The organism is Pararhizobium mangrovi (assembly GCF_006516965.1).
Classification (GTDB): Bacteria; Pseudomonadota; Alphaproteobacteria; order Rhizobiales; family Rhizobiaceae; genus Pararhizobium_B; species Pararhizobium_B mangrovi.
Genome location: NZ_VHLH01000019.1, coordinates 1 through 53,635, shown reverse-complemented (window position 1 = coordinate 53,635; position 53,635 = coordinate 1). Strand labels below are relative to the sequence as shown.

The following is a 53,635-nucleotide window of genomic DNA, read 5'->3' as shown; positions in this document are numbered from 1 at the left end:
TCTGGGGCGCGGAAGGCTTCGAGGAAATCGCGATCCGCCATTCGAAGTTCGCCGCGCACCGCTTCGCCCATCAGGCGGCCCCCGCGCTCGAACGCTTCGCGACCTCGTCGCCGGCGCCGTTTATGGCGGGGATCAAGGCGGCCCGGGAGGCCGTCGTCGCGCGCAAGGACGACGACCGGCAATCCTTCCTGCGCAAACGCGGCTTCTCGCGCGCCGATACCGACCGCATCGTCGCCACCGTGCTTGAAGAAGAAGGCCGTCCGCCCGAGTCGATCTTCGACTTCGTCCAGGGCATCACCGCGCTCGCGCGGAGCAAGCCGCATCAGGACGCCCGCCTCGATCTCGAAGGCAAGGCGGCGAAGCTTCTCGCCACCGTCCACTGACATCAGCCGAGCGCGTCGCCGGGTTGGCGGCGCGCTTCTTGCCGCTCGCGCAGCCCTTCGCCTCGTAGAGGAAGAGGGCTGCGCCTTTCTTCGTGACGGATTGGAGGTCGAGAGAGAGGCTTTCGGCCGATCCGTCATGGAGAAAGACCATGACCAAGTCTGAGAAGATCGTCCTCAGCTCTTCGCGGGACATCCCGTTCAACAAGCTCGTGCTCAGCCAGGCCAACGTCCGGCGCGTGAAGGCGGGCGTCTCGATCGAGGAACTCGCCGAGGACATCGCCCGGCGCACGCTGCTGACCAGCATCACCGTCCGGCACGTCGTCGACGCCGACGGCACCGAGACCGGCATGTTCGAAATCCCCGCCGGCGGCCGCCGCTTCCGGGCGCTCGAACTGCTCGTCCGACAGAAGCGTCTGAACAAGACCGCGCCGGTGCCGTGCATCGTCCGCGAGGACGGCACGCCCGAGGAGGACAGTCTCGCCGAGAACGTCCAGCGTGCCCCGCTGCATCCGCTCGACCAGTTCCGCGCCTTTCTCGCGCTGCGCGAGAAAGGCCAGTCCGAGGAAAAGATCGCCGCGGCGTTCTTCGTCTCGGTCGCGGTTGTCAAGCAGCGGCTGAAGCTCGCCTCGGTCTCGCCGAAGCTGCTCGACGTCTATGCCGACGACGGCATGACGCTCGACCAGCTAATGGCGTTCACCGTCAACGGCGATCATGAACGGCAGGAGCAGGTGTTCGAACAGCTCGCGCAATCCTACTCGAAGGAACCCTACGCCATCCGGCGCATGCTGACCGAGGGCGCGGTTCGTGCCTGCGACAAGCGTGCCCAGTTCGTCGAGCTCGCCGCCTATGTCGAGGCCGGCGGTACGATCTTGCGCGATCTGTTCCAGACCGACGACGGTGGCTGGCTGCAGGATACCGGACTGCTCGACATGCTCGTTGCCGAGAAGCTGTGTGAGGATGCCGAACCGATCCGCGCCGAAGGCTGGAAATGGATCGATGTCGCCCCTGACTTTCCCTACGGCCATACTTACGGGCTTCGTCGGCTGCGCGGCGACACCGTGCCGCTGACCGACGAGGAACAGGCGGCGCGCGATGCGCTTCAGTCCGAACTCGACGAGTTAGAGCAGCAATATGCCGAGGCGAACGAGTTGCCCGACGCGGTGGACGAGCGGCTCGGAGAGATCGAGACCGCGCTCGCCGGGTTCGACGAGCGGCCGATGGTCTATGAGGCCGACGAGATGGCGCGGGCCGGTGCCTTCGTCAGCATCGACGGCGCGGGGCATCTGCGGATCGAGCGCGGCTATGTCCGACCCGAGGACGAGGCACCGATCGAGCCCGAGGTGGCGAGCGAGGGTGACGCCGACGCCGGCGAAAGCGTGGCGGCGCTCGGCAACGGTCCTGTCGATGCCGGCGACGTCGAACCGGCCGAGCCGGACGAGGACGATGGGCTGACCCCGATCGCCGAGCGGCTGATGACCGAGCTCACCGCGCATCGGACGCTAGCGCTCCGCCAGGCGCTCGGCGACGATCCCGAGATCGCGTTCCTCGCGGCGCTTCACGCGCTCTGCCTGAAGCTGTTCTATCACTATGCGCAGGACACGTGCCTCGACCTCGACATCAAGTCCGTCGGCTTCGGCGCGCAGGCGCCGGGTCTCGCTGACAGCGTGCTCGCTTCGGAGGTCGATAATCGTCATCAGGAGTGGGCATCTGACCTGCCGAAGCAGCCGGAGGATCTCTGGGATGCGTTGCGGCGGCTCGATCTCGATAGCCGGCAGGCGCTCTTCGCACACTGCGTCGCGCAGTCGGTGAACGCGATCCACGAGGCCTATTACCGCCGCCCGCGCGCGCTCGCCCATGCCGACCGGCTCGCCGAGACGCTCGATCTCGACATGGTAGCCGCCGGTTGGGAGCCGACCGTCGACACCTGGCTCGGCCGGGTGACCAAGGCGCGCATCCTCGCCACGGTCCGTGAGGCGAAGGGCGACGAGGCGGCCGAACGGATCGCGCATCTGAAGAAGGGCGAGATGGCGGAGAAGGCGCAGGAGCTGCTCGCCGGCTCCGGCTGGCTGCCTGAAGTTCTACGAACAGCAGGTCGCGGTACCGGCATCATCCTTGACGACGGCGGCGAGGCGTCCGAAGCAATCGGGACCGAGAATGGCCTTGAAGCCAATCCCGACGATGAACACGCAATCGCCGCGGAGTGACGTTCGAACCTGCGGGGCGGTTTCTGCTGCCCCGCCTCGAGCTGTCCGTCGGCTTAAGCGTCCCATATCGGTCGTTCCCGCCGTCACTAGTAGGTCTCGAAAGCAGCCGCTCACAGAGCGCCGCCCCGATTAGCTCTTCAAAGCTGGGTCAGACCACCATCCACTGCAAGTTCGCTGCCCAGCATGAAGGATGAATCATCCGATGCAAGGAACAAGGCAGCGCGGGCAATCTCGTCCGGTTCGGCGATACGTCCAACCGGGAGCGACGCGATGACGCCCTGCTTCATCTCGCCGAGCTTTTCCTGCGGAATGTCATCCGGCGAGAAGACGTCGGTTTCGGTTGGGCCAGGGCTCAGGACGTTCACGCGCACCCCCCGATCGACCAACTCGCCCGACATGCCGCGCGCAAACGCGCGGATTGCGGCCTTGGTCGCAGCATAGACGGTGTTGCCGGGCCAACCTTTTGTATGGCCGACCGATGAGGTCAGAATGATAGAGGCCGGGTCTTTCAGATGGGGCACAGCCTTCTGAACGGTAAAATAGACGCCTTTCGCATTAACGGCGAAGGTTCGGTCGTATCCTTCTTCGCTCATGTCGACGACGGTATCGACCGGATTGTTCATCCCGGCATTTGCGAACAGCACATCTATCCGACCGAACCGATCATGCACGGCGTTGAACAACCGGTCGAGATCGGCCATCCGTGATACGTCGCCTGCAATGGCCAGTCCGTTCTCTCCGAAATCTGCGACAACCCGCTGCAGCTCCGCTTCGCCGCGGGCGAACACCGCGACGCGGGCACCCTCTTTGTAGAACAGCCGCGCAGATGCCGCGCCGATCCCACTGCTGCCACCGGTGATTACAGCAACTTTGCCCGCCAGACGCGCCATTCCACATCTCCTTCTTCAATGCCTCATCAGAACTGGCACTCAGTGCCATATTTTGCAACCGGAGTTTGGGATCAGTCCCAGAATTTCGCTAATATGCCGGTCCGGAAGCTTACTTGCCCGTCACCGACGACGCCCGTAGGCGAGAGCAATGGCAGGTGCTGGACCAATGAACTCGATCAGCCAGCGGCATGGGCGTATGCGAACCAAGGTGCTTGAAGCCGCCTATGATTTGTTCGCGCAACAAGGCTTCGAACCCACCACGATGGCCGATATCGCTACCGCTTCCGGGGTTGCGCGCCGGACGCTGTTTCGGCATTTCGGCGGCAAGGAGGGCATCGCGCTCGCATACCAGGATACTATCCTCGATGATCTTATGGTTCGATTGGCTGAAACGCTGGAAATGGAGCGGCCAGACCGCGCACTGGCGCATGCCGTGCTTTCCTTCGTCGATGAGATGCCGCGCCAGCGTGCGCTCGATCTTTCCAATCTGCTGGTCGAGAACCCGAACTTGCGGGCTCGAAATCTTGAAAAATACGCAGCGATAGAGTCCGCGGCCGCCGCGATGATCAGCCCTCACTTGGGCGCAGGCAAAACGCTGGAAGCGCGGATCATCGCGGCAACGGTGATCGGCGCCTGGCGGATCGTCAACGAGCGCTGGCTGGAGGGCGACCGGCAATCACACCCCGGCGCGGAACTTCGCCGCGCGTTTGACGTGATGCGATTTGAATCAGGTTAGCGCCATGTGCTCGGAGACACGTTCCACGCGGAGTGCCATTCGCTTTGCACTTCATCAATCCGCAACCGGTCAGTCACCTTCCCACGCGGTTCCGGCCCTTGCATTGACTGTAACGATATAGACCTCGTTGATAGGGTTAGCCGCCCTCAATTTCTGTAATCGGCTACCGCAGCAGCGTCATCGCACAATCGGCGGCTGCGGGCTGCACAACGGTCATGGTCACGACCGTGCCGATATCCGACGATGCGTCGACCGCGACGAAGGCTCCCCCGAACGCGGTCGATCCGTGACCGACCACATGCTGCCCTGGGCTCGCCGGCAACGGCGGGCCCTTTTTCTTGCGTAAGGAGTTTGCCGTCATGGAATCACTAGCCGCCGATCTGGCGCGTCGTCTGGCCGACCGGGCCGAGGCGGTCTGCCGGCACTATCTATCGAACGGGCGTCGTCATGGGCGCTACTGGCTAGTGGGCGACGTCGATAACACGCCCGGCCGAAGCCTCTATGTCCGGCTCTGGTCCGACAGCGCCGACAAGCCCGCCGGCAAATGGACCGATGCCGCCACCGGCGAGCATGGCGACCTTCTCGATCTCATCGCCGCCAACCGGCGGACTGCCGGTTTCGCCGACACGCTCGACGAGGCTCGGCGGTTCCTCGCCTTGCCCGAGCCGGAAACACGTGAACCCCGGCGCAAGCCGCCACCGGCACCAAGCGGATCGCCCGAGGCGGCGCGCCGCCTGTTCGCGATGGCGCAGCCGATCGCAGGCACGCTCGCGGAGACTTATCTGCACGAACGGGGGATAACGGACCTGCGCCAGTGCCGTTCGCTGCGCTTCCATCCGCGTTGCTGGTATCGCGGCGACAAAGCCGATCAGCGCGCCCGGGTTCGCGACGCCTGGCCCGCGATGATCGCCGCCGTCACCGGACCCGGCGGTCATCTCACCGGCGTACAGCGCACGTGGCTCGCGCTCGGCGGTGGGGACAAGGCGCCGGTGTCGACGCCGAGGCGTGCGATGGGGGACCTTCTCGGCAACGCCGTCCGGTTCGGGCCCGTAAATGACGTCATGGTCGCCGGCGAAGGCATCGAGACACTGCTGTCCCTAAGACAGGTCCTGCCGACCATGCCGATGGCGGCAGCGCTTTCCGCCAACCATCTTACCGCCATCGACTTCCCCGCCGGTCTGCGTCGGCTCTATATCGCACGGGATGATGATGCGGCAGGCATCGGCGCGGCGCGAACCCTGATCGAACGAGCGGTCGAGGCGGGGATCGAGGCGGTGCAGCTTATCCCCGAACTTGACGACTTCAACGACGATCTGCGCGCGTTCGGCGTCGGCGCGCTGGCGGACTGGATCCGGCCACAGCTGGTACCGGAAGACGTCGCACGGTTCTGGACGCCGGCAAGGGAAGCGCGGACAGCGAATTCCGGCAAGCGGATGATCGCCTGATCGGTACGCCTTGGCGATGCGGGGCGCGCCCACGGCCTTCTCGAGAGGGCGATCGGACCGCAAGCGGCCCGGCCCGGCAACGACTGCGGCACACCATTTTCCGCCGGACGCGAGCGCCCTTTGCATCGCGAGCCAAAATGGCGCGCCTGCGCCGTCCTTCGCTGCCGCTGCGGCCGTCCGGGATTGTCATCCCGGCGGTGCAGGGCCGGGCCGCCTGCGCTCTTCGTCGCCTTGCGAAGGCCGCGATGGGCGCGGCCGATCCGAAAGGGCCTACCACCATGACGAACGACACCCGCGAACCCGAGCATCACGCATCGCCGACCGCGACGCTTCTCGACGAACTCCAGCTATACGGCCACCGCCCGTTCCAGGACGAACCGGACCCGCGACCGCTGCCCGAAGCGCACATCGTCACCGGCGCGATCGCCGACATCTTCGACGCGCTGGGTGCGATGTTCGAGGACACCCGCCTCGAACCCGATCTCGACGATCTCCTCTGGTCGACCGTTTCCATTTTCCACCGCGCGGCCGACCGGATCGAGCGCGAACTCGACACCAATGAGCAGGCGCAGAAGCGCATGCAGCGCGAGCAGGACGGCTCCGAGGTCAAATCGGTCGAACTCGAACGGCTGCTCGCCGAGGGCCTGACCCTGATCGAACGCCGCAACGCCTTCGAAGCGATGCGCGACCTAGCCGCCGATCATTACGAGACCCGCACCGGTTCACCCTGGCGACCGCGTTCCGGGTCGATGGTCAACCGCAAGGCGCTCACCGCAGCGATGATCGACAGCCGCGACTTCATCGCTGCCCGCAAGCGCGCCGAGACCGAGGTGATGCTTCCCGCCGGACCGAAGATCGGCTTCACCGGCGGGATCGACTGCACCGATCATCCAGCGATCTGGGCCGCGCTCGACCGCGTCTATGCCAAGCATCCCGACATGGTGCTGCTCCACGGCGGATCGCCGAAAGGCGCCGAGAAGATCGCCGCCTGCTGGGCCGATGCGCGCAAGGTCGCGCAGATCGCGTTCAAGCCCGACTGGACCCGCCACGCCAAGGCGGCACCGTTCAAGCGCAACGATGCGCTGCTCGACGTCCTGCCGATCGGAGTCGTGGTATTTCCGGGCTCCGGCATCTCCGACAACCTCGCCGACAAGGCCCGCAAGCTCGGCATCCCGCTGTTCGATTTTCGGAGAGGAGGCGGCGCGTGATCGCCGCCTTTCTCGCGCTAGCGAAGTTGCGAATCGACCCAATGTCAGTCGTTCACCAGTCCGCGCTGAACGCCCGGTCCCAACGGAAGCTGCCGTTCGAACCGGTCAAAGCGGACGATCGGCAACGCGCCCTGCGTCCGGTCGTTCAGAGGCTAATTTGCTGTTACTGAAAGCCGACATTGCCAGTCGGCTAACGCTCTTCATCCATTTTGGTGAGTTTGTCGACGCGGCGACGGAATTCCTCGTCAGTAGCAAATTCGGCGTTCAGGTAGCTCTCGACCAGATCCTTGGCGAGCCAAGAGCCGACGATCTGCGCGCCGAGGCACATGACGTTGACGTTGTCGTGCTCGACCGATTGATGCGCGGAATGGATATCGTGACAGACCGCCGCGCGGATGCCCCTGACCTTGTTGGCGGCGATCGCGGCACCGACCCCGGTTCCGCATACCATCAAGCCACGGTCGGCCTCGCCCGACACGACTGCCTCGGTAACCGCCTTTGCGATGTCGGGAAAGTCGACGGGATCGGGCGTATGGGAACCGACGTCCTCGACTTCGTGGCCGAGCGCCGCGACGTGCTCGCAGATCGCTGCCTTGAGAGGAAAGCCGGCGTGGTCGGATCCGATGACGATGCGCATATTTGAAGTCCCTTGCAAATCGATGGGAAGCTCAACGAAGCATACTGGGTAGCCAGAGCACGACGCTGTCCGCGAACGTGATGATGGCGAGCGTGGCAAGCAGCGGGATATAGAAGGGCGCCAGGGCGCGGAGCAACTGTCGAAGTGAAACTTTCGCGATGTTGCAGAGCAGGAAGAGCGAAAGGCCCATCGGTGGTGTCAGTAGGCCGATCATCAAGTTGAAGATGACGAGGATGCCCAGATGCACCGGATCGATGCCGGCCAACACGAGGGGAGGGGCGATGACCGGAACGACGAGCAGGGTCGCCGTCGTCGAGTCGAGGAACATGCCCGCCACGAAGAAAATCAAATTGGCGATCAGTAACAGGACGATCGGGTTCTTGCTGACGCCCAGGATCCAGCGTGAGAAGTCCTGGGGAACCTGCTCAACGGAAAGGATCCAGCCGAAAAGCGCGGCTGCGGCGACGATGATGAGGATTGCGCTCGTGCTGAGCGCGGTGGTCTTCAATGCGTAGCTCAGATGCTGCCATGTGAGCTCGCGATAGAAGAGGCTGCTGATCAGGAGGACATAGACGGCGGTCACGGCGGCTGCTTCGGTCGGCGTGAAGATACCCGCGAGCATCCCGCTGATCATCAGGATCGGCGCGATCAGCGCAGGCAGGGCCGGGAGCAGATCACGCCAGATCTCGTTCAGGCGAGGCCATCTTGGCGAACGCGGCATGTCGTGGCGCAGCGCAAGGACCGCCGCCGTGATCATGAGAAGCAGGACGCAGATGATGGCCGGCACGATGCCAGCAATCAGAAGCTGAACGATAGAGACGCTGGTGATCGACCCGTAGACGATGAGCGGGATCGACGGCGGGAAGATCGGGCCGACGACCGCGGATGCGCCCGTGACCGCAGCCGCGAACGGTAGGCTGAATCCTTTCTTGCGCATCGCCTCGATTTCGATGCGTCCGAGCCCGCCGACATCCGCCAGTGCCGCGCCGGACATGCCGGAGAAGATGAGGCTGGAAAAAATGTTCACCTGTGCGAGTCCGCCCGGGACGCGGCCGACCAGCGTATCGGCAAAACGGAAGATCTTGTCGGTGATGCCTGACGAGTTCATGAGGTTGCCGACGAAAATAAAGAGCGGAACGGCGACCAGAGGAAACGAGTCCAGCGCGTAGGTTATGCGTTGTGCGAGCAAACCAAGGGGCAATCCCTCGATCATGACGTAGCCGATCGAAGGGATGAGGATGGCGTAGACGACCGGGAAGCCGAGGATGAACAGCGCCAGGAAGGCGCAAATGACGATCAAGCCCATGCTTCGCCTCTCAGAGAACCGTTGTCTCTTCCTGCGGCGGATTGCGCAGAGAAAGAAGATGGACAAGACCTGTAGCGGCGAAGCCGAAGAACGTAGAGCCGAGAAAGATCCAGAACGGGATCTTCAAGGTCGGGGTCGCGTTGTTCAGGTTCTTGAATATGGTGGACCAAGTCACGGCTGCGATGAAGATCGCCGTGGCGGTCGATGCTACGACGACCAAGACCGCGAGCATCTTCCGCAAGGCTCTCGGCATGGCGTCGCGGAACTCGGTCATGACGATGTTTTCGTGTTCTGCCGCAACGAGCGGATAGGTCGCAAACACCAGCACGATTAGCAGAAAGCGCGTGAATTCTTCGGCGCCAACGATCGGAGCTGAAAAGACGTAGCGCAGGACGATCTGCACGAAGGGCACGACGACGAGCAGAGCCAACGTCGCGCAGCAGGCGGCCGTGAGGATGGTCTTGGGCAATCGCATCGAAAATCTCCGCGGCAGACGGATGGGGAGCGATGTGAGTCCCCATCCGAATTCCGTGTCAGTTCATGTTCGCAATACGATCGTAATACGGTGCGTAGTCCGGAAAATCGGACTTGATCTGGTCGAGAACGCTTTTCTTGAAGGCATCGAGATCGAGACCGTTGTCTTCGGTGACGATGGTCATGCCCTTTTCCTTGAGCTTCGAAATCAGGTCGGCTTTCGAGTCCTGCGCCATCTTCAGCGATATGTGCGCCTCGTCGTCGAGAACCTTCGAGATCGTCTTACGCTGATCTTCCGTCAGTCCCTGCCAGACGTCCTCGTTGATGAAGACGGCAAGGATGGACTGCATATGGTCCGTCATCGAAACGCTCTTTTGAACCTCGTAGAGCTTGTTCGCGTAGATCATGGTCAGGGGATTTTCCTGACCCACGACGAGACCGGTCATGAGCGCTGTCGGAAGTTCGGAAACCTCGACGGGCGTCGGAACTGCTCCGAAGCCCTTGACCATCGAGACCCATAGATCGAGCGGCACCGCGCGGAAGGCCTTGCCCTTGAGGTCCGCAGGCGACTTGACGGGGAAATTGGCAGAAATCTCGCGTGCGCCACGATAAATGCGCCCGATGATACGAACACCGCCTTTCTCGACCAGTTTCTCGTTGATCTCCTTAAGAACCGGCGAAGTCGCTGGATCTGTCGCGGCGAGCGCCTGCTCGGCGTTCTTGAAAAGGAATGGTGCGTTGAAGACGGCGACTTCTGGAACGATGCGCGCCAGCGAAGCGAAATCGTGGTGGCCCATGGAGATGGACCCCATGCGGACGCCGTCGACCATTTCGGCGACGCTGCCGAGCTGGCTCGCCGGGTAGACCTTCACGGTCACGTCGCCATTCGTGGCTTCGTCGATCTTCTTCGCCGCTTCTTCGGCGAAGATCGTCTGGATATCGCCTTCCGTCCCGACATGCGCGTAGCGCAATTCGACCGCGTGGGCGGCGCTCGTCAACCCGAACGCGATCGCCGCGCCCATAATGGCACTCGTCATTCTACGAAACATGAGTTTTCCTCTCCCTAGTACTGAACGGTGTTCCTACTCTGCTCCCGTCTTCGCCCAGGCGGCGATCAGGCTCTTTCGGCGGAATTCGTCGCCGATCGCGAAGTGCTCGCGTAATTTGGTTTCGGCCTCGTCGGCCTTTCGCGCCACGATCAGAAGAAAAACCTCCCGGTGCGCCTCGACGAGATAGTCCGTGATGCCCGGTATCGAGACGGTAAGCTCACGCCGCTGGATATGACTGCGCTTGAGCAAGTTCTCGATCGCGCGATAGAGCGTGAGAAGGGATTGGCTGTGGCCGGCCAGGACGATCGCCTCGTGGAAAGCGAAATCGGCGTCTGCGCCAAGCTTCGGCTCTGCAAGTGTCTCCATGAGACGCGCAAGCGTCGATCCGATGCGTTTCAGGTCGCTGTCCGTCGCTCGTTCGCAGGCGAGCCGGATCGCCTGACATTCGATCGCCACGCGCGCCTGCATGACGTCATCGAGAATATCGGGTTGTTGAGCCAGGCAGAACGTGAAGAAATCCGAAAGAACGGAGACATCCGCCAGCCGGACGAAGGCGCCGCGGCCGTGGCGGATGTCGAGAAACCCAAGCATCGCCAACGAGCGCAAGGCTTCGCGAAGCACGGGACGAGATACGCCGAGTTGCAGGGCGAGTTCGCGTTCACTGAGCAGCTTGTCGCCGGGCTTGATCGTTCCATCGAGCAGACGCTGACGGAAGAAAGCGAAAACACGATCGGCACCAGTAAGATCGTCGGCTTCGGCTAGCATGTCGGCTCGGTGGTCATGAGTGGTAAGACCACTTAGTCGTAGAGGTTATGGAGAGTCAACCAATTTGGAGACGGAATTTGTATCTCTTTTGATTTGCAATGAACGTTGACCCGGCAGGTGATACGCCTACGGCGAAAACGAGTTTGCGAAAAAAGCCGGCGTTGACCTGGTACCGAGCGCCGGATCAGCGACAGGATGCTTAGTGGTGATCGGCGTGAGGTACCAACGCTGATCGGCGCAATAAAACCATTGTTTTTTAAACTACGGTGGGGTCTCGCGACGCCGCATATTCACAACTTGTCGTTTGACCGAGAACGAGCGAAATAACAGAGGCGACGTGAATTCACTTGATGGCGCCCCGGCGGTTCCGTCCTTCCGAAAATTTCGAGGAATGTTCCATGCGACCTGCCTGTTTCGTCCTGTCCCGCCTCGCGCCTGTTTTGATAGTCACCTGCTCGATCGTGTCCGGAGCGTCGGCGAAGACTCGGTTCGACGCTCTTTCCGACGCGGTTGCGCAGGTCGAACGACAGCTTGGCGCGCGCGTCGGCGTCACCCTGTCCGACACCGGCTCGGACCTTGCCTGGTCGAACCGGAGCGACGAACGCTTCCTGATGAACAGCACGGTGAAGGTGGCGATCTGCGGCGCCGTTCTCGCCCGGCGAGACGCTGGCAAGCTCCCCCTTTCCGACACCCTGCCGGTTCGGAAGGCCGATCTTCTGTCCTACGCACCGGTCACGAAAACGCATGTCGGCGGTCGCATGACGATCGCAAACCTCTGTCTCGCCGCTCTCGACCTGAGCGACAACACAGCGGCGAACATCCTGACTGATCGCCTCGGCGGGCCGCAGGCTGTCACGCGCTTTTTCCGCAGCATCGGTGATGGGGTCAGTCGGTCGGATCGCCACGAGCCCGAACTGAACACTTTCGAACCCGGCGATCCGCGCGACACGACAACTCCGTCGGCTATGGCCCAAACCTTGCGCAAGCTGCTTCTCGGCAACGCCTTGTCGCCGGCCTCGCGCGATCAACTGGCCGAATGGATGAGCCATGGCGGCGTTACAGGCGATCTCCTGCGCGCCGACGCGCCGAAGGACTGGCGGATCTACGACAAGTCCGGCAGCGGCGACCATAACCGCAACATCTTCGCGGTTGTCGTCCCGAAGGGGCGTGCGCCCTGGATCGTTACGATCTTCATCTCCGACACGGATGCCGGTTTCGAGACGCGCAACGACGCGCTCAAGACGATCGGGACCGCGGCGATGGAGGTGATCCGGGAATGAGGCGGACCTGAAATGGCGCAGGAACGATCGAGCAGCGAGGTTCGATCGTGGACGCAGTCGTGACGGTCTTCGGTCGAACGCACCGCCGATCTCCAAGAAGCTTCCGAAACGCGTCGGAAGCCGAAACAACTTCCCACCTTCTGGTCCTGAAAGCCGATAGTGTTCTTTCGGCTCATCGCGACCGAGACCGGAACGAAGATGTTGGGGTGGTAAGCTTTCGGTCCGCTTCTGGGCTAGGTCGGCCGTAAGCTGCCGTTCCCCATCGAAGCGAGCTTTCCCGCAAACGATCCTGGTTTGGGGATTGGCGTTACGCCCTAGGCTCAAGACTCATAACCAGTAACTGACGATGCTGGCGATGATAACGGCTGCATGGAAGTTGCGCGCGAGTTTGTCGTAGCGCGTGGCGATGCGTCGCCAGTCCTTGAGGCGGCAGATCGTACGTTCGACGACGTTGCGCAGGCGGTACGCGGGGCGATCGAACGGGTGATGGTGCTTTCGGGTTGGGTTGTTCGGGATCACCGGCTTCGTGCCGTTGGCGATCAGGGTGGCGCGAAAAGCGTTGCTGTCATACGCCGTGTCGGCCAGGCAGAGCACCGGCGTGAACCCGCTCACGAGATCGCCTGCGACCGGCGCGTCGCCCTGATGGCCCGGCTTGACGATCAGCCGGCGCGGCCGGCCTTTTTCGTCGACGGCAAGGTGGATCTTGGTGCTCCGTCCGCAACGCGAGCGGCCGATGGCCTGACGGTGCGCCCCCCTTTTCCGCCCGCGGCCGAGAGATGCGCCTTGACGATCGTCGCGTCGATCATCAAAGCCGCCGGCGGACCGCCGCTTTCGGCAAGCCGCAGGAAGACATCGTCCCACACGCCTTTCGCCGCCCAGCGCACGAAGCGGTTGTAGAGCGTCTTGCGCGGACCGTAGCAGGCCGGCGCGTCCTTCCAGCGGCAGCCGCTCTTCAGGACATGGACGATGCCGCTGATCACGCGTCTGTCGTCGACCCGGGCAACGCCGCGCGTATCGTTCGGCAAGAGGGGAGCAAGCTCGGCGAACTGTTCTTCGGTCAGCCAGAATGCGTCTTCCATCATCGCAAACTCCTTCACGGAATCCGAATCAGAAAACGTGCGTCTCGGGTAGCTCCTTTATGGGTCCAGAACCTAGGTCTCCGCTCGGCAGATCGTCATGAGCTTTTGCCGAAGCCAACGATGGCCCGGATCGGCATCGAGGCGCTCGTGCGACATGGCACTGATGGCCAGTTCCGGCGTCGGCACAGGCAAATCGAACCTTTGCAGCCCCTGCGCCTCCACTCTTGCGGCGCACAGGCAGGAGCGCGGTATGAGCGCGACCAGGTCCGATGCACGTGCGATGTTCAGCGCATCGAGGAAGCGCGGCACGATGGCGACAACCTCTCGCCGGAGGCCAAGCTCATCGAGCGCGTCGTCGACGGGCCTTTTTTTAAGCGCCCCGGCGCGACGCGACGACGTGACCGCAGCCAGCGTAGCGCTGCGGCGTGATCGAACCCTTCAGACGAGGGTGGTGCAGGCGAACAGCACCGACGAAGCCCTCGCGAAAGACCAGCTGGCGGCGGACCTCCGGCGCGGACGCCCCGACCGTTCCGACATCCAGATCGACGGCGCCGTCCCTCAGCGGCGTGGCTTCCTTGTCCGGCTTGGGAGCGAAGCGAAGGCGAACGCCGGGTGCTGCACTGACGATGCCGGCAACGAGAGCGGGAGCGAACAACGCTACGAACCCCTCGTCGGCGCGGATCGTGAACGTTCAAGCAGCGCGCCGGTGAGCCGTTCGTTTCCGAAGACGCCTGTCCATTCGTCAAAGGGCAGGTTCGAGGTGACGATGGTCGAACCTCGTTCGTATCGCTGCGAGAAAGCCTCGAAGAGCCGTTCGGTGGGCAAACACGGGAACGAAGCTGTCGCGCATGCCGCGGACAATGGCGGACCGTTCAACATTACGGAGCTGGAGCCGTGACCGTCGACATCGATCAGGGCGCCCGCATGCCTGCGAGCGACGAAGGAAACTCATTGAGGAACCAACTTCGCTGGAGGGATGGATCTTCCGCCTTGCCACGGGGTCGAACCGATCCCGTGGCGTTTGATGCGGCGTTCCGTTCCAATCATTCTTTGCATCCGTCGAGAGCGGTATTAAGGTGCTGATCGCGCAAGTCGAAGACCTCGAACAGGCCGAGCGCGCGAAGGGCCGGCATCGCTTCGGTCATCTCGCGCTCGAGCGTCTGCCTATGTGCGCCGTCCGTCGCAGGATTACGCCACTCAATGGCGTTGCGTACGAAGGCGGCTACCGTTCCCTTTCGTATGGCGACGCCGTCGATCTTGATCCGGTCGATGCCGTCGGGCAGGACGTCTTCGGGGCGCTGGGGCGCTTGTTTGTCGGTCATCATGATCTGCTCAATGTGTTTGTGCTGGTTGACGCGACACAAAGTAAACCGCATTGAATGGCGAAACCGCCCGGTTTCTGCCAATCGATAGCGCAAAACGGTCATGTCGACACCTCTGATTGAGCCCAATCGCGCCGATAACATCGGCGATGACGATCTCTTTGCCGTTGAGCGGCGCGAGACGACGGTGCGTGACACGGCCATCCACCAGCATGCCACGGGACAGTTGATCGGCAGTCTTTCCGGGTTGCTTTCGATCCGCACGTTGACCGGTGCGTGGGTCGTGCCGGCGACGCACGCAATCTGGATGCCGCCGCGCACCGAACATGCCATGCGCTCTCACGGCACCTTTGCTGGATGGAGCGTCTATGTCGGGGAAGGGGCCTGCGCCGGACTTCGCGACCACCCGGCGACGCTCAGGACGAGCCGGCTGTTGCGCGAAGCGGTTCATCGCGCAGCGTCCTGGAACCATCCGCCGCAGGCCACGCACGAGCGCCGTATCGCCGCCGTAATTCTCGACGAGATCGCCAGTCTTGCTGCCATTCCGCTAAGCCTTGTTCTGCCCACGGATCCGCGCCTACGGTCCATCGTCGACCGTCTGCTGGCCGATCCGACCGACGAGCGCACCATCGCGGACTGGAGCAGGCTCGCCGGAATGTCGCCACGCACGCTGGCGCGGCGGTTCATGGCCGAGACCGGTATGAACCTGACGCGCTGGCGTCAGCGGGCCCTATGCATTCATACGATCGAACGCCTGGCCGACGGGCAATCCGTGACTACCATCGCGATCGATCTTGGCTACAGTAATGTCGGCGCCTTCATCGCCATGTTCCGGCGCGTGACCGGGCAAACGCCGGCGCGCTATGCACGCTTGCAGCCGGATCGGGTGGACGACTGACCGGTCGGAGAAGCCTGTCGGCCGCATGATGCACGATTGCTTGACAGGTAGGCAAAGCGGACTTAGCAGTCTCTGCGCTGGCGTTCACCGTCGGCCGTAGGCGTTACCGTCATCCAACGCGTCCTTCTTCGAGAGGTTTCCGGCTGGAAGATCTCGATCGGAAAGGCGATGATGGTGGGCCAGTTTCCCGATCATGATCGTGCGCCAGTCGTATCCCGAGGCAATGCGTGTAGAGCACGGGTTTCGGACCGTCCGGCAGCGGCATGCGGGACGGTTGCCAAGCGGTCGTTCGCCTTTCCTTTCCATGACCCTTGCGAAGGAAAGGAGACCCTTCATGAACATGACCGGCAATACAATTCTCGTCACCGGCGCCACCAGCGGCATCGGCCGCGCGCTTGCCGAAGCGTTCCACGATCGCGGCAACACGGTCGTCGTCACCGGCCGGCGGACGTCTCATCTCGAGGCGATCACCGCCGATCGCCCCGCCATCACCGGCATCATCCTTGATATCGGCGATGGCGAAGCGGTCGCAGCCTGCGCGCGGGATGTCGGCGAGCGCTTTCCGGACCTCAACATCGTCCTTGCAAATGCCGGCATCTCGCGCACCGAGGACATGAGCGCGCAAGACTGGAATGCATCCGACGCACAGGCGATCGTCGATACCAACATCCTCGGCGTGATCCGCACGGCAACGGCGTTCCTGCCGCTTCTTCGCCAGCGCCGGGACGCGACTTTCCTTGCGACGAGCTCCAACCTTGCCTTCATCCCGCGAGCGGATTTCCCGACCTATTGCGCGAGCAAGGCGTTCCTTCATTCGTGGTTACAGTCGCTGCGCCATCAGCTTCGCCATGTGCCGGTCGAGGTTTTGGAACTGGCTCCGCCCTATGTGCGCACCGAGCTGACCGGAACAGGGCAGGCGTCGGACGAGCGGGCGATGGCGCTCGATGTCTATGTCGCGGAGGTGATCGACATTCTGGAGCGACAGGCACATCCCGCCGGCGAGATTCTTGTCGAACGCGACAGGGCCCGTCGGTTCGCCGAGCGCGACGGTCGCTATGAGGAGACCTTCGCGGCGATGAACCCGAACTGAGCGATGGGCTGCGAGGCGATTGTCGGATCGACGGCCACCGCCTCGCCAATCATCCTTTCGATGGAATCAGGAAACTCCGGACGTCTTACGACCGACATCCCCCTCGAACCCCGCAATAAAGAGATCGATGCCACGCTCGAAGCGCTGGTCGAAACGATCGAGGAGATACGGCCCGATTTCCATAGCGAGCGGAAAGCGCTCCGCATCGACTCGCTCTCGCCTGCTTTCGAGATCGTATCGCGGATCGCGGGTGCCAGGCGATGGAACGACGGCCTGTTCCTCGATCGTGAAGCCGATGACGAAGGCGTAGAGCGTTGTCATGCATAAAGTGGCGGTCTCGATATCGATGCCGGCTGTCGTGAAAGCGTTGAGGATCGCCTCGAGAGGTTCGAGGATGACCGGCTGCGTAAGATGCGTGCCGGAGACGAGACGGGCGCCGTCGCGGTGGCTCTTTAGTGTCGCACGCAAACCGTGCGCCATGTCGCGGACCATGTCTCGCCAGCGTGCCATGCTTCCATCCGTCCGCATGCCGCGCGCCCAGTCGGCGACGACTTGCGTGGCCATCTCGTCGACGAGATCCTGCTTGCTGGCAAAACGCCAGTAGAGCGTCGGCGCACGTACGCCAAGCTCCTTGGCGATCGCACCGAGCGTCAGGCGATCGAGACCGGTGTTGTCCAAAAGTTTCAGTCCGGCTCGGACAACGGGCTCACGACCGACTTTCGACGTTTCGCTCATAGGACTTGCAGATCTCTCTAATGACGTTAGATAACTTCTCTAATGTCATTAGATAAATGAAGACTGCTTATCATGGAAGTGGATGTCCTTATCGTCGGTGCTGGCCCGACGGGTCTGACGCTCGCCTGCGATCTGGCGCGCCGCAACGTTTCGCACCGCCTGATCGAGGCGATGGACGGACCAGTACGCGGATCGCGCGGGAAGGGCGTGCAGCCGCGAAGCCTCGAAGTTTTCGACGATCTCGGCATCGTCGATGCCGTCATCGCCGGCGGTCGCTTCAACCTGCCAATGATCTTTCACGACGCCGGGCCGGGGGTAATGCCTCCAAACCGCACCGGACCGAACCATCGTCCGGATGCGCCGTACGCGACCACGCTTCTTACGCCGCAATGGCATGTCGAGGCGTCGCTGCGCGCCCGTCTCGTCGAACTCGGCGGTGAAGTCGAATATGCGACGAAACTCCTCGATTTCGAGCAGGACGGCGATATCGTGATCGCCCGTGTCGAGATCGAAGGCCGTGGCACGGACATTCGGGCGCGGTGGCTCGTCGGCTGCGATGGCGGCCGGAGCGCGGTTCGCAGATGTCTTGGCGTGCCGTTTCTGGGAGAGACGCATGAGGATATCCGCATGTGGGTCGGCGATGTCCAAGTGACGGGTCTCGACCGCGAATGCTGGCACGTTTGGCCGAGCCCGGCGGCATTCCTTGCCCTCTGTCCGCTACCGGGAACGGATCGCTTCCAGTTCCAGGCAGCAATCCCGGCGACGGAAACGCGCGAACCCTCGACCGAAGCGTTTCAGAACCTCGTTTGGGCTCGGACCGGCCGCGACGACATTCGTCTTTCCGACGCCGAATGGCTATCGCTCTGGCGGGCCAATGTGCGCATGGTCGATCACATGCGTATCGGCCGGGTCTTTCTCGCCGGCGATGCCGCGCATGTCCACTCGCCGGCCGGTGGGCAGGGCATGAACACCGGCATCCAGGACGCCGTCAATCTCGGCTGGAAACTGGCTGCCGTCCTCGATGGTGCTGACGAAAGTCTTCTCGACACCTACGACGAGGAGCGCCTTCCCGTTGCTGCCAACGTCCTCGGCCTGTCGAGCGAACTGACGAAGAAGGCCTTCACGAAAGAAATGAAGGCGACGGATACGACGCTACAACTCGGCGTAAACTATCGGGACCGCAATCTCTCCATCGATTGGCAAAGACCGACGAATAAACTGCGTGCGGGCGATCGTGCGCCCGATGCGCCGGGCCTTTCGAGTGCCGAAGGTACCGTACGGCTCTTCGATTTACTGCGCGGCCTGCATGCGAGCGTTCTGACCTTCGGAATCGATCCCTCCGACGAGGGCAGGGACCTGATTGATCGCTACGGAGGCGATGTCGCATACATTCGGATCGACCGTCAGGGAGCGGCGTCGAACGGGAGCTGGATCGATACCGAAGGCCATGCTTTCCGCCACTACGCACCGCAGGACGATACACTGATGGTCATCCGTCCTGACGGTTACGTCGGTCTGATGACATCGGCGCGGACCTGTGAGGGGTTGAGCACGTATCTCCAACGCATCTTCGGTCTGAGCCGACGGAATTGTGAAAAATTGCGGAACTGAACGTAGAGATCACGTGCCCTTGAGAGACGGAAAGGCGATGGCGGCGCTCAGCCGATTTCGTTCACGACCGCTCCGCCATCGAGCACGGTCGACAGATTCCGGATCGCGGCTTCGCGCAGATGCGTCATCGATTCATCCGAGACACCCGCGACGTGTGGGGTGAGAATCACGTTTGGTACGTCCCGCCATCGATCGGACGGTGTTGGCTCCTCCGCGAAAACGTCGAGTGCCGCGCCGCCGAGCCGGCCGGCTGTCAATGCTGCGATGAGCGCGTCTTCGTCGATCACGCTGCCACGTGCAATGTTGACGATCGTGCCTTGTGAACCAACGGCGTCAATGACGTCTGCGTCAATCAGGCCATCGGTGTCACCGCGTGTGGCGACGATTAGCACGGTCGACCATCGCGCCAGATCGGCAAGGCTCTCCCGTCGCGGCCAACTGGCCGGTTTGTCCCTTGGTCCCCACCAGGCAATCTCGCCGCCAAAGGCGTCCAAACGGTTTGCGATGGCGGTCCCGATATTGCCGAGACCAACGATTCCAAAACGCTGAGCCGACATGGCGTGCCGGCGACCGATCGAGCGACCGGCCCGCCATGCGCCGCTCGACACATGAGCCTGCATATCGGGCAGGTGGTGGATGGCGGAAAGTGTCAGTGCGACCGCGTGGTCGGCGACGTCGGCGCTGTGCGTATCGCCGGCATTGGCGATGGTGATGCCGCGTTTTCGTGCAGCTTCGACCGGAACATTCTCGTATCCTGCACCGGGCACCGCGATCAGGCGGAGATTAGCGAGCTTGTCGAGCAGCGAGGCATCCATGCGCGTCGTCAGTGTCGCGACGATCTCATGGCCGCGCTCGGCAAGCAGCTCTTGGGAGTCCTCGGCCTGCCACAATCGGACGATCTCGAAACGATCATCGAGTGCGCCGTCGAGAAACGACTCCCAGTTCGAGCTCATGAGCAAGAGGCCAGGTTTGCCGGCAGTTTCGTTCTTCGATCCATCCGTCATCGGTTGTCTCCCATCCGAATTCGGATGGATGTATGCCGGCCGCGACCCGTGATAAAGTTAAGAACTCATCCATGTATAAAAGCTAAGTGGATCGTCGTTCATGTCGGATCTTACCTTCGCGGCCTATCTGCGCGAGCGCCGGATACGGCTCGATCCTGAAGCGTTTGGCATCGTCAGCGGACGGCGCAGGACGTCGGGCTTGCGTCGCGAGGAAGTCGCTCAACGAGCCGCCATCAGCACCACGTGGTACAGTTGGCTCGAGCAGGGTCGCGGCGGTCCGCCGTCCGTCGCCGTCGTCGAGCGGCTGGCACGGGCGATGAAATTCACCGAAGCGGAACGCGAACACCTTTACCTGCTTGGGCTCGGGCATCCGCCGCAGGCTCGCGGCGTTTCCGCAACCGCCGTCGCACCACGTCAACAGCTGATCCTCGACGCGATGGAGACGTGCCCTGCGCTGATCCGTACTGCGACCTGGGATGTCGTCGCCTGGAATCCCGCGTCTGCCGTCGTGATGACGGACTGGGGATCGGTGCCGGAGTGCGAACGCAACATGTTGCGCCAGATTTTCCTCAATCCGTACTCGCGCGTTTTGAATCGCGATTGGGAAAAGATCGCTCGCTTCGTCGTCAGTGTCTTCCGAGGCGACCTTGCACGCACGGGATCGGGCGACAGGGAGCAGCCCTTCATCGAAACGATGTGCCGCGAAAGCGGGGAGTTCGAGCGGCTCTGGAGCGACGCAGCCGTTGCCGGTCTGGAGGATGGGCAAAAGCGCCTTCACCATCCAATCGTCGGTGATCTAACGCTCGACTATTCGTCTTTCGCGGTGGACGGCCGGCCGGATCTCGTCATGCTCGTCCATACACCCGCGATGCCGGACGACGCGGAACGGATCCGCCGGCTACTCGCAGGTTCAAGATCTTAGAGAGGTTCCATCCTTGCGTCATGCCGAACGCAGCACATGTGAACGAGAAGCCGGACTCGCCGACCAACGAATGGGGATGATACGAGAACGACGGCGTGAGCATATGGAAAAAGTCGTTGTGTGTACGGTATGAACCGTCGTCAGCCCGCTTGATCGCCTTGCCCTGATCCAGCACGAGGAGGTCTCGTCCGGTTGAGGCGGTAAGCGCCGGGATCGAACTTGCCGACATCTTCCGCATCTCAGGTCCAGACTTTCGGGCGGCCCGCGCCGGTCATCTGAGCCTTTCCAAACTGAAGGTCATGTCGGAGATCGAGGCCAGCCGAACCGCGGCGCTCGGCGGCCATGTCGAAGGCTGCGACGAATGCGACCATTGGCGGATCGCCTACCCGCAACTTTCGTACGCCTCGCGGCGCCCGAAACTCTTCAGGTTTCGAGACTGACAGCTTGCGAGTGAGGCCGGAGTGAAGCAACCATCTCCGGACCGATCAATACGCGTCGTGCAGCCGAAGCCAGCTATGCGCAGCCCCCTCTTCGTTCCGCCCCTTCGGCGCCAGATCGAGCCAGTTCAGCGCGCCCATCAGAAGCTCGGCCCCCCGGCGATAGGTCGAGTATGTATGATAGACCGCCCCGTCGCGCATCGCGAACATCGATATGCCGAACATGTCGTCGGCTTTCGTGATTCTCTCCTTGCCGAAATTATACGGCGCGCCTCCATCCCCCTTCGCTTCCGGCGTGAAAGCCACAGTGAAGTCGTAGTTGAAGTCGCTGTCGCCAGAAGACACCCAAGCGAACGTCCAGCCCATGCGTTTCTTAACGCGTTCGATTTGCGGCACCGGAGCACGGGAAATCGCTGCGAAGGAAAGGTCGGCCTGTTCGAAATGCTGCCGCGCCGTTTCCGTATGATCGGCAATAAAGGAACAACCGGGGCAGACGTGATCGGACCCGGGTGTCAGCATGAAATGGTGGACCACAAGCTGGCTGCGCCCTTCGAATAGGTCGAGCAATTCGACCTTTCCGGTCGGCGCATCGAAGACATACTGCTTCTCGACCCTGACCCAAGGCAGTGCCCGCCGCTCGGCACGCAAGCGATCCAGGGCATGCGTGAGCGCTACTTCATCCCTTAGGTGCTTCATCCGCGCTTTCAGCTCCTCCTCCTGGGAGACGACCTTATGGTCGGCAAAATTCGGAATATCTGCTATCATAGCTATCCTTCCGGGTTCACGGCGAACTGAGGCGCCGAAACGCTTGCATGATGCAATTACAGGTTTTACTTGCATCATGCAAGTATTTTTGGCATTCGGAGACCTATGCTCGATCGGCTTTATAAAACCCAGGAATGCTCCGCTGCGCGGGCGCTCGAAATCGTCGGCGAACGCTGGAGCCTTCTTATCCTGCGCGACGCGATCTTTCGCCGTTACACCCGCTTTACCGATTTCCAGCGCAGTCTCGGGATCGCGACGAACATTCTCGCCAAACGTTTGGAAGGCTTCGTGCAGGCCGGGCTGATGACGGAGAACGCCGCGGCCGGGGCATCGGGCCATCGTGAATATTATCTGACCGAGAAGGGACGCGGACTGACGCCGGCCATCGTCGCGCTGACCGAATGGGGCGATGCATGGGTTGGCACCGGGCCAGTGAGCTTTAGACACGACGATTGCGGGGGCCGGGTGCGACTGGAACTCCACTGCGGCTGCTGCGATGAGCCGGTATCGGTCGAGCAGGTCAAGGCAGCCAAACGGGATGAGCCCGCCACGTGAGGCCGGCCACAATGTCCGCCTATGTAAATCCCGCAGCGTCCGCGATGGGGTCGGGAGAAGGACGTCAGCTTACTTCGTATCACAATCCAAAGCGGATCGTCTCCTTTCGGCCCCAATCTGCACCATCTCGAGCGTTCTCCCTCTGGCCAATCATGGCCAAGGAGAAACAGAATGGGATACTCACGATTTGATGCAGCGACGCGGCATTGTCAGGCTTGGAACGCTGGCAAGAATGTCGGAACGAAGCGCCCACTGACGCAGAAACAGATTTGGGCGATCCGCTTCCATCTCGATCGCGAGGGACGATTGAGAGACAAGGCCCTTTTCGATCTCGCCATCGACAGCAAGCTGCGCGGCTGCGATCTGGTGAAGATCAAGATCGGTGACGTGGTAGCGGGCGCGGAGATACGAAATCGCGCCACCGTCATTCAGCAGAAGACCAATCGGCCCGTGCAGTTCGAACTCACGGCCGACGTTCGAGCCACGCTGCTAGCATGGCTTGAGCGCCGAGGCGGGTCGACAGGCGACTATCTGTTCCCGAGCCGTGTGGATCACGCCGGCCATATGAACACACGACAGTATGCACGTTTGGTTGATGAATGGGTGACTGCGATTGGACTGCGAAAGGCAGAATACGGGACGCATTCGCTGCGCCGAACGAAGGCGGCTATGATCTATCGTGCCACCGGCAATATCCGGGCTATCCAAATTCTGCTCGGCCACACGAAGATCGAGAACACCGTCCGGTATCTTGGCGTAGATGTCGAAGACGCTTTGCTGCTGGCGGAGAGAACCGAAATCTGACGAAAGGAGCGGTCGCTCAGCAGTATTGATCGACCGCTTCTAGGTTCCTCCGCTTGCGAGAAGCGCGACAAACTCTGGGTGGATAGCGGAATGACGGGTTTTAAGTTTGCGAAGCTGCCGCAGGTTTAGCCTGAGGCACGGAGCGGTGGAGCAGCGTTATTCCTCGCAACGGACCACCGCGCGAACCGGCTCGTTTTGCCCGGCGCGATAGCGCGCTGTCCCGTCGTCGTTCAGCGCGAAAGAGATTGTGGGCCTAGTGGTGTTGTCGCCGACCGTCTCGTCAAGCGTGATGGCAATGCTGTTGCCGCGTACTTCTGTTTTCGTCACCGGTCCGCCGGTCTCGAAGAAATTCACCGTTTTCGCCCTCACTCGTACGTTCTGGAAGGCGGTCTGATAGTTGTAGTCCTCGGCGCAGGCCTGACGATCGAGGGCGTAAAGATTGCGGAAGCGGGCCGGCACGGTGGCGGTTGTGCCACTCGTTACGGCTCCATCATCCGATCGCGATGGTTCGCTGCCGCGTGTGCAGCGGATGAAACGGATGCTATCTCCGTTGCCCTTCCGCACCCGCATCGCGCCGCCGCCGTCAAGGCTGGCGAAATACACGACCTTCGCGCCCGGCTCCAGGCTTTCGTTCGTCTCGGTGTAGGTGACCGCTAGCGCGCTGCTGTTGCGACGGATATTGGTCGCCTCGCCGCCGCCCTCGAAAAAGCCTACCCCGGTATCGGTAACGGTAAAGCGCTGGTGATTGCGTGCATTGCACTCGCCCGCATTGGTCGCCCAGGTTCCGCGGAACAGCGTTGGGATGCGTTGTAACTGGCGCACGCGATCGTCGGCGCCGTCGCTGCCGGTAGCGGCACCCGGCCTGCTGTTCAGCGCATCCGTATCCCGATCCGCACTGGCGTCATCCGGCGCTGACGTTTCGTTCACCGCATCGGCACCGGCAGTTTTGCCCACGACCGTATTGTCGTTCTCGCCGACTACACCGTCCGAAGGCTCTTTCGAACAGGCGGCAAGGAAGAGTCCGACAGCGAGCGGAGCGACGAAGCGAAAGGAATGTGTAATCACCGTCGTTAAACTTTTGCAGTCGGCCCTTGTTCCATTTGGCCACAAAGCGAAGGCAGCCACAATTCGGCATCTCTGGGGTTGCGTCTCAGGATCGTAGCGCTGGTTCGCTTCTTGCAACACGGTTCAGAATTTCGAGACCAATGCTGTCTTAGCAAGCGATGAAACAATTGGCACGTTCACGTGCTTGTAATCCGCTGGCCGTAGCAATCCGTCAAACTGGCATCCTCTGCACACGAACCTTGCACCGGCAAAAGCATCGAGAGGGACAAGATGATCAAGCGCGCAACCACATCGGCATTCTTGGCGATTTCCATGCTGGCGCTGCCCGGCTGCACGCCTTCGGCATCACCTTCACAAGAAACGGATGCGACCACCTCGGAGCCGATCTCGACTTCGCAAGCGGACGTTTCGCAGAGCGGTGACGGATCGCCTTCCGGCTCGGCCGCGGCATCGACCCAGGCGACAGCGATGCCCGGCGCCGGGACGGCGACGCAGGTTCCGCTGACTCCTGGTGTCTACGTGTTGGAAGGGACGAGCTGTGAGAACCCTGCCAATGCTGCTTGGCGCGTCTGGGATGGCAGGGGGCTGTCAGGTTCGAGCACGAGGGCGTGCCGCGCGACGATCCTATCGCAAGACGGCAAGACTTACACGCTGCGCAACAGCTGCGAGAACACCTATGACGGGTCGCGCAGCGACGAGACGATTGCCATGACCGTCACTGACCAGGTGCATTTCACGGTTCAGGGCCGCTCGTTCGCGTCCTGTTCGACGGCCCAAGTGCCTGCCGCCTTGCGCGAACGCCTGACCGGGCAGCAATAGGCGCTCGGCTACGCTCGCGTCACGGCCGGCACCCCGACCAATTCGGACGACTACGCGTAGGTGATGGAAGCGCGCTAGGGCGAATACGACCGCCTTGAATACAAGCCGGTTACGCTCAATGGCTTCGAGTGTGGCGATAATTGCTATCTCGAACTGACCGAAGCTATTTAAGGCGCCGCGCCGCGCAAGGTGTAGTGCACGGCAAAATTGTGCGACGATTGGCAACGCAAGGGCCGATGCCGCCCACGCTGCGTAACAAGGGCGCGAGGGCGAAGTTCGGCAGGGCCGATCAGCTCGATGGCGCCGAAAATGTCATGGCGCGTAGCGTGGAAGCCATGGTCGATCTGCGCTGATGAGGGTGGTTGCGACGTGGTAAATCAGCAAAAGTAGGGAGTTCGACCGCTATGAGTGGTTAGCGGATTTTATCCCGTAACCATCTGACCACAACGAAACCTACAAGCGCGCCCGCGCTTGGCCAAAGTGGACCGAAAATATATAAGAGACCATCTAGGGCGTCCCCCTGTCGGGTGGGATCAGCCAATTCAATGTGGACTAGAATAATGATCACAATTGGAATTGTGCAGAGAAGCCCGATGGCTAGCTTTTTACTCGGCACCAAAGATATAAGCCCACCGACCACAGCACCGCCTGCTATTATGCCGAACAAAACGATGTCGTTGGTGACATGATCCATTTGCCGTCCTTTAACACAGAGATAAACGGCAAAGAAGGGTGGTTTTGCGACTGTCGGTTTTATAATGAATACGAGAAAAGCGGTTATTCCGCTCGCTTAGCGTGCTCCATCAGAAAACACGGTCCACACTCCGTCAGCCGTTCCTCTTTAGATTGAAACCAAGCCTTCTGATACGCGCGGATTGCTCTCGCATTTGTTGGATGAGGATCAGTGCCGATCACAGGTGCTCCTCCGGTATGAAGACGATCGACATATGCTGTTATGAAAGCAGGGTCATGACCGTAGCCGAGCAGTTCCTGCACTCCGATGAATTGGTCGATACCCCGTGATCGAAGCGGGAGGTGCCCGAAGTGATGGTCGGGCCAAGCATGCGGGTCATAGTCTTGGATGAATGCAAAAGGTGAAGATCGAGAGGAAACGATCCACATCGCAACGTCGGGATCATCTAAATTATCCTCACCTATCGGGTCGGCCGGTTGTCCATTTGCATCAATCCACCATTCCCTGACCGCCGGTGTCTGCAACCATCGCCCGATCAGTGGAAGATCGCCTATGGTCATCGCTCGAAACTCGTAGACTGACACGCTCCTGACCTCGCGCAGCACTTAAACTGTGTCCGCTTTTAAGATCAATGGCGTCGTGTGGGAATGGCCGGCATTGGGGGCGGTTGCCCAATGACCGCTTTAGACGCCGGGGAACACAAAAGCAGACCTTCCGCAAACGGCCCAGGTTCTGTCACGACGATGAGCTGTCCGGGCAAACTCGCGATGTCGGCTCCCGATAAAACCGGTCGTTCGGCATGGTCCCAGGAAATGGCCGCTTCATTCCAAATCCAAGCATTGGTCCTCAAAGGACGCTTCTCTCCCTTAACTGCTGCGACCATCCCGCTCTCTAAGCGCTATTCCTCGGTCCAACTTGGACCTTCTCCGATCAACCCATGAAGGGTCCGCTAAGCGAAGCTTGCGGCCGCTCTGGCTGACGTCTGCCGCGGTGATCGCGGACCGAAGCCGGACCCATCGGGCGCCCGTCGAGCGGGGATGGTCCCCGCTCCCGAAAACGGGAGCCTTCGCGATGAGCCTTTCGACCGCACAACTGAACGCATTGAGCCTCGCTAAGACGCTGATGACCTGTATCACCCTGTTCGAGGCAGGTGACAGCTACGGCGTCGTTCCGACCGCCGAATTCGACGGCGACCCGGAAACCGTTATCAATGAATACGACCCTTTCTCGCAATGAAGCGGTTGTCGCTCGAGGCGGCGGTTCGGACGTTCGATTTACGATACCGAAGCCGCCGTCTGGCTGCTACAATCCCGACCATCGAAGCGCCGTGGAGGAGGTGGAAGCGCGTCCGATGACCCATCGTCACGGAGGACGCTCATGTGCATCGCCACCATATTGACCATCGCGGGGCTCGGCGCGTTCTGCTGGCTCGTCTTCAATCTCGCCGTCTACGCTTTTCCCTTCTTCGTCGGCATGGCGATGGGCTTGGCCGCCTATCATCACGACACAGGGCCGCTCGGCGCGGTCGCCATCGGCTTGACGTCCGGCGCGATGACGCTCGTCATCGGCCAGTTCCTGTTCGCGCATCTGCGCTCGCCGATCCTGCGCATTGTGGTCGCAATCGTCTTCGCCGTTCCGGCGGCGATCGCCGGGTATCATCTGGCCTATGGTCTGTCGGGAATCGGCGGCACAGGCGAAGTGTGGCGGCACGTCTTGGGATATGTCGGCGCCGTCGTGATCGGTAGCGTGGCTTGGGTCCGAGTCGGTGCGCTGGATATTGATGAGCAGCGTCAACCAAGTGCACCGATACAGCCATTGTCCACGCGCTAGCGCTGGCAAGCGAAATCGAACCGCTTCCCGAGCGACAACCTTCCAAACACCTGCGAATTATCCGCAGGCTCGCCGTTCCGTTCTGGCCACACGGATTCCGGTCTTTCGCAAGCCATAGCTTGTCTTTCTTCGCCCGGAATGCCGCGGGATCTTGTCGTGACGCGACGGTGATCGCCACGTCTCCTGTCACGGCGCTGTCGGCAGGCGGCCCACACGGCCTCTCATTGGCTTGATCTGGCCGGCACCGGCTTCGCCTCGATCGGCTGTGCCGCAACGGAGCGGCGAAGCTTTCTTCCCCTGATCTGCGATCATTCCTCGCGGGGACAAAAAAGCTTCGCCGCTCCGTCCTTCGCTGCGCTGCGGTCCTATGGGATGCGGCGCCGATCGTCCCGGCCTTCGCGATCGCCATCGAGGCCGCGATGGGCGCGGGCTCGAGACAGCAAGACAGGAGACCTACCGTGGCTACCATCGGCACCTTCAAGAAGTCCGGCAACGAATATACCGGCGAGATCGTCACCCTGAACGTCCAGGCGAAGAACGTCCGGATCGCGCCCGAGACCAACCAGGCAAGCGACAACGCACCTTCGCACCGGGTCTTCGTCGGCCGCGCGGAAATCGGTGCCGCCTGGACCAAGCGCTCGAACGAGGGCCGCGACTATCTCGGCCTCAAGCTCGACGATCCGAGCTTCACCGCTCCGATCTACGCCAACCTCTTCGACGACGAGGATGGCGGCAGCTTCAGTCTCATCTGGTCGCGCCCTAGCCGCCGCAACGGCGAGTGATCCGACCACGACGCCCCGCCCGGATCAGCCGGGCGGGGCTTTTCGTCTGAAAATCACGGCTCGCTATTCTGTCCCGGATTGTGGATGAGGAAACGAGGAGTCCGTCTGGTCAGGTCGAACGATCAGGTCACTCGCCTCCACTCCGAGTTCCGTTGCGAGGCGATCGACGACGTCGATGCTGGCGTTGTAGACGCAGCGTTCGAGCGAACTGATATAGGTGCGGTCGATGCCGGCTCGGTGTGCCAGTTCCTCCTGCGACAGCCCTTTTTCCTGCCTCAGCTTCTTCAGATTGAACGCCAGCGCCTCTCGTATCTCCATGCACGAGACAGCACCGTCTTGTAGAGTATTTCACCACGGAGTATTCTCGACAGAGACGGGTCTGTCTTGGGCTCGACTTAAGGCGACGCGTCGTTTGCATCGGCATTAAGTCCGTTATGGTGGTAAGCGAGCGTGCCCGATGATTTTAGTATCGCCTCTGTAAACCGGAGTTCGCTGGAGACGAGATGGCGGAACCTGAATTCCTCGATGAGCCGCCCACCGCGCCGACCGTGACGGACTATGATCTGGCGCATTCGATCGTCTATCTACGCCTTCTTGATGCGGCGACGGACGGCGCGGATTGGCGCGAGGTGGCGCGTCTCGTTCTCGAGCGTGACCCGGATCGAGACCCCGATCGCGTCCACCATATGCATGCGAGCCATCTCGCGCGCGCCCGTTGGATGACCGAACATGGCTATCGCGACCTCCTGAGACGCGCCGACGCGCACTGACCTCGCGCGACTGGCTGACGTGTTGCCCAGAACGCAACGCGTGATGCCTGGCGCGGGACTCCCAAACCCTTCGAATCAGGCGAACACTTCAGCCCTACGCGCGCGGAGCGTGTGCCCCACGAGCGTTCGGTTGGAGTGTCTGCCATGTCGATTCCGGACTGGCGGTCGAAGGCCGCCTATGACGATCTCGAGCGGGTCCCGATGCGCGGGCTCGCCTGGGAATATCTGCGCCGCAACGAAGCCTATGGGCGCGACTATCATGATGCCGGGAGAGTCTCCGACGCCGAACGAGCGGACGCGTCCGCGCGGCGTTGGGGGCTGCGATTTCCTGACAGACCCGTCTCGATCCGCAACGGAGACGGCGCTGTTCTGGCTGCCAACGGCGTCGCCCGACGTCATCACCATCCTCGCACTCCCCGACGGTCTCTCCGATCGTCCGCCGGTCAGTCTGGAACGGCTCGATCATCGCCGTGATGCGCCCGATGGCGTGCACCTGCTGCTCGGCGGCGTCCATCAGCTCTTCAGCCTCGACGGCACCATCGAGCCGCCGCTCGGGTTGGTCCTGCCGCTCGACGACTGGCTGCCGGCCAGCGTGGCGGCGACACTGGCGTTGTGGCGCACGCTGCGGGGCCGGCCACCGGCGGAGGCACGCGCGCCCACCCGTCAGCGCCGGGCCCGTCTGGTCCTCGGACTGCGCGCCCTCGACGGCCGCGACGCGGGCGCGAGCTATCGCGAGCTCGCGAGCGGCCTCGTCGGCCCCGCGCGCGTGCCCGACGGCCCCGCCTGGAAATCGCACGACCTGCGCTTCCGCATGATGCGTCTCGTCGCCGACGCCTCGGCGCTGCGCGACGGCGGCTACCGCGACCTCCTTCGTCCGAACCCACGCTCGCTGCGCTGATCGCGCCGGTGTGCGCTCTCGCGACGCCGTCCTTCGCACTCCTCCTACGAAGTCTCCCTCCGACACTGTGTCCCGCATCCGCCGTGGACGGTCCGCGGCGCTCGACGACATCTCGGAGACCCGATCATGCCCGATCCAAACGCCGACCTTCCGCCACGTTACCTGCGCACCCCCGAAGCTGCCCGCTTTCTCGGCCTGTCCGGTCGGACGCTGGAAAAACACCGCACCTACGGCACCGGCCCGCGCTACTCGAAAATCGGCGGCCGCGTCGTCTACCGGCTCGACGACCTCCAGGCCTGGGTCGAGCGCGGCACCAAGCGCAGCACGTCGGACGATACCGGCGACACCGTGCTGCCGGCCAAACGCCATGCGGCGATCTCGCCGGCCTATGCCGATCACGCCCGCCGCTGATCGCCGCCGATGCCCGCTCGACACCGCGCCTCGCCTGAGCGGGCGCAGCTCGACCTGTTCCGCGCGCTGCCCGGCACGCTGCGCGCCCGCGACGCCCAGGACCTCATGGCCTATCCCTTCTTCTCGCTCGCCAAGTCGCCGCGCACCGCGCCGATCGACTTCACAGCCGGGCGGATCGCCATCCGCGTCGAGGCGGTGCCCGAGCACGGCATGGCGACCATCTGGGATGCCGACGTGCTCATCTGGGCGGCCTCGCAGATCGTCGAGGCCCGCGACCGCGGCCTGCGACCGTCGCGCCTGATGGCCGCAACGCCCTACGAGATCCTGACCTTCACCGGGCGCGGCACTTCGGTGCGCGACTACGACCGGCTGAAGGCCGCACTCGACCGGCTCCAGTCGACGACCGTCGCGACGTCGATCCGCCAGCCGAGCGAACGGCGGCGGCACCGCTTCTCCTGGATCAACGAATGGACCGAACGCGCCGATGGCGCCGGGCGGCCGCTCGGACTGGAACTGATCCTGCCCGACTGGTTCTTCGCCGGCGTCATGGACGACGCGCTCGTGCTCACCATCGACCGGGCCTATTTCGATCTTAAGGGTGGACTGGAACGCTGGCTCTACCGGCTTGTGCGCAAGCACGGCGGTGTCCAGCGCGGCGGCTGGAGCTTCGATTTCGCCTATCTCCACGCTAAATCCGGCAGCCTGTCGGCGCTCAAGCATTTCGCGTTCGACCTGCGCCGGATCGTGCGCCGTCAGCCGCTTCCCGGCTACCAGCTGTCGATCGAACGCGATCCGCGACGCGGCGAGCGGCTCGCCTTCACCGCGCTGGTCACCGATCCGTTCGAGGTCGCGGCCGCCCGCGCCTTCGGGCGCGGCCCTGTGGACAAGCTGTGATGCGCCTCGTGCTATCGGGGACCGTCACCCTCGTGCCATCGGGGACCCGATCCTCGTGCTATCGAGGACCGAAATCGCCGAAAGGTGTCGCAAACACAGCGGCTTGTGCGCGCCGTAACGTTCCTAACCTAGATTCCTACGGAATCTTTCTAACGCGGTCGCTGCAACGCAGACGGCGGGTGCCGCGATGAGCGGGCACACCACCGTCGAGCTGCTGTGGATCGAGAAGCGCATCGAGCGCTGGATCCGCTTCGGCCGCATCGCGCAGGACACCATCCTCGATCGCCGGCGGCGTATCGTCGGCTTCGATGCCGGCAGCGTCTTCGCCTACGTCCGATGGGCGGCGAACGACTACGGCACCGTCGTCAGCCGCATCGACATCCTGCGCGCCGTCCCTTCCGGCGAAGCCTACGCGACGGTGCCGTATGTCACACCCGGCGCCGACATCCTGCTGCGCCAGGCCGGCTGGCCGAAGGTCGATGCGGTGCTCGAGGCAATCGACCGGATCGAGGCGATCGGCGTCGCGCCCGAGGACGTCTGCCCGGACCATTGGCGCCATCTCCACCACCGCATCACCGCTCGCCAGCAGGCGCGCCCGTACACGCTCGCGCGCCACGCCGCGTGGTGCAAACGCAGGAACATCGAACCATGAAACGACGACCGACACCGCTCCTCCTTGGCGGGCTGGCCGTCGCCGCGATGTTGGCGCCGGCGATTGTCGCCATGCCGACGCGGCTCGTCTGGAACGCCTCGGCGAGCGTGCCAATCGGGCTCTACGCGGTGCGGCCGGCGGGAGATCTGTCGGTGTCGGATCTCGTCGTCGCCATGCCGCCCGCACCGCTCGACCGCTTCCTTGCCGCGCGGCGCTACATCGGCTCCGGCGTGCCGCTCATCAAGCATGTCGCCGCGCTTGGCGGCCAGACGGTCTGCCGCCACGGCGACGCTGTGACGGTCGATGGCGCGGCGCTGGCCACGGCGCGCGATCGCGACGGCCGCGGCCGTCCGCTGCCGCGCTGGCATGGCTGCCGGACGCTCGGCGACGGCGACGTGCTGCTCGTCAACGCCGGCGTCGCCGACAGCATGGACGGGCGGTATTTTGGCCCGTTGCCGCGCGCCGCGATCATCGGCCGCGCGACGCCCATATGGACGCGGAGCACGCCATGAGCATGCGCCCGCTTCCTCTTCGCGGCCGTGTTTGCTGGCCCATTGCGCTCGCGCTCGGCATCACGCTTTGCCCGCTGTCGGGTCGACCGATCCCCGCCGCCGTGGCGCAGACCGCGCCAGCGGACGCGCCGCGGATCGTCGTTCGACCCGCGGACCCCTACGTGGCCTTCGTCACCGAAGCGGCGGCGCGGTTCGGCATCCCGGAGCGCTGGATTCGCGTCGTCATGCGCGCCGAGAGCGCCGGCGACGTGCATGCCGTCAGCCCGGTCGGTGCGATCGGGCTGATGCAGCTCATGCCCGCGACATGGGCCGAGATGCGGGCGCGCTACCGCCTTGGGACCGATCCGTTCGACCCGCGCGACAACATCCTCGCCGGCGCGGCCTATCTGCGCGAGATGCACGACCGGTTCGGATCGCCTGGCTTCCTCGCGGCCTACAATGCGGGACCGGCACGCTATCTGGCATCCCGTACGACCGGCCGCCCGCTGCCTCTCGAGACACGTCTCTATCTCGCCCGGCTCGCACCGCTTCTCGGCGACGGCGTTCCATCGGACGTCCGAAACAGCGCAGTTGCAGCTGCGCCCGATCCGCTCGCGTGGACGCGATCACCACTCTTCGTGGCACCCTCGAACCACGATCTACCCGATCGATCGACGACGCTCGCCGCACCGTCGGACGGAAGCAGACGTGCGAAGGCGACGCCATCGAAACGGTCCGTCCGTTCGCCCGCTAATAGCCGCGAAACCGACGTCCAAACCACCGACCAGACGTCACCCGAACCCATGTTCGTGTCTCGCACGGAGGCTCCCCAATGACGATAGCGCGATCGACACCCGATCGTGCCATGGCGGGCTCTGTCGTATCGACGGTAGGGAGTGAGGCCGGCAGGGGTGAAGCAGCGGAGAGATGGCAGGATAAAAGGGCGCGATGTGCGCCGCGGTCGGATGGTGGTATTTCAAGGGGTTACGGGTTAATTTCACGAGGTACGCCGGATAAGCGCACCTCGCGCAATCATCGATTCTCCAGATTTGGCGCCGCTTCGGCGCGATGTGCGCGGGCGTGGCCATGAGCGGCGAGGACGAGTTCCGCATCCGGCCCGGCCGCGTGCGCTCGCGCGGCGCTCAGCGCGCACGGCCCTTCGTCGCCCAGGCGCTTGCCGCCGCGCAGAAGGCCGGCGGCTCGGTCTCGCGAAGCGGCCGCGTCCGCACCGGCCGGTCACGCTTAGGCAAGGGTCAGCGCGCCGCGCTCCAAGCCAACCGCTTCATCACTGCCCGCTCGCGCGGCGCCGTCGTCAAGGCACGCGTCGTGCGTCAGGCCGGGCGTGCCGCGTCGCTCGGCGTCCATCTCACCTATCTGCGCCGCGAGGGCGTGACCCGGGATGGGGAGAACGCCCGTCTGTTCGGGCCGGAAACGGAAAACGCCGATGCCGGCGCGTTTGGTGAGCGCTGCGCCGGCGACCGGCACCATTTCAGGTTCATCGTATCGCCCGACGACGCGACCGAGATGAGCGATCTTCGCGGCTTCACGCGAGACCTTATGCGCCAGGCCGAGCGCGATCTCGGCACGAAACTCGACTGGGTCGGCGTCGATCACTGGAACACCGGTCATCCGCACATCCATGCCATCGTCCGCGGCGTGCGCGACGACGGTGCCGATCTCGTCATCTCGCGAGACTATATCAGCGCCGGCATGCGCGACCGGGCACGCGATCTGATCACCCACGAACTCGGCCCCCGCACCGAACACGACATTCGTCAGTCGCTCGAACGCCAGGTCGACGCAGAGCGGTGGACAAATCTCGATCGTCAGTTCGTGCGCGACAGCGATGCGACCGGTATCCTCGACATGGCGCCGCGCAGCGGCGAGCAGCCCGACGCGTTCCATACGCTGAAGGTCGGGCGTCTGCGCAAGCTCCAGAGCCTCGGGCTCGCCGACGAAGTCGGACCGGGCCAGTGGATCGTCGCCGACGACGCCCAAGCCACGCTGCGCGAACTCGGTGAACGCGGCGACATCATCAAGCGCATCCATCGCGGACTGGCCGAGCGTGGCGTCGACCGCGGCGTCGGAAGCTATGTTCTGGCCGGAGAAGACCTGCCGGAACCGCTCGTCGGCAGGCTGATCGCCCGTGGTCTCGACGACGAACTCACCGGCACGGCCTATGCGGTCATCGACGCCACCGATGGCCGCACGCATCATGTCCGGCTGCCCGATCTCGACGCGGCGGGCGACGGGTCGCCCAGATCGATTATCGAACTTCGTCGCTACGAAGATCGCAAGGGCAATAAGCGCTCGGCGTTGGCGGTCCGCTCGGACCTCTCGATCGAGGCGCAGGTCACGGCGACCGGCGCGACGTGGCTCGACCGGCAGGCGATCGCGCGGGAGCCCGCGGCGCTCGGCGGTGGCTTCGGCGCCGAGGTGCGCGACGCGATCGAGAGACGGATCGACCATCTCGCCGGGCTGGGCCTCGCCGAGCGTCGCGCCGGTCGCGTCGTGTTCGCCCGTAACCTGATGGACACGCTTCGCCGGCGCGAACTCGACGACATGGGAGAACGGATCGCGGCAGAGACAGGATTGCCATTTAGGAAAGCCGGCGAAGGCGAGCCGGTCGCCGGGCGTTACCGGCAGCGGCTTTCGCTCGCCTCAGGCCGGTTCGCCATGGTCGACGACGGGCTGGGGTTTCGGCTCGTGCCCTGGTCGCCGTCGATGGAGAAGCATCTCGGCCAGCAAGTGTCCGGCATCAGCCGTGGCGGCGGGGTCGACTGGAGCTTCGGACGGAAGCGCGGTTTAGGGATTTGATCTCGCTCTCTGGACGCAAACCACTTTCTACCAGGAAACTGGATCAAACTTATTCCCGCTAAAGTAAGTCGAGAAGCATCTCCGCGATCGGTGTCTGTGTCTTCGCTTTGCCGGCGGCGTCCTTGAACAGGCCCACATCCTTGGCCGGAATGTCGGATTGCCCGAATGCCGCGCCACCTTCCGCAAGACGCTTGCCATAGCTTTGATAGATCGGCGCTGGGAACAGCGTCTGCGTCAGCATGTCGATCACAGCCGGTGCATCAACGCCCGAGTTCCGCGCCATCGTCACCGCCTCGCGCAGCGAATTCGATGCTGAAACAATCAGGAAGTTGCCGACGAGCTTGACGATCGTGGCGGTGCCGATTTCCTCGCCGAAATCGAACACGCCCTGCGCACCGAGCGCGGTCAGGATCGGTCGGGCGCGCTCTTTCGCTTCGGCCGGCCCTGCGAACGGAATCCACAACGCTTTCGCTTCGGCGGCTTCCGGCCGCCCGAAGATCGGCGCCTCGACATAGGTGCAGCCCTTCTCGGCATGGCGCGCGGCAAGCGTTTTCGCTGCTTCGGGCGAGCCGGTGCACATGGCGATATGAACGCCGCCGGGGCCGAGGCGGTCGAGAAAGCCGTTTTGGTCGACCACGTTATCCACGGCGTCTGCGTCCCACAGGACACTGACGACAATGCCGCCGGGCGTTACCGCATCGACCGGCCGCTCGGCTTGCATTGCCCCCTTGGCGGTGAGCGGCGCCGCCTTGCTCGCAGTCCGATTGTAAACGGTCAGCGGATAGCCCGCTGCCATCAGGTTCCTCGCCATCGGCAGGCCGAGACTGCCGAGCCCGATAAATCCGATCCGTTCGGTCATCACGCGCTCCAAAGTTTACGTTGACTGTAAGTTTATCAATCCCGTGGTGCTACCTTCAGCCAATCTTCGAACTTTTCGATGTTGACCTTCAGCTCGGCGCGGAGCGATTCAAGGGAATCCAGCCGATCGTCGATGTCGGCGAGATGTCGCTGGAGGATCGCAAGCACCTTGCGCTTGGGTCGCCTTCCGCTGGGGTCGAGAAAATAGAGATCGATCACCCCGCTAACCTCGTCGAGGCTGAGTCCGAGCTGCTTCAACTGATCGATCTTGTTCAGGCGGGCGACCGTCTCTTCGCCGTAATAATGTTGTCCACCGCCCTCGCGCTGGCCGGCAGCGATCAAGCCGATGCTCTCGTAGTAGCGCACCGTGCGCTGAGTGACGCCACTTCGTCGGGTGAGTTCACCGATGCGCATCCTTTGTGCCATGGCTCAAACATGACGTTTGGGTTATGTTTGTCAAGGCGATTATCGGCACCGTTGGCGACCGTCCTTCCGATCATTTTCGCGCCGAATAGGTGACTGCTTCGATCTTGTTTCCGTCCGGATCGAAAACGAAGACGCCATAATAATTGGTGTTGTATTCGGGTCGGAGGCCGGGCTGGCCGTCTTCGGTGCCGTCACAGTTGAGCGCGGGACGATAGAACGCATCTATCATTGGACGATCGCCGGCTTCGAACGCGACATGCACGCCGTTACCGACGCTGGCCGGCGTACCATCGGTGGATGTGACGACACTGAAGCAGAACTGCCCGGCGCCGTAATTCAATCAGTGATCCTGATCGAGCAGCCGGAGCCCGAGAATGGCAAGCACCGGAGCTTAGAAGGCCCGAGCGCGCTCCAGCTCGCTCGTGCCGACGGAAACATGATGGATCACTGATTCTGACCAGTTTCGCTCGGCGCGAATTGAACTCCTTTGTCCTGAAGCTCCTTCTTCGCCTTGTCGCTTTTCTCGAGTTTCAAGCCCATCGAGCCGAGGATCGCGTCCGACTTGGTAAACTGAAGGTCGGCATATTCCACCACTTCAATCCGGTTACCCCATGGATCGAAAAAATCGAGGAAAGGCCCGTCGATCAGTTCGGCGCCGGCCGCTTGCGCCAAATCGCGAACGCGACCACGGTCGTCGACGACCAGTCCGAAGTGACGCTGCTCGTCCGGGCGCTGGGTACGGCCCTCCATCAGTGCCAGGAACTGGTCTCCCATGTCGATGAAGGCACGACCGTCTCCGCGGCCGCGCAGGTCAAAGTCGAAGATCGCGCCGTAGAAGGCCAGCGCCTTCTCGATATCGCCGACCTCGAGCGCGATATGGTTGAGGCCGACCAGTCGGGGCTTCGTGTCTTTCGCCATCTGCCGCACCTTTCCTTGGGTCCGCGTATCGAACAAACGCGCCCGGGCTGTTGTGGGTTCAGCGCGAACGTCGGACCTCCGCGCTCATCTCCGAGAAGCGCGCTCAGGGTCGACCGCCGGCACCCTGCCTCTGCCGCCGAGACCTCGACAAGTTCGAAATCGCACTTGCATCCGCTGCCGAACCATCTTCGGTTCGATGCTTCCCGCAGCGCCGAGTTCGTTCATGCCAGCCACCCGGATCCTTTGGGGTCAGATCATCGTCGCTGCCCTGATCGTCATCGGTACGACCTGGGCGGCGACGCAGTGGACTGCGTGGCAACTCGGGTTTCAGCCGCAGCTTGGCCACGCCTGGTTCGAGATCGCGGGATGGCCCGTCTACTATCCGCCGAGCTTCTTCTGGTGGTGGTACGCCTACGATGCTTATGCGCCGCAGGTCTTCGTCGAAGGCGCCTATATCGCGGCGTCGGGCGGTTTCGTCTCGGTTGCAGCCGCCATCGCCATGTCGATCTGGCGTGCGCGCGAGGCGAAGAAGGTCGAGACCTACGGCTCGGCGCGGTGGGCGGAGAATGACGAGGTTCGACGCTCGGGACTTGTTGGGACCGATGGCGCAGTGCTAGGCAAGTTCGACCGCGCCTATCTTCGCCACGATGGTCCCGAACACGTCCTGTGCTTCGCGCCGACCCGCTCGGGTAAAGGAGTCGGCCTCGTCGTGCCGACTCTGCTGACCTGGCCAGGTTCGGCGATCGTCCATGACATCAAGGGTGAGAACTGGACACTGACCGCCGGCTTCCGCGCACGGCACGGACGCACGCTGCTCTTCGATCCGACCAACCCGCAATCGACGGCCTACAATCCCTTGCTCGAGGTCCGCCGCGGCGCCTGGGAAGTGCGCGACGTTCAGAACGTCGCCGACGTGCTGGTCGATCCGGAAGGTTCGCTCGAACGCCGCAATCACTGGGAGAAGACGAGCCATTCGCTGCTGGTAGGCACGATCCTCCATGTCCTCTACGCCGAGCCCGACAAGACGCTCGCCGGCGTGGCCGCCTTTCTCTCCGATCCGAAGCGGCCGATCGAGGCGACACTCGCCGCGATGATGACGACACCGCATCTCGGCGAAGCGGGGCCGCATCCCGTCGTCGCATCCGCCGCGCGCGAACTCCTGAACAAGGCTGACAACGAACGTTCGGGCGTGCTGTCGACCGCGATGTCATTCCTCGGTCTCTATCGCGATCCGGTCGTAGCCGAAGTAACGCGCCGCTGCGACTGGCGCATCGCGGAACTGGTGGAAGGCGCGCGGCCGACGACGCTCTATCTCGTCGTTCCGCCTTCCGACATCGCGCGCACCAAGCCGCTGATCCGGCTGATCCTCAACCAGATTGGGCGTCGGCTGACCGAGGATCTGAACGGGAAGGCCGAGCGGCATCGCCTGCTTCTGATGCTCGACGAATTTCCCGCGCTCGGCCGCCTCGACTTCTTCGAGTCCGCGCTCGCCTTCATGGCCGGCTATGGCCTCAAGGCCTTCCTCATCGCGCAGTCGCTCAACCAGATCGAGAAGGCCTACGGCCCAAACAATTCCATCCTCGACAACTGCCATGTCCGGGTGAGTTTTGCGACCAACGACGAGCGCACGGCCAAGCGCGTATCCGATGCGCTCGGCACTGCGACCGAAATGCGGGCGATGAAGAACTATGCCGGCCATCGGCTGTCGCCGTGGCTCGGGCATCTCATGGTATCGCGATCGGAGACGGCACGTCCGCTCCTGACGCCCGGCGAGGTCATGCAGCTCCCGCCCGACGACGAGATCGTCATGGTGGCCGGAACACCTCCGATACGAGCGAAAAAGGTCCGGTATTTCGAAGACCGACAATTGCAGGTTCGGGTTCTAGCGCCGCCAGTGCTCACTACAAAGGTCGCCGTCAAATCAGCAGACGGCGATGACTGGAGCAGCATTCCGCTCCCCATGAAGCGAAAAGCCAACCATGATCCGACCGAAACCAACGAAGCGGATGCCGAGGACGGCGGTCCGGCTCGACGTTTCGTTCCGGAACTCGACAGCGCCGCGTCACACGTGCCCGAGCGACCTTCTACGAGTGAATTCGATCTCGATCTGCCGACAAAGAAGATTGAGGAAAGGGCACGACTTCAGGCGCTGAACCGCGGCATGCGGCAGGTGGCTCGTCAGGCCAGCCTCGATCCACAGGACGGAATAGACTTGTGAGGCTATCTCAATGAAGAAACAGCGGCTCTCCGTCTATGTCGATCCGCCCGTCATGCAGGCGTTGGCCGATTATGCCGGACGGCGTGAGCGTTCGCTGTCGCTCGTCGCGGAGGCAGCTATCGCGTCATTTCTTTCGCCCGATACCGCCGAACGTCAGGAAGCGGCAATGGCGAAACGCATCGATCAGCTTGACCGAAAGCTCCAGCGCCTGGAACGTGACGTCGGGATCGGTGTCGAGACATTGGCGCTATTCGTCCGCTTCTGGCTGGCGACGACACCGCAATTGCCTGAGCCAGCGCAGTCGGCCGCCAAGGCTAAGGGTGCCGAAAGGTACGATGCCTTTCTCGAGGCGCTTGGGCGGAGACTCGCCAACGGCGCGACATTGTCCCGCGACATATCGCAGGACGTCGTTCGAGAGTAACTTCCGACATCGTTGCCCTTGATCATGACCCGGCCCGCGGACCGAGCTCGCGCACAACGGCATCGACGAATGAACGAAGCTTTGGTGCCGGATGGCGGTCCGGTAGCGTCAGCAATTGAACGGGGCGGCTTTGCGGTCGGAAATCTGTCAGCAACTCTATCAGCCGACCCGAATCGATGTCTTCGCGAAGGAGCATCTTCGGCAGCATGACGACGCCGAAGCCGGCCAAGGCGGCGGCACGGAGTGCGAACCCGCTATTTGCCTGAAAAGGACCCGAAATCTTTGCCTCTTTCGTTCCTCCAGGAACCTCGAAATGCCAAGTTCCCGGTGTCGACGAACCCGCGAAGTCGAGGCAGTCGTGAGTCGTCAAATCCGCCAACGTTGATGGTTCGCCCCGATGATCGAGATAGGCAGGAGCCGCGCAGACGACGAGTTCAAGAGGTGCGAGCGAACGCGTGATGAGAGCCGCGTCCTCCAGATCACCGACCCGGATCGCGACGTCGAAGCGGCTTGCGAGCATATCGAGACGCCCGTCATCCAGATGAAGATCGATCTTTACTGCGGGGTGCTCCTTCAGGAAGTCACTTATTATGTCAGGAAGGACAGTCGCCCCGATGGAATGCGGTGCAGTCATCCGGAGCCGCCCGCGCGGAACGCCGAGCATCTCCTGGGCCTCCGCGTCCGCAACATCGAGTTCTGCAAACACACGTCGACAGCGGGCGAGATAGGCGTGGCCGAGTTCCGTTAGCTTCTGCGCCCGCGTCGTCCGGTTCAGCAACAGGCCGCCGAGCCGCGCTTCCAAGAAGCGCACATGATTGCCCACCATCGGCCCCGATAAGCCGAGCCCGCGACCAGCCGCAGCGAAGCCGCCTTGGTCGACCACCGCAACGAAGCTGCGCATCGCCGCGAGCTGATCCATTCGTAACTTTCCCTAACCAGAGAGATAAACAGTTCGATACTGCTAACGCCATTTGGTGTTGTTAGTTTCGTGCAGCATCGAAGCCGTTCGTGGCGGACAACCGCCAGCCGTCCGACCGCCAAATCTCCTCGCTGACAAGAGCAGCCTGAATGGCCGACCGAGAACCTGCGAGAAGCCCAAGGACAAGAACATGACCATACTCGTCACGAGTAGTACCGGCACCATTGGGTCGCGAGTGGTCAAAGAGCTTGTGGATCGTGGGGCAGAGGTGAAAGCCTTGATGCGCGATCGAAGCAAAGCGGGCGGAGTTCCGGGCGCCGAGCCGATAGTGGGCGATTTGAGCGACCCGGAAGGAATGCGGGATGCGTTGGACGGCGTCGACACTCTCTTCCTCCTCAGTCCGGTCGTTCCGGAAGAATTGACCCTCGCGCTGCTGAACCTGCGGTTGGCAGCCGATTTTCAACTGAAAGGGATCGTCTACTTCTCGATGGCCAATGCCGATGCATTGGTAGATGTGCCTCATGCTGCCGCCAAGTTCGCCGCCGAGCGCATGATCCAGAAGCAAGATCTACCCGCGACGATTTTGCGTCCGAATTACTTCATGCAGAACGATATGATGATCAAGGACGCCCTTCTTGAGCAGAATCAGTACGCCATGCCGATCGGTCAGCGAGGCGCGGCCATGGTGGACGTGCGTGACATTGCGGAGGTCGCCGCTCTCGAACTGCTTAAGCGCGATCGGGCGCCGGACCGACTGCCTCGCGATCTCATCGACATCTCGGGACCCGATGTTCTGAACGCCGATCGCCTGGTCTCCATATGGAGCGAGGCACTTGGCAGACCGATCAGCTATGCCGGGGACGATCTCGAAGCCCTCGAGCGCCAACATCGTACTTTCATGACTCCTTCCATGGCCTTCGACGTCGCGCTGATGTTTGACGGGTGGCAGCAGATCGGAGTGTTGCCGATGACTGGAGCGGTCGACCGTCTCACGGCGACGCTGGGCCGGCCGTTGCGCACGTATCAAGCGTTCGCCGAAGAAACCGCTCAACAATGGCGATCCTGAGCGGCAACCAGACATAAATTGCGATGGAATCGCCGCCTCTTGAACGTTGGAAAACATATGACCGACCCAATCGACCGCCGCACGTTGATGGCGCTCACCGCTTTGGGGAGCCTCGCGGCCGCGATACCCGCCGCGGCACAGGACGAGACCGAGGCGCAGCATATGAAGCGCATGAAGGCGATACCCCGGGATGCCCCTAAGATCGCCATGCTAGTGTATCCGAAGATGGTCGCCCTCGACCTCATCGAACCGATGACGATCCTCACCATCCTGCGCTCGAACATCCATCTGGTGTGGAAGGATAAGCAGCCCGTATCGACGGATGTACACCTGCCCATCGCTGCCACGCATACTTTCGATGATGTTCCCGATGATCTTGACGTCCTGTTCGTGCCCGGCGGCATCCTCGGCACGATCGATTGCATGACCGATCCCGAAGTCCTCGCCTTTCTCGCCGATCGCGGGCAACGCGCGAAGTGGGTCACCAGCGTGTGCACCGGCGGTCTCGTTCTCGCCGCCGCCGGACTGCTGAACGGCTATGACGCCACCGCGCACTGGGCGGTGGCGGACCTGCTGCCGCTGATGGGCGCACGGCATGTCGACGAGCGCGTGGTCACCGATCGTAACCGCATGACGGGCGGCGGCGTGACCGCAGGGCTAGACTTCGGCCTCGACCTGGCGGCCAAGCTGCGGGACGAGGACGCGGCCAGACGGATTCAGCTCATCCTCGAATATTCGCCCGAGCCGCCTTTCCATAATGGCACCCCCGCCGAAGCCGGTCCTGACCGCCTGGCGAAGGCACGGGCATCGCGGCAATGGATGGATGGCGAGGCACGCAAGGCAGCGATGGAGGCTGGTAAACGTCTCGGTACGATATGAATGCGAGACCTTTGCATCCCGACCGCCTGAGCCTTCGCGAACGGATTGGCGCCGCACTTCGCGCCCATGAACTGGAACCGCCAGCGCCAGCCACCTTATTCGCGGGATTTCTCTCGTTCATAATCCTGCGAAAAGAAACCGGCATCGATGCGCAACAGCTTGGAAAGCAGGTCTCCTCCGGGGCGGCCTTCCTCTCCGAACATCCGGCGTTGCACCTCGATCGCCAGCGGAAGCGCCTCGCGAAGCACCGCGACGCCGCCCGGCGTTATCTGAACCCAGTTGGCGCGAACGTTCGTCGCGCTGGGAGTTCTTTCGACCATCCTTTTCGTTTCCAGTGCCTTCAACATGTGGGAGACCTGCATCGGATGGATGTCGCCGAAACGAGCGATTTCGGCTTGCGTCGCCACTTCGCCTTGTCGACTCAGCCATGCGACCAGCATCAGCGTCGTGAATTGCAAATGCGTGAGTTCGACGTTCGAAAGCGCGCGATCGACCTCGCGCTGATATCTGTGGACGACACGCCAGAGCACGAAACCCACCGCGTGCTCGGGGGCGCCTAACGAAACGGTTTCGAAGAGGTCGGCGATGGCTTCGGGATCGGCGGTCATGCGCGCTATCCTATCAGGAGGATGCCGCTTAGGTGAACGGAATACACTCATGGCAGAGGTAGGAACCAATCTGATGTAAATGCATTTATATGGCGTTAGGGTTGGTCATAATCGACGTCGCTTCATCATGCACGCGGCAACAGAAGCCCCTCGCTCGCGAATGCGGAAGGAAAGGCACAATGGAAGACCACAAGCTTGATGTGGCATTCTGGAACTATGACCGGACGCGCGCGCTGGCCGACGGTAGCGTGACGATCGATGGGGTCGATGCGACCTTCCACAGCGCCCGGATCGTCACCGAGATTTTCGAAGCGATGATCCGCGATCGTGCCTATGACGTGTCCGAACTCGGCATGAGCTATTTCCTTCGGACGATGGACTTCGAGGATCCGCCGTTTCTGGCGATTCCGGTTTTTCCCAATCGCTGCTTCCGCCACTCGGCGATCTACATCAATAAGGCGAGCGGCATCGAACGGCCCGAGGACCTGCGCGGCAAGACGATCGGCGAACTCGCGCTCTACGGTCACGATGCGGGCGTCTGGCCGAAGGGGATGCTGTCGGACGAGTACGGCGTCACGCCCGATCAGTGTCGCTGGGTGATCGGCGGCATCGACTTTCCGCTGAAGCCGATCGATTTCGTGCCGCAGCCGCATCCGGAGAATGTCGAAGTCAGCTATGCCGAGCCGGACGACGACCTCGGCGAAAAGCTCGCGGCCGGTGAGATCGACGCTCTGATCTCGGCCGACGTCCCCAAGTGCGTTCTCGAAAAAACGCCCTCTGTCGGCCGGCTGTTCGAAGACTATGAGCAGACGGAGCGCGATTATTACCGCCGCACCGGCCTATTTCCGATCATGCACACCGTGGTGGTCAACAAGGCGCTAGCCGCCGACAATCCCGACCTGATCCGAAAGGTCTACAAGGGCTTTTGCGATGCGAAAGCCGTCACCGCCGAACAATTCACCCGGGGCATGACCTTCAATAACATGGCGCTGATGCTGCCATGGGCGACGAAGCTGGTCGAAGAGGATCGGGCGATTCTGGGCGACGACTGGTGGCCGTATGGCATGGAGGCGAACCGCAAGGCGGTCGATACATTCCTGCGCTATCATTACAAGCAGGGCCTCTCCAAACGCAGGCTGACCTGCGAAGACATCTTCGTTTCCGATCTGATGAACACGTGAGGGTGCCGGCGCTCCGCGCCGCCACGCCTTCAATCCGTAATCAAGAGGATGACGACATGAGTTTTCCAACGAAGTTCGAAGCGGGAGGCCCTTTTCCCTCGCTTTCCTGGCAGCCGACCGAAGGCGAGCGCGTCACGCCCGCGAACGAGGCGGGCTGGCGGCTCCTGATCATCTATCGCGGCAAGCACTGCCCGATCTGCCGCAAGTTTCTCGGCCGGGTCGACTCGATGCGGGATAAGTTCAAAGCGCTCGGCGTCACGCTTTGGGCACTCTCGGCCGATCCGGTCGAGCGGGCTCGTGAAGAGGCGGAGCAGGAGGGATGGACCATTCCGATCCTTACCGGTCTCGCCGAGGACGAGATGCGGACCCTCGGCCTCTACATCTCCTCGCCCCGATCGGCCAACGAGACGGACCGCAATTTTGCGGAGCCAGCGATGTTCCTCATCGGTCCGGCTGGCACAGTGCAGGCCGTCGACGTCGCCAGCGCTCCCTATCTTCGGCCCGATCTCGACACGGTTCTGGCTGGAATATCGTTCGTTCAAGACAAGGACTCCCCCGCTCGGGGCATCGTCGACTGAGATGTCGCGTCAGCGGCGTTTAAAAGCCGTGTCCGTTCAACGCGCAACAGTAGATCAGGAGAAAACCATGGGCAGCATTGACGTCCATACGCATTTCATTCCTCAAACCTATCTGAACGCTTTGGCAGACATCGGTGTCACAGAGAAGCAAGTTGGTTTTCCGCTTCAGCCATGGGACATTGATGCACGCTTGGCGGTAATGGATCGGCAGGGCATCGACACGGAAGTCATCTCCTTGTCGTCGCCCAGCATGCGGTTCTGGCACGGAGACGACGCCAGAATGCTGACGCGTAAGCTGAACGAGGAACTCGCGGCGATCGTGCGCGATCGTCCCGCACGGTTCGGCGGGTTCGCCACACTGCCGCTACCCGATGTCGACGGAGCCCTTGCCGAGATCGGCTACGCCTTCGACGAGCTCGGTCTCGACGGGGCGGTTCTGATGACCAACTATGGCGGAACGTATCTCGGCAACGCGAAGTTCGCGCCGGTACTTGACGAGTTGAACCGGCGCGGAGCCGTTCTGTTCGTCCACCCTACGGAGCCGCCGGAAAGCGAAATCCTGACGCAGGGGTTTCCCGCCCCGGCGTTCGAATATCCGGCGGACACGACGCGTACCGTAGCAAGTCTGATCGACGGCGACACGGCGAAGCGTTGCCCGGGCCTGAAAATCATCGTTTCACACGGCGGCGGGACGATCCCGTTCCTGAAGGATCGGCTCGAGCTGCTGCTGCCGTGGAAATGGGACGGCGATCCCCAAGACGGTGCCGAACGGGTAACCTCGACACTCGACAGCCTGTATTACGATCTCGCGATTGTCGGCTTTCCGGCATCGCTCGCGGCGATCGAAAAGACGCACGACGTATCGCGCCTCCTTACTGGTTACGACTTGCCCTTCGTTCCGGAAAAGGCATTGGAAGCGGGACGAAAGAACATCGAGGCTTTCGGCGGTTTTTCCGACGACGATCGCACTAAGATCAGTTTCGCCAACGCTCAGACCTTGTTCCCTAGGCTCGCTGGATAGCTGCCGACCGTTGACTCCGGTTTACGAGCACGGTGCGCAAATCCACACCGACAATCCTTCATTTTGAGCGGGATGCAATCGACCGAGCTAAGTCCGTTTCTACCGATTCAAACGCAACAGCCTCTCGGCATTGCCGCTTCCGATCGCGCCGCGCGCATCCTCGACGATATCGAGTTTTTCTAGCCATCGTCGCGCGCCGGTCATGGTGTAATAGGGATAGTCGACCGAGAACATGATACGGTCGGCTCCAAGCTCTTTCAGGATGAATTCGAACTGGTGGTCGTACAGCAGACCGCTGGGCGTCACCGAAACGTGCTCGCGATAGGTCTGGCTGATCGTTCGGGATAGACCGGTCACCGCGGGCGGCAGGACATCGTCCATGCGCTGTAGAAAGAACGGGACCATCTCGCCCCAATGCCCGCTGATAACCTGAAGATCGCGGTGCCGGTCGAAGACGCCCGAGAGGATCAGGCGGACGACATGCATGCCCGCCTCGCTGTGCCAACCCCAGCCGGCGAGTGAAAAACGCGAGGTGACCTCTTCGGCGAAGCCCGCGTAATACTGCCGCTGCACATCCTGGAAAGGCGGACCGGGATGGATATATAGCGGAACGCGCAGCTCCGACAGCCGCGCGAGCAACGGTTCGAACCTGCGATCGTCCGCAAGCGCGTCGTCGGCGGGATGTCCCGACAGCATGGTCGCCGCCAAACCAAGATCGCCGACCGCGCGGTCGATCTCCCGGACAGCCGCGTCAGGATCCTGCCATGGCAACGTGGCGAAGCCGGCGAAGCGATCGGGATACCGCGCGACGATCTCGGCCAGATGGTCGTTGGCTGCGCGGGTGAGTTCCGGCCCTTGGCGCTTGGACGCGAACTGCGGAAAATTGGTGTCCGAAAGGACCTGCATGTCGATCCCGTTCGCGTCCATCGCAGCAAGACGGTCGTCGATCGGTGCCTTCATGATCGACTGTGTCACCTTGCTTCCTTGAAGCATCGGCCTGTCTTGTCCCGAAGCATCGGGGTCGTCCTGATATCCGTCGTCCGATAGCTTGAAATAGGGAAAACGCGTCTCCAGGGCCGCGCGGGTCGCGTCCGCCATCGCGAAATCGACGACATGTTCCTCCAGACAGATGATTCTGAGCTCAGCCGAGCCGTTGCCGGAATTGGTTTCGTCGGTACTTTCCTGTGCGCCCTCCATGACAATCTCCTCTGGATGGCCAACTACGTGCCGCCGACGATGACAAAGCCGTATCGCTCGGCCATCGATCCCTTCCGCCCTCTCGATCCGGCGACAGATTGGCGCCAGAGCTAGCTGAACATTCCGACGAAAGGTTTGCTCACAGGCTTCGATCGCCGGCGGACAGTTCCTCGAAATACGCGCGGAGCGTTCTCGGCTCACAGCCCAGGATCGCGCGAAGGGTCAACGCGTTGCCCACGAAGCCGTGCGTATCATACCAAGCGTACATCTGCTTGAGGCCACTGCGCACCGGGCCTTCTTTTGGAATGCCGGCCTTTTCCGCCCAATCCTCGAACGGCACCCTCTCGGCCCTGATCTCACGGCCAAGAACGTCGCTCATGATCGCGGCGACCTCGTGCCGATCGTAATTGCCCTCGGCGCAGAGTTCGAACGTGCCGTAGAGCAGGCGATCCTCGGTAAGGGCGATCGCCGCCACCTCCGCCACGTCGCGGTAATCGACCCGCCCGATCCGGCTGTCGGCCGAATAAGGTTCGGCGAACACACCCGTTTTCGCGACCTGCGGCCAGACGGTGGCGTAATTCTCGTAGAAGAGGGTGGGATGAAGAATGGTGTATTCGAGATCCGATCCGACGATCGCCTCCTCGATCGGCGCCTTCGCGGCATGGTTGTCGATCGCAGTGAGAATGGGATGAATGACCGACGAAAAGACGATGCGGCGGACGTCCGCTCCTTGAGCGGCCTCGACCATGTTGCGCCCCATTTCGGCTTGGTCCGCGGCGAAGACCGGCGAGATGTAGAAGATGCTGTCGACACCGTCGAGCGCAGCCCACAGACCATCCTTGTCGCTCAAGTCCCCGATCGCGACTTCCTGTGCGCCATTGTTTTTGACCTCCTCTTCATGGTCAGCGGTCGTGGTCAGTCCTCGCACGATCGCGCCCCGCTTGACGAGTTCCGGCACGACCAATCCAGCGAATTTACCCGCCGCGCCGACCGCTAAAATCCTGGTTCCAGTTTTGCTCACTTTGCAACTCCCTCTTTGGTCCATTGAACCAGTGGGAGCACAAAGTGGTTCGATAGCTACGCTAACATATCCGATAAGCTTCAATTACAGGCAACTGTGCTAGCAAACAGTTGAGTAAACGTATTTACGAAGCGTCCTGATTGTCGAGGACGAGTTGCCGAGAATTCTAGCATTGATGTGAGTTTGAACTTTCGTCGCCTTCAATTCGCGCTGACAGCCGCCGACCAAGGCAGTTTTCGGCGCGCCGCGAAGGTGCTCGACGTGAAGGAATCCTCCATAAGCCGCGGTGTGCGCGATTTGGAGGACGAGATAGGCGTCTCGCTCTTCATCCGGCATTCCGCCGGAGTCCACCTCACGCATGCCGGGCACCGCTATATCTTGGCGACTCGCGCGGCGATGCGCCATATTTGCGATGCGGCGATCGATGCTCGGTCGCTCGGTCGCGGCGAAAGCGGGATATTGCGGATCGGCGTCTTCAGTTCGCTGGCGTCCGGCTTCCTCGCTCGGTTGTTGAAGGATTTCGGTGAAAAACATCCCGGCGTCCGCATCGTGTTATTCGAGGGTGGCCCATCGGATCATCTGGTCGCGATCCGACGTCATCGTCTGGACGTGGCATTTCTGACCGGGCAGCCGACCGCCGAGAGCTGCGACACGGTCTATCTCTGGAACGATCGCATATTCGTTGCCCTCCCGGAGAAGCATGACCTTGCTTCGGCGCAAGAGATTTCCTGGCCCGATCTGAAAAGCTGCCCTTTCATCGTAAGCGAGAAGCATCCCGGACCCGAGATACAGGACTTCCTACTGAAGCACCTCGCAGATTTTGGCTTCCATCCCAGGCTCGAACGCCACCGGGTCGGCCGCGACAATCTCATGAATCTGGTAGCGATGGGAAAAGGTTTGACCCTCACCAGCGAAGCCACGACCGCGACCGTGTTTCCCGGCGTCGCATTCCGTCCACTGAGCCAGGAACTACTACCGTACTCCGCCGTGTGGTCGCTCCATAACGACAACCCGGCGCTACGCCGGCTCATCAGCCTCGCGAGGACCGCGAGCGCGATGCATTCAGCTTAAACGATCGCCGAAACTCCGGCCCGTCGCCTCACCGACCCGCCGCATCTTCGCGAACCCGCGGTCCGATGCCATGAACCGTTCGAGCATCGGCGCGATCAGCTTCGTCGCGTCAGGTACGGGTTGGCCGGTCTCCCGTTCGAGCACCTCGGCATAGGCGACGAGATCGCGGTGGAGCGACGCCGGCAGGTCGACGGTGACCTTGACCGGCTTGTCGTCGGCGAGCGGCCCGAGCTTCAGCTTCGTCATCGTGTCTCTCCATAGGGTTCGAGAACGAGATCGCGTGTGACGATCACGCGCACTGGGAGGCCGGGCCGGATCGTCAGCGTCGGCTTCACGCCCAGCTGGCGCTGGACGATCTTCTGGCCGGCGTCGTTGACGCTGTCCTGCGCTCCGTCGCGGATGGCGCGCAGCAGGCGCTGATCGTCGTCGATGGCGAGATCGGCGCCGACGCCGAGCAGCGTCGACAGCCCGGCCGCCTTGGCGAGATCCCACCAGTGATAGTCGACGCCGTCCTCGAGACCGGCAAACCCGTTCGTGTCGGCGCCGGGCTGGCGTTCCAGCACGAGCGAGCGGCCGTTCGGCAGGATCGCCCGCGTCCAGACAAGCAGGACGCGGGCCTGGCCGAACCCGACGCCGCTGTCATATTCGCCGATCAGCCGCGTGCCCTGCGGAAGGAGCAGGAAGCGGCCGGTGGGACTATCGTAGACGTTCTCCGTCACCTGCGCGGTGATCTGCCCCGGCAGATCGGAGCGGATGCCGGTTACGAGGGCGGCGGGAATGACCGAGCCGGCCTGCAGGACATAGGGGCTTATCGGCGCCGCTAATCGATCGACGGAGACGGTGCGCCGGTCGACGGGCGCATCGACGAAGGCGCGCTGGCGATCGGTCGCGGTGGTTCGTGCCGATGAGGCCGAGCCGGAAGCACCGGCGATAGCCGGCACGCTTGCTCCTGATGCAGCCAACGGCGTCGCTTTACCGCTCCCTTGCTGGCTGGCGAAGAGCTGGCTGGTGCGCGCCGCCTCGACCTCCTGGAGACGGCGCTGCTCGGCCGGATCGGGTCCGGGCACGGTCTGCGCCGGCACCGGCTGGCCGGCCTCGCGCGCCTTGACGATCGGTCGGCCGAGATCGCCCGGCAAGGGCGGCCCGAGCTTCGGCACCTGGCTGTAATCCTTCGGCAGGCTGCGCAGGCCGTCGGGTGTCGGACGGGCTTCGGTCGTGACCAGTTCCGGTGACGTCGCGCGGTCGCTCGGCCCTTGCAGTGCGTAGATCGCCGCCCCGCCGAGAAGCAGCCCGCCGGTCAGACCGAGACCGGCCAGCACCTTGCGCGACAGCCGGGTGACGCGCGGCGGCGATGGGCGCAGCCGGAACGCCGCGGCCGACGCCTCGGAATCGACCTTCGACGCGGGGGCAGCTTCGTCGTCGCGGCTTTCCGGTTGGTCTGTCATTTCGCTCGCCTCCCGTCGGTGCGCACGATGCGGACGCGCTGCTGGTGCTTGCCGCCGAGCCGCAGTTCGGCCGCACCGAACAGCCGGTCGACGATCAGGACATTCCCGAACACGCGCGTGTTGACGATCTCGAGGGTGCCGTCGGCGCCGATGACGAAGAGTGGCGGCATGTCACCTTGGACGATGCCTTGCGGAAACTGGACGTAGACCCGGCGGCCGTCGTCGTAGACGGTGACCGGCCGCCAGGGCGGGCGATCGCCAGCGAGCGCATAACGGTAATGCCGCGCCGCTGGCTTGGGCAGCTCCGGTCGCGTCGGAACGCGTGCGGCCGTAACGGTCTTCGTCGCCGGATAGGCCCACTCGACCGCGGGCATGTAGGGTTTGTCGCGCGAGCGGAGCTCGATGAGATAGGTGCGGCGGTCGGTGTTGATGACGAGATTGGTGGTGAGATCCGGGCGCGTCGGCTTGACGAGGATATGAACGCGGGCGCCTTCGGCGCTGCCGCTCGTCGTGTCGCCGATGATCCAGCGCGCCGTGTCGCCGGCGGCGATCGGACCGCTGCCGGTGAGCGTCTCGCCGGGCTGGAGCGCGATGTCGGTGATCTGACCGGGGGCGGCATAGACCTGATAGAGCGCGCCCTCGCTCCACGGATAGATCTGGATGGCGTTGTAATAGCCGCCGCGCTTGGGCTCGACGCGCGCCGCGGCGTTCGCGGTGTCGACGCGGCCGACGGCGTTCTTCGCATGGGTACTGCCGCCATGGCTCGGCGTCCAAGGCGGCGGGACGTGCAGCGGCTTCGGTTTTGCTTTGGCCGGTGTCGGTGGCGGCGGCGCGAGCGGCGGTACGCTGGCGTCGTAGGAAATCGCCGGTGGCTTCGTGGTCGTGGCGCAGCCGGCAAGTGCGGTCGCCACTGCGAGCGCCGCCATGATCGGCAATCCCGAACGAAACGCGGTGCGCGCCATCATCCGAGCTCCTTCGACCAGTTTATGGCATCGACGTAGATGCCGAGTGGGTTCTTGCGCAGCCGGTCGGCATCGCGCGGCGGATGGACGACGACGGTCAGAATCGCCGTCCAGCGGCTGGTGTCGGCGAGCGCGCCGTCGCGGTAGCGCCGCTCGGCCCAGGCGACGCGGAACGAGTGCGGCGAGGCGCGGATGACGCTGGAGACGTCGACCGAGACCTGGTCCTTGCCGACCTGCGCGAACGGGTCGTTGGCGCGGGCATAGGCATTGAGCGCCTGTGCGCCCTTCGTCGTGGTGAAGTCGTAGGCCTTGAGCCAGTCCTGGCGCAGCACGATGGGGTCGGCGGGAATCGACCGGACGTTCTCGACGAAGTTCGAAAGATGGAAGGCGATCTGCGGATCGCTCGGCGTATAGCCGGTTTCGGCCGGCGCAACGGTGCGCGCGGCTCCGAGCCTGTCGACCTCGACCACCCACGGCACGATGGTGCCGCGCGCCGACTGCCAGACGAGCCCGCCGGCAAGGCCCATCGAGAGAGCCAGCGAGCCGAACGCCATCGCCCGCCAATTCCTCGCCTGGACGCGGGCCGAGCCGATGCGCTCGTCCCAGACCTGCGCGGCCTTCTGGTAGGGGGTGACCGGTTCCGGCGTCGTGCCGTAATGGGCGGCGGGTCGCTTGAACATCTACCGGTCTCCTTCGGACAGGTTGATTGAGGCGCCGCCGCCATGCGCGTCGCCGGAACGGACGGCGTGGCTGACGGCGCGCACGCTGTGGGTCATCTGCTGGTGGCGCTTCATGCGGGTGGCCCAGGCCGGCACGCCGGTCGCCGATGCGCTCTCGGCTGGCGCTGCGCTTGCAGCCGCTGCGCCTTCGCTGCCCGCAGCCCCGGACACCGTGCGACCGCCGGCCTCGAAACTGTCCCGGAGGCTGCCGCGGGCACGCGAGGCAGCGCGGCGCAGCGGCGACGACGCAGCCGCGACGCCGGAGTGGCCGACTTGGCCGAGACCCGACGCGACACCGGCCGCGCCGCTCTTGCCGGCCGACCCGAGGCCATAGGCGGTCGACGCGCCGCCAGCGAGCGAGGCCCCGCTGCGAATCGCCGAGGCGCCGCCGGAAAGCGCCGCCAT

Annotated in this window: 61 protein-coding genes and 4 pseudogenes (1 of these 65 cut by a window edge); 34 read left to right on the top strand and 31 right to left on the bottom strand. The window is 62.9% G+C overall.

Translation table 11 applies throughout. The features are described from left to right. Together FJU11_RS10905 and FJU11_RS10900 are read left to right on the top strand one after the other, a co-directional pair. Positions 1–383, top strand: the 3' portion of a protein-coding gene (locus FJU11_RS10905) for a DUF932 domain-containing protein (protein ID WP_181408149.1). It extends 844 nt beyond the left edge of the window; 383 of the gene's 1,227 nt are visible here — the last part of the coding sequence; the start codon falls outside the window, past its left edge; it ends in the stop codon at positions 381–383. A gap of 149 nt (positions 384–532) precedes the next feature. Further along, positions 533–2,587 carry a ParB/RepB/Spo0J family partition protein gene (locus FJU11_RS10900; RefSeq protein WP_141167082.1) on the top strand — a complete coding sequence of 685 codons (2,055 nt, stop codon included), beginning with the start codon at positions 533–535 and terminating at the stop codon, positions 2,585–2,587. A 137-nt stretch (positions 2,588–2,724) separates the two neighbouring features. Here FJU11_RS10900 and FJU11_RS10895 read toward each other — a convergent pair whose 3' ends face one another. Next, positions 2,725–3,477: a glucose 1-dehydrogenase gene (locus FJU11_RS10895; protein WP_141167081.1), complete on the bottom strand. Its 753-nt coding sequence runs from the start codon at positions 3,475–3,477 to the stop codon at positions 2,725–2,727. Between the two features lie 166 nt (positions 3,478–3,643). On the opposite strand from FJU11_RS10895, the gene FJU11_RS10890 reads away from it, so the two are divergent. Then, a complete protein-coding gene (locus FJU11_RS10890; protein ID WP_210242877.1) occupies positions 3,644–4,213 on the top strand; it encodes a TetR/AcrR family transcriptional regulator in 570 nt (189 codons plus the stop codon). A gap of 163 nt (positions 4,214–4,376) precedes the next feature. On the opposite strand, the gene FJU11_RS10885 is transcribed toward FJU11_RS10890, so the two are convergent. Further along, positions 4,377–4,574 carry a hypothetical protein gene (locus FJU11_RS10885; protein WP_141167079.1) on the bottom strand — a complete coding sequence of 66 codons (198 nt, stop codon included), beginning with the start codon at positions 4,572–4,574 and terminating at the stop codon, positions 4,377–4,379. On the opposite strand from FJU11_RS10885, the gene FJU11_RS10880 reads away from it, so the two are divergent. Then, positions 4,573–5,658 (top strand): DUF7146 domain-containing protein, encoded by a 1,086-nt coding sequence (locus tag FJU11_RS10880; RefSeq protein ID WP_141167078.1) that lies wholly within the window; start codon positions 4,573–4,575, stop codon positions 5,656–5,658. The two genes, FJU11_RS10885 and FJU11_RS10880, sit on opposite strands and share 2 nt — an antisense overlap. A gap of 278 nt (positions 5,659–5,936) precedes the next feature. After that, positions 5,937–6,866: a DUF2493 domain-containing protein gene (locus tag FJU11_RS10875; RefSeq protein ID WP_235890989.1), complete on the top strand. Its 930-nt coding sequence runs from the start codon at positions 5,937–5,939 to the stop codon at positions 6,864–6,866. Between the two features lie 190 nt (positions 6,867–7,056). On the opposite strand, the gene rpiB is transcribed toward FJU11_RS10875, so the two are convergent. Genes rpiB through FJU11_RS10850 form a run of 5 tightly spaced genes read right to left on the bottom strand, consistent with a single transcriptional unit; the run spans position 7,057 to position 11,097 of the window. Next, on the bottom strand, positions 7,057–7,503 hold the full coding sequence (rpiB, locus tag FJU11_RS10870; RefSeq protein WP_141167077.1) for a ribose 5-phosphate isomerase B: 447 nt from the start codon (positions 7,501–7,503) through the stop codon (positions 7,057–7,059). Between the two features lie 31 nt (positions 7,504–7,534). Next, positions 7,535–8,809, bottom strand: a complete 1,275-nt coding sequence (locus FJU11_RS10865; protein WP_141167076.1) for a TRAP transporter large permease — start codon at positions 8,807–8,809, stop codon at positions 7,535–7,537. Between the two features lie 10 nt (positions 8,810–8,819). Continuing rightward, complete coding sequence (locus FJU11_RS10860; protein ID WP_141167075.1) at positions 8,820–9,284, bottom strand: TRAP transporter small permease; 465 nt, start codon at positions 9,282–9,284, stop codon at positions 8,820–8,822. Positions 9,285–9,342: 58 nt separating this feature from the next. Then, entirely contained in the window at positions 9,343–10,332 is a 990-nt protein-coding gene (locus FJU11_RS10855) for a TRAP transporter substrate-binding protein (RefSeq protein ID WP_141167074.1), read from the bottom strand. A 33-nt stretch (positions 10,333–10,365) separates the two neighbouring features. Further along, a complete protein-coding gene (locus FJU11_RS10850) occupies positions 10,366–11,097 on the bottom strand; it encodes a FadR/GntR family transcriptional regulator (protein ID WP_141167073.1) in 732 nt (243 codons plus the stop codon). Between the two features lie 398 nt (positions 11,098–11,495). Here FJU11_RS10850 and bla point away from each other — a divergent pair, with 398 nt between their 5' ends. Next, positions 11,496–12,377, top strand: a complete 882-nt coding sequence (gene bla, locus FJU11_RS10845) for a class A beta-lactamase (RefSeq protein WP_141167072.1) — start codon at positions 11,496–11,498, stop codon at positions 12,375–12,377. A 327-nt stretch (positions 12,378–12,704) separates the two neighbouring features. On the opposite strand, the pseudogene FJU11_RS10840 reads toward bla, so the two are convergent. From FJU11_RS10840 to FJU11_RS10825, 5 genes and pseudogenes are all read right to left on the bottom strand, one after another. Beyond that, a pseudogene (locus FJU11_RS10840) lies at positions 12,705–13,456 on the bottom strand (IS5 family transposase). Between the two features lie 72 nt (positions 13,457–13,528). After that, the gene (locus FJU11_RS18320) at positions 13,529–13,765 is read right to left on the bottom strand and encodes a type 2 periplasmic-binding domain-containing protein (RefSeq protein WP_210242876.1); all 237 of its coding nucleotides are present in this window, start codon (positions 13,763–13,765) and stop codon (positions 13,529–13,531) included. A 61-nt stretch (positions 13,766–13,826) separates the two neighbouring features. Continuing rightward, on the bottom strand, positions 13,827–14,111 hold the full coding sequence (locus FJU11_RS18455; RefSeq protein WP_210242875.1) for a type 2 periplasmic-binding domain-containing protein: 285 nt from the start codon (positions 14,109–14,111) through the stop codon (positions 13,827–13,829). 32 nt (positions 14,112–14,143) lie between these two features. Then, positions 14,144–14,272, bottom strand: a pseudogene (locus tag FJU11_RS10830) (ATP-binding protein); the annotation flags it as partial. Between the two features lie 227 nt (positions 14,273–14,499). Beyond that, positions 14,500–14,883, bottom strand: coding sequence for a hypothetical protein (locus tag FJU11_RS10825; protein WP_210242874.1), 384 nt, complete (start codon positions 14,881–14,883; stop codon positions 14,500–14,502). Between FJU11_RS10825 and FJU11_RS10820 the strand changes: the two genes are divergently transcribed. Both FJU11_RS10820 and FJU11_RS10815 read left to right on the top strand, forming a co-directional pair. Next, a complete protein-coding gene (locus FJU11_RS10820) occupies positions 14,882–15,676 on the top strand; it encodes an AraC family transcriptional regulator (protein ID WP_141167070.1) in 795 nt (264 codons plus the stop codon). The two genes, FJU11_RS10825 and FJU11_RS10820, sit on opposite strands and share 2 nt — an antisense overlap. A gap of 334 nt (positions 15,677–16,010) precedes the next feature. Next, complete coding sequence (locus FJU11_RS10815) at positions 16,011–16,766, top strand: SDR family oxidoreductase (RefSeq protein WP_141167069.1); 756 nt, start codon at positions 16,011–16,013, stop codon at positions 16,764–16,766. A 66-nt stretch (positions 16,767–16,832) separates the two neighbouring features. On the opposite strand, the gene FJU11_RS10810 is transcribed toward FJU11_RS10815, so the two are convergent. Next, complete coding sequence (locus FJU11_RS10810; protein WP_141167068.1) at positions 16,833–17,501, bottom strand: TetR/AcrR family transcriptional regulator; 669 nt, start codon at positions 17,499–17,501, stop codon at positions 16,833–16,835. A 72-nt stretch (positions 17,502–17,573) separates the two neighbouring features. Here FJU11_RS10810 and FJU11_RS10805 point away from each other — a divergent pair, with 72 nt between their 5' ends. Beyond that, positions 17,574–19,112, top strand: a complete 1,539-nt coding sequence (locus FJU11_RS10805; RefSeq protein WP_181408146.1) for an FAD-dependent monooxygenase — start codon at positions 17,574–17,576, stop codon at positions 19,110–19,112. Positions 19,113–19,159: 47 nt separating this feature from the next. Here FJU11_RS10805 and FJU11_RS10800 read toward each other — a convergent pair whose 3' ends face one another. Beyond that, a complete protein-coding gene (locus tag FJU11_RS10800; RefSeq protein ID WP_141167066.1) occupies positions 19,160–20,116 on the bottom strand; it encodes an NAD(P)-dependent oxidoreductase in 957 nt (318 codons plus the stop codon). A 100-nt stretch (positions 20,117–20,216) separates the two neighbouring features. Between FJU11_RS10800 and FJU11_RS10795 the strand changes: the two genes are divergently transcribed. Further along, positions 20,217–21,038 carry a helix-turn-helix transcriptional regulator gene (locus tag FJU11_RS10795; RefSeq protein WP_141167065.1) on the top strand — a complete coding sequence of 274 codons (822 nt, stop codon included), beginning with the start codon at positions 20,217–20,219 and terminating at the stop codon, positions 21,036–21,038. 212 nt (positions 21,039–21,250) lie between these two features. Further along, positions 21,251–21,424: pseudogene (locus FJU11_RS10790) on the top strand (transposase zinc-binding domain-containing protein); the annotation flags it as partial. Positions 21,425–21,523: 99 nt separating this feature from the next. On the opposite strand, the gene FJU11_RS10785 reads toward FJU11_RS10790, so the two are convergent. Next, on the bottom strand, positions 21,524–22,240 hold the full coding sequence (locus FJU11_RS10785; protein ID WP_141167064.1) for a DUF899 domain-containing protein: 717 nt from the start codon (positions 22,238–22,240) through the stop codon (positions 21,524–21,526). Positions 22,241–22,345: 105 nt separating this feature from the next. On the opposite strand from FJU11_RS10785, the gene FJU11_RS10780 reads away from it, so the two are divergent. Both FJU11_RS10780 and FJU11_RS10775 read left to right on the top strand, forming a co-directional pair. Continuing rightward, positions 22,346–22,795, top strand: a complete 450-nt coding sequence (locus tag FJU11_RS10780) for a winged helix-turn-helix transcriptional regulator (RefSeq protein WP_141167063.1) — start codon at positions 22,346–22,348, stop codon at positions 22,793–22,795. Positions 22,796–22,966: 171 nt separating this feature from the next. Then, entirely contained in the window at positions 22,967–23,599 is a 633-nt protein-coding gene (locus tag FJU11_RS10775) for a tyrosine-type recombinase/integrase (RefSeq protein WP_141167062.1), read from the top strand. 156 nt (positions 23,600–23,755) lie between these two features. Here the strand turns inward: FJU11_RS10775 and FJU11_RS10770 are convergent, their stop codons facing one another. Then, positions 23,756–24,664: a hypothetical protein gene (locus FJU11_RS10770; protein WP_141167061.1), complete on the bottom strand. Its 909-nt coding sequence runs from the start codon at positions 24,662–24,664 to the stop codon at positions 23,756–23,758. 270 nt (positions 24,665–24,934) lie between these two features. Between FJU11_RS10770 and FJU11_RS10765 the strand changes: the two genes are divergently transcribed. Then, positions 24,935–25,483 carry a hypothetical protein gene (locus FJU11_RS10765; protein ID WP_141167060.1) on the top strand — a complete coding sequence of 183 codons (549 nt, stop codon included), beginning with the start codon at positions 24,935–24,937 and terminating at the stop codon, positions 25,481–25,483. Between the two features lie 777 nt (positions 25,484–26,260). On the opposite strand, the gene FJU11_RS10760 is transcribed toward FJU11_RS10765, so the two are convergent. Next, the gene (locus tag FJU11_RS10760) at positions 26,261–26,737 is read right to left on the bottom strand and encodes a GNAT family N-acetyltransferase (protein ID WP_141167059.1); all 477 of its coding nucleotides are present in this window, start codon (positions 26,735–26,737) and stop codon (positions 26,261–26,263) included. Positions 26,738–27,248: 511 nt separating this feature from the next. Between FJU11_RS10760 and FJU11_RS18315 the strand changes: the two genes are divergently transcribed. From FJU11_RS18315 to FJU11_RS10750, 3 genes are all read left to right on the top strand, one after another. After that, the gene (locus FJU11_RS18315) at positions 27,249–27,413 is read left to right on the top strand and encodes a hypothetical protein (protein ID WP_181408145.1); all 165 of its coding nucleotides are present in this window, start codon (positions 27,249–27,251) and stop codon (positions 27,411–27,413) included. 141 nt (positions 27,414–27,554) lie between these two features. Next, a complete protein-coding gene (locus FJU11_RS10755) occupies positions 27,555–28,007 on the top strand; it encodes a hypothetical protein (protein WP_141167058.1) in 453 nt (150 codons plus the stop codon). Positions 28,008–28,465: 458 nt separating this feature from the next. Next, positions 28,466–28,789 (top strand): DUF736 domain-containing protein, encoded by a 324-nt coding sequence (locus FJU11_RS10750; protein ID WP_181408144.1) that lies wholly within the window; start codon positions 28,466–28,468, stop codon positions 28,787–28,789. Between the two features lie 63 nt (positions 28,790–28,852). Here the strand turns inward: FJU11_RS10750 and FJU11_RS10745 are convergent, their stop codons facing one another. Then, positions 28,853–29,107, bottom strand: coding sequence for a helix-turn-helix domain-containing protein (locus FJU11_RS10745; protein ID WP_141167056.1), 255 nt, complete (start codon positions 29,105–29,107; stop codon positions 28,853–28,855). A gap of 185 nt (positions 29,108–29,292) precedes the next feature. Here FJU11_RS10745 and FJU11_RS10740 point away from each other — a divergent pair, with 185 nt between their 5' ends. The 9 genes from FJU11_RS10740 (at position 29,293) to FJU11_RS10700 (ending at position 35,722) form a co-directional block, all read left to right on the top strand. Further along, entirely contained in the window at positions 29,293–29,559 is a 267-nt protein-coding gene (locus FJU11_RS10740; protein WP_141167055.1) for a DNA -binding domain-containing protein, read from the top strand. 144 nt (positions 29,560–29,703) lie between these two features. Then, entirely contained in the window at positions 29,704–30,033 is a 330-nt protein-coding gene (locus tag FJU11_RS18605; RefSeq protein WP_328591724.1) for a transcriptional regulator domain-containing protein, read from the top strand. Between the two features lie 13 nt (positions 30,034–30,046). Then, complete coding sequence (locus tag FJU11_RS18600; protein ID WP_235890987.1) at positions 30,047–30,457, top strand: DUF2285 domain-containing protein; 411 nt, start codon at positions 30,047–30,049, stop codon at positions 30,455–30,457. Positions 30,458–30,583: 126 nt separating this feature from the next. Next, positions 30,584–30,868, top strand: coding sequence for a helix-turn-helix transcriptional regulator (locus FJU11_RS10725; RefSeq protein WP_141167053.1), 285 nt, complete (start codon positions 30,584–30,586; stop codon positions 30,866–30,868). Between the two features lie 9 nt (positions 30,869–30,877). Continuing rightward, positions 30,878–31,762: a replication initiator protein A gene (locus FJU11_RS10720; protein ID WP_141167052.1), complete on the top strand. Its 885-nt coding sequence runs from the start codon at positions 30,878–30,880 to the stop codon at positions 31,760–31,762. Between the two features lie 187 nt (positions 31,763–31,949). Further along, positions 31,950–32,414 (top strand): DUF2840 domain-containing protein, encoded by a 465-nt coding sequence (locus FJU11_RS10715; protein WP_141167051.1) that lies wholly within the window; start codon positions 31,950–31,952, stop codon positions 32,412–32,414. Beyond that, positions 32,411–32,926: a S26 family signal peptidase gene (locus FJU11_RS10710; RefSeq protein ID WP_141167050.1), complete on the top strand. Its 516-nt coding sequence runs from the start codon at positions 32,411–32,413 to the stop codon at positions 32,924–32,926. The genes FJU11_RS10715 and FJU11_RS10710 overlap by 4 nt, the downstream gene beginning before the upstream one ends. Beyond that, positions 32,923–33,741, top strand: coding sequence for a lytic transglycosylase domain-containing protein (locus FJU11_RS10705; protein ID WP_235890986.1), 819 nt, complete (start codon positions 32,923–32,925; stop codon positions 33,739–33,741). The genes FJU11_RS10710 and FJU11_RS10705 overlap by 4 nt, the downstream gene beginning before the upstream one ends. A 250-nt stretch (positions 33,742–33,991) precedes the next feature. Further along, on the top strand, positions 33,992–35,722 hold the full coding sequence (locus FJU11_RS10700; protein ID WP_141167049.1) for a relaxase/mobilization nuclease domain-containing protein: 1,731 nt from the start codon (positions 33,992–33,994) through the stop codon (positions 35,720–35,722). Between the two features lie 58 nt (positions 35,723–35,780). On the opposite strand, the gene FJU11_RS10695 is transcribed toward FJU11_RS10700, so the two are convergent. From FJU11_RS10695 to FJU11_RS10680, 4 genes are all read right to left on the bottom strand, one after another. Further along, the gene (locus tag FJU11_RS10695) at positions 35,781–36,584 is read right to left on the bottom strand and encodes an NAD(P)-dependent oxidoreductase (protein ID WP_235890991.1); all 804 of its coding nucleotides are present in this window, start codon (positions 36,582–36,584) and stop codon (positions 35,781–35,783) included. 32 nt (positions 36,585–36,616) lie between these two features. Beyond that, entirely contained in the window at positions 36,617–36,994 is a 378-nt protein-coding gene (locus FJU11_RS10690) for a MerR family transcriptional regulator (protein WP_210242872.1), read from the bottom strand. Between the two features lie 82 nt (positions 36,995–37,076). After that, complete coding sequence (locus tag FJU11_RS10685; protein WP_235890985.1) at positions 37,077–37,346, bottom strand: VOC family protein; 270 nt, start codon at positions 37,344–37,346, stop codon at positions 37,077–37,079. A gap of 104 nt (positions 37,347–37,450) precedes the next feature. Further along, the gene (locus FJU11_RS10680; protein ID WP_141167047.1) at positions 37,451–37,924 is read right to left on the bottom strand and encodes a VOC family protein; all 474 of its coding nucleotides are present in this window, start codon (positions 37,922–37,924) and stop codon (positions 37,451–37,453) included. Between the two features lie 223 nt (positions 37,925–38,147). Here FJU11_RS10680 and FJU11_RS10675 point away from each other — a divergent pair, with 223 nt between their 5' ends. Then, complete coding sequence (locus FJU11_RS10675; protein ID WP_141167046.1) at positions 38,148–40,142, top strand: conjugal transfer protein TraG; 1,995 nt, start codon at positions 38,148–38,150, stop codon at positions 40,140–40,142. 52 nt (positions 40,143–40,194) lie between these two features. After that, positions 40,195–40,563, top strand: a complete 369-nt coding sequence (locus FJU11_RS10670) for a CopG family transcriptional regulator (RefSeq protein WP_235890984.1) — start codon at positions 40,195–40,197, stop codon at positions 40,561–40,563. A 22-nt stretch (positions 40,564–40,585) separates the two neighbouring features. Here FJU11_RS10670 and FJU11_RS10665 read toward each other — a convergent pair whose 3' ends face one another. Next, positions 40,586–41,482 (bottom strand): LysR substrate-binding domain-containing protein, encoded by an 897-nt coding sequence (locus FJU11_RS10665; RefSeq protein WP_141167044.1) that lies wholly within the window; start codon positions 41,480–41,482, stop codon positions 40,586–40,588. Between the two features lie 190 nt (positions 41,483–41,672). Between FJU11_RS10665 and FJU11_RS10660 the strand changes: the two genes are divergently transcribed. Both FJU11_RS10660 and FJU11_RS10655 read left to right on the top strand, forming a co-directional pair. Continuing rightward, complete coding sequence (locus tag FJU11_RS10660) at positions 41,673–42,548, top strand: SDR family oxidoreductase (RefSeq protein WP_141167043.1); 876 nt, start codon at positions 41,673–41,675, stop codon at positions 42,546–42,548. 57 nt (positions 42,549–42,605) lie between these two features. Next, positions 42,606–43,427, top strand: a complete 822-nt coding sequence (locus FJU11_RS10655; protein ID WP_141167042.1) for a DJ-1/PfpI family protein — start codon at positions 42,606–42,608, stop codon at positions 43,425–43,427. A gap of 95 nt (positions 43,428–43,522) precedes the next feature. On the opposite strand, the gene FJU11_RS10650 is transcribed toward FJU11_RS10655, so the two are convergent. After that, a complete protein-coding gene (locus tag FJU11_RS10650; RefSeq protein ID WP_141167041.1) occupies positions 43,523–44,035 on the bottom strand; it encodes a MarR family winged helix-turn-helix transcriptional regulator in 513 nt (170 codons plus the stop codon). 179 nt (positions 44,036–44,214) lie between these two features. Here FJU11_RS10650 and FJU11_RS10645 point away from each other — a divergent pair, with 179 nt between their 5' ends. The 3 genes from FJU11_RS10645 (at position 44,215) to FJU11_RS10635 (ending at position 46,815) form a co-directional block, all read left to right on the top strand. Continuing rightward, complete coding sequence (locus FJU11_RS10645) at positions 44,215–45,216, top strand: 4,5-dihydroxyphthalate decarboxylase (RefSeq protein WP_141167040.1); 1,002 nt, start codon at positions 44,215–44,217, stop codon at positions 45,214–45,216. Positions 45,217–45,272: 56 nt separating this feature from the next. Further along, positions 45,273–45,794, top strand: a complete 522-nt coding sequence (locus FJU11_RS10640) for a redoxin domain-containing protein (RefSeq protein WP_141167039.1) — start codon at positions 45,273–45,275, stop codon at positions 45,792–45,794. Positions 45,795–45,861: 67 nt separating this feature from the next. After that, positions 45,862–46,815 carry an amidohydrolase family protein gene (locus FJU11_RS10635; protein WP_181408143.1) on the top strand — a complete coding sequence of 318 codons (954 nt, stop codon included), beginning with the start codon at positions 45,862–45,864 and terminating at the stop codon, positions 46,813–46,815. Positions 46,816–46,914: 99 nt separating this feature from the next. On the opposite strand, the gene FJU11_RS10630 is transcribed toward FJU11_RS10635, so the two are convergent. After that, complete coding sequence (locus FJU11_RS10630) at positions 46,915–48,012, bottom strand: amidohydrolase family protein (RefSeq protein ID WP_141167037.1); 1,098 nt, start codon at positions 48,010–48,012, stop codon at positions 46,915–46,917. Between the two features lie 139 nt (positions 48,013–48,151). Beyond that, a complete protein-coding gene (locus FJU11_RS10625; protein WP_235890983.1) occupies positions 48,152–49,033 on the bottom strand; it encodes an NmrA family NAD(P)-binding protein in 882 nt (293 codons plus the stop codon). A 183-nt stretch (positions 49,034–49,216) separates the two neighbouring features. On the opposite strand from FJU11_RS10625, the gene FJU11_RS10620 reads away from it, so the two are divergent. After that, positions 49,217–50,104, top strand: coding sequence for a LysR family transcriptional regulator (locus FJU11_RS10620; protein WP_141167035.1), 888 nt, complete (start codon positions 49,217–49,219; stop codon positions 50,102–50,104). Here the strand turns inward: FJU11_RS10620 and FJU11_RS10615 are convergent. The 5 genes and pseudogenes from FJU11_RS10615 to FJU11_RS18310 all read right to left on the bottom strand — a co-directional run. Further along, positions 50,096–50,350: a DUF2274 domain-containing protein gene (locus FJU11_RS10615; protein ID WP_141167034.1), complete on the bottom strand. Its 255-nt coding sequence runs from the start codon at positions 50,348–50,350 to the stop codon at positions 50,096–50,098. The two genes, FJU11_RS10620 and FJU11_RS10615, sit on opposite strands and share 9 nt — an antisense overlap. Beyond that, positions 50,347–51,549: a TrbI/VirB10 family protein gene (locus tag FJU11_RS10610; RefSeq protein ID WP_141167033.1), complete on the bottom strand. Its 1,203-nt coding sequence runs from the start codon at positions 51,547–51,549 to the stop codon at positions 50,347–50,349. The genes FJU11_RS10615 and FJU11_RS10610 overlap by 4 nt, the downstream gene beginning before the upstream one ends. Next, positions 51,546–52,511, bottom strand: a complete 966-nt coding sequence (gene trbG, locus FJU11_RS10605; protein WP_235890981.1) for a P-type conjugative transfer protein TrbG — start codon at positions 52,509–52,511, stop codon at positions 51,546–51,548. The genes FJU11_RS10610 and trbG overlap by 4 nt, the downstream gene beginning before the upstream one ends. Continuing rightward, the gene (gene trbF / locus FJU11_RS10600; RefSeq protein ID WP_141167031.1) at positions 52,511–53,191 is read right to left on the bottom strand and encodes a conjugal transfer protein TrbF; all 681 of its coding nucleotides are present in this window, start codon (positions 53,189–53,191) and stop codon (positions 52,511–52,513) included. The genes trbG and trbF overlap by 1 nt, the downstream gene beginning before the upstream one ends. Then, positions 53,192–53,635 (bottom strand): annotated as a pseudogene (locus FJU11_RS18310) (P-type conjugative transfer protein TrbL); the annotation flags it as partial.

Excerpts from the sequence above, each read along its gene's own strand:
- FJU11_RS10900 (WP_141167082.1), top strand. The coding sequence starts at position 533 with ATGACCAAGTCTGAGAAGATCGTCCTCAGCTCTTCGCGGGACATCCCG.
- FJU11_RS10895 (WP_141167081.1), bottom strand. The coding sequence starts at position 3,477 with ATGGCGCGTCTGGCGGGCAAAGTTGCTGTAATCACCGGTGGCAGCAGT.
- FJU11_RS10890 (WP_210242877.1), top strand. The coding sequence starts at position 3,644 with ATGAACTCGATCAGCCAGCGGCATGGGCGTATGCGAACCAAGGTGCTT.
- FJU11_RS10880 (WP_141167078.1), top strand. The coding sequence starts at position 4,573 with ATGGAATCACTAGCCGCCGATCTGGCGCGTCGTCTGGCCGACCGGGCC.
- FJU11_RS10885 (WP_141167079.1), bottom strand. The coding sequence starts at position 4,574 with ATGACGGCAAACTCCTTACGCAAGAAAAAGGGCCCGCCGTTGCCGGCG.
- FJU11_RS10875 (WP_235890989.1), top strand. The coding sequence starts at position 5,937 with ATGACGAACGACACCCGCGAACCCGAGCATCACGCATCGCCGACCGCG.
- rpiB (WP_141167077.1), bottom strand. The coding sequence starts at position 7,503 with ATGCGCATCGTCATCGGATCCGACCACGCCGGCTTTCCTCTCAAGGCA.
- FJU11_RS10865 (WP_141167076.1), bottom strand. The coding sequence starts at position 8,809 with ATGGGCTTGATCGTCATTTGCGCCTTCCTGGCGCTGTTCATCCTCGGC.
- FJU11_RS10860 (WP_141167075.1), bottom strand. The coding sequence starts at position 9,284 with ATGCGATTGCCCAAGACCATCCTCACGGCCGCCTGCTGCGCGACGTTG.
- FJU11_RS10855 (WP_141167074.1), bottom strand. The coding sequence starts at position 10,332 with ATGTTTCGTAGAATGACGAGTGCCATTATGGGCGCGGCGATCGCGTTC.
- FJU11_RS10850 (WP_141167073.1), bottom strand. The coding sequence starts at position 11,097 with ATGCTAGCCGAAGCCGACGATCTTACTGGTGCCGATCGTGTTTTCGCT.
- bla (WP_141167072.1), top strand. The coding sequence starts at position 11,496 with ATGCGACCTGCCTGTTTCGTCCTGTCCCGCCTCGCGCCTGTTTTGATA.
- FJU11_RS10820 (WP_141167070.1), top strand. The coding sequence starts at position 14,882 with ATGTCGACACCTCTGATTGAGCCCAATCGCGCCGATAACATCGGCGAT.
- FJU11_RS10825 (WP_210242874.1), bottom strand. The coding sequence starts at position 14,883 with ATGACCGTTTTGCGCTATCGATTGGCAGAAACCGGGCGGTTTCGCCAT.
- FJU11_RS10815 (WP_141167069.1), top strand. The coding sequence starts at position 16,011 with ATGAACATGACCGGCAATACAATTCTCGTCACCGGCGCCACCAGCGGC.
- FJU11_RS10810 (WP_141167068.1), bottom strand. The coding sequence starts at position 17,501 with ATGAGCGAAACGTCGAAAGTCGGTCGTGAGCCCGTTGTCCGAGCCGGA.
- FJU11_RS10805 (WP_181408146.1), top strand. The coding sequence starts at position 17,574 with ATGGAAGTGGATGTCCTTATCGTCGGTGCTGGCCCGACGGGTCTGACG.
- FJU11_RS10800 (WP_141167066.1), bottom strand. The coding sequence starts at position 20,116 with ATGACGGATGGATCGAAGAACGAAACTGCCGGCAAACCTGGCCTCTTG.
- FJU11_RS10795 (WP_141167065.1), top strand. The coding sequence starts at position 20,217 with ATGTCGGATCTTACCTTCGCGGCCTATCTGCGCGAGCGCCGGATACGG.
- FJU11_RS10785 (WP_141167064.1), bottom strand. The coding sequence starts at position 22,240 with ATGATAGCAGATATTCCGAATTTTGCCGACCATAAGGTCGTCTCCCAG.
- FJU11_RS10780 (WP_141167063.1), top strand. The coding sequence starts at position 22,346 with ATGCTCGATCGGCTTTATAAAACCCAGGAATGCTCCGCTGCGCGGGCG.
- FJU11_RS10775 (WP_141167062.1), top strand. The coding sequence starts at position 22,967 with ATGGGATACTCACGATTTGATGCAGCGACGCGGCATTGTCAGGCTTGG.
- FJU11_RS10765 (WP_141167060.1), top strand. The coding sequence starts at position 24,935 with ATGATCAAGCGCGCAACCACATCGGCATTCTTGGCGATTTCCATGCTG.
- FJU11_RS10760 (WP_141167059.1), bottom strand. The coding sequence starts at position 26,737 with ATGACCATAGGCGATCTTCCACTGATCGGGCGATGGTTGCAGACACCG.
- FJU11_RS18315 (WP_181408145.1), top strand. The coding sequence starts at position 27,249 with ATGAGCCTTTCGACCGCACAACTGAACGCATTGAGCCTCGCTAAGACG.
- FJU11_RS10755 (WP_141167058.1), top strand. The coding sequence starts at position 27,555 with ATGTGCATCGCCACCATATTGACCATCGCGGGGCTCGGCGCGTTCTGC.
- FJU11_RS10745 (WP_141167056.1), bottom strand. The coding sequence starts at position 29,107 with ATGGAGATACGAGAGGCGCTGGCGTTCAATCTGAAGAAGCTGAGGCAG.
- FJU11_RS10740 (WP_141167055.1), top strand. The coding sequence starts at position 29,293 with ATGGCGGAACCTGAATTCCTCGATGAGCCGCCCACCGCGCCGACCGTG.
- FJU11_RS18605 (WP_328591724.1), top strand. The coding sequence starts at position 29,704 with ATGTCGATTCCGGACTGGCGGTCGAAGGCCGCCTATGACGATCTCGAG.
- FJU11_RS10725 (WP_141167053.1), top strand. The coding sequence starts at position 30,584 with ATGCCCGATCCAAACGCCGACCTTCCGCCACGTTACCTGCGCACCCCC.
- FJU11_RS10720 (WP_141167052.1), top strand. The coding sequence starts at position 30,878 with ATGCCCGCTCGACACCGCGCCTCGCCTGAGCGGGCGCAGCTCGACCTG.
- FJU11_RS10715 (WP_141167051.1), top strand. The coding sequence starts at position 31,950 with ATGAGCGGGCACACCACCGTCGAGCTGCTGTGGATCGAGAAGCGCATC.
- FJU11_RS10710 (WP_141167050.1), top strand. The coding sequence starts at position 32,411 with ATGAAACGACGACCGACACCGCTCCTCCTTGGCGGGCTGGCCGTCGCC.
- FJU11_RS10705 (WP_235890986.1), top strand. The coding sequence starts at position 32,923 with ATGAGCATGCGCCCGCTTCCTCTTCGCGGCCGTGTTTGCTGGCCCATT.
- FJU11_RS10700 (WP_141167049.1), top strand. The coding sequence starts at position 33,992 with ATGAGCGGCGAGGACGAGTTCCGCATCCGGCCCGGCCGCGTGCGCTCG.
- FJU11_RS10690 (WP_210242872.1), bottom strand. The coding sequence starts at position 36,994 with ATGCGCATCGGTGAACTCACCCGACGAAGTGGCGTCACTCAGCGCACG.
- FJU11_RS10680 (WP_141167047.1), bottom strand. The coding sequence starts at position 37,924 with ATGGCGAAAGACACGAAGCCCCGACTGGTCGGCCTCAACCATATCGCG.
- FJU11_RS10675 (WP_141167046.1), top strand. The coding sequence starts at position 38,148 with ATGCCAGCCACCCGGATCCTTTGGGGTCAGATCATCGTCGCTGCCCTG.
- FJU11_RS10670 (WP_235890984.1), top strand. The coding sequence starts at position 40,195 with ATGCAGGCGTTGGCCGATTATGCCGGACGGCGTGAGCGTTCGCTGTCG.
- FJU11_RS10665 (WP_141167044.1), bottom strand. The coding sequence starts at position 41,482 with ATGGATCAGCTCGCGGCGATGCGCAGCTTCGTTGCGGTGGTCGACCAA.
- FJU11_RS10660 (WP_141167043.1), top strand. The coding sequence starts at position 41,673 with ATGACCATACTCGTCACGAGTAGTACCGGCACCATTGGGTCGCGAGTG.
- FJU11_RS10655 (WP_141167042.1), top strand. The coding sequence starts at position 42,606 with ATGACCGACCCAATCGACCGCCGCACGTTGATGGCGCTCACCGCTTTG.
- FJU11_RS10650 (WP_141167041.1), bottom strand. The coding sequence starts at position 44,035 with ATGACCGCCGATCCCGAAGCCATCGCCGACCTCTTCGAAACCGTTTCG.
- FJU11_RS10645 (WP_141167040.1), top strand. The coding sequence starts at position 44,215 with ATGGAAGACCACAAGCTTGATGTGGCATTCTGGAACTATGACCGGACG.
- FJU11_RS10640 (WP_141167039.1), top strand. The coding sequence starts at position 45,273 with ATGAGTTTTCCAACGAAGTTCGAAGCGGGAGGCCCTTTTCCCTCGCTT.
- FJU11_RS10635 (WP_181408143.1), top strand. The coding sequence starts at position 45,862 with ATGGGCAGCATTGACGTCCATACGCATTTCATTCCTCAAACCTATCTG.
- FJU11_RS10630 (WP_141167037.1), bottom strand. The coding sequence starts at position 48,012 with ATGGAGGGCGCACAGGAAAGTACCGACGAAACCAATTCCGGCAACGGC.
- FJU11_RS10615 (WP_141167034.1), bottom strand. The coding sequence starts at position 50,350 with ATGACGAAGCTGAAGCTCGGGCCGCTCGCCGACGACAAGCCGGTCAAG.
- FJU11_RS10610 (WP_141167033.1), bottom strand. The coding sequence starts at position 51,549 with ATGACAGACCAACCGGAAAGCCGCGACGACGAAGCTGCCCCCGCGTCG.
- trbG (WP_235890981.1), bottom strand. The coding sequence starts at position 52,511 with ATGGCGCGCACCGCGTTTCGTTCGGGATTGCCGATCATGGCGGCGCTC.
- trbF (WP_141167031.1), bottom strand. The coding sequence starts at position 53,191 with ATGTTCAAGCGACCCGCCGCCCATTACGGCACGACGCCGGAACCGGTC.